This window comes from Nocardia jinanensis, from assembly GCF_014645735.1.
Taxonomy (GTDB): Bacteria; Actinomycetota; Actinomycetes; order Mycobacteriales; family Mycobacteriaceae; genus Nocardia; species Nocardia jinanensis.
On the sequence record NZ_BMMH01000011.1, the window covers coordinates 1 to 46,785 of the forward strand.

The window sequence follows — 46,785 nt, forward strand, 5'->3', positions numbered from 1 at the left end:
AATGGTCGCCGATCTATGGACGGCCGGCTGCGCGCGTTCGGTCGCTGCGCTTCCTCGTTCTGTCGCTCCGGAACCGGGGCGGGCCCCGACCACGGATGCTGCCCCTCCGGGGGGAGTGGAACAGGTGGGCCGGTCGGTTATGATGGCATGCGCCTTCAGTTTGACTGGACGGCGGTGACCTGGCTACATTCCCACTAGCACCGGTAGTCGCCGGACCTGCTGCGACGACGCATGAAGCCTTCGGGAGCGTGTATGGATTACGACTGGTCGGAGGCCGAGCGGGCCTTCCGAGACGAGGTACGAGCGTTCCTGGCCGAGAAGCTGACGCCCGAGGTGAGCACCGCGGGCCGGCTGATGACCAGTGTCTACTCCGATCACGAGGCCAGCCTGGAATGGCAGCGCATCCTGCACGAGCGGGGCTGGGCGGCGCCGCACTGGCCGGTCGAGTACGGCGGCTGCGACTGGTCGCTCACCCAGCACTACATCTTCAGCCGGGAACTCACCCTGGCCGGCGCCCCCGCGCTGTCACCTATGGGCATCCGGATGGTCGCCCCGGCGCTGGTCGCGTTCGGCACCGACGAGCAGAAGAACTACTTCCTGCCCCGGATTCTCACCGGTGAGGTCTTCTTCTGCCAGGGCTACTCCGAGCCCGAGGCAGGTTCCGATCTGGCCGCGCTGAATATGTCCGCAGTCTCCGACGGAGATGATCTCGTCTGCTCCGGCAGCAAGATCTGGACCACCCACGCCACCGAGGCGAACTGGATCTTCATGTTGGTCCGCACCTCTCGCGAAGGGAGGAAACAGCAGGGCATCACCTTCCTGCTGATGGATATGACCGTGCCCGGTATCGAAATCCGGCCGCTGGTGATGAGTTCGGGCGAACAGGTCCAGAACCAGATCTTCTTCGACAATGTCCGAGTGCCCAAGAGTAATGTGCTCGGGCAGATCGACGACGGCTGGACGGTCGCGAAATACCTACTGGTCCACGAGCGCGGCGGCGGTGCGATGGCCCCGGCGCTGCAGGCCATGGCAGCGAATATCGCCACCGCCGCGGCCGGTCAGCCCGGCCGTGACGGCAACCCGCTCAGCGCGGACCCGCATTTCGCGGCGCAGCTGGCCGACGCGCGGATCCGTACCGAGGTGCTGGAGGTGCTGGAATTCCGGACCCTGGCCGCGATGGCACAGGGCAAGGACCTGGGTACCTCCTCGTCCATGCTGAAAATCCTGTCCACCGAGCTCAGCCAGCAGCTGACCGAGCTGGCACTCACCGCGGCCGGCCCGCGCGGCCGCGTCTACCAGCCGCACGCCACCGCGCCCGGCGGCCCGATCGCCGAATACACCCCGCCCGCCGACGGTTACCTCAGCGGTGCCGACTGGCAGGCCGTCGCGCCGCTGCGCTATTTCAACGACCGCGCCGGTTCGATCTACGCGGGCAGTAACGAAATCCAGCGAAATATCCTCGCCAAGGCAGCATTGGGGCTCTGATGGACTTCTCCTTCACCGACGAACAGCAGATGCTGCGTGATGCGGTCTCCGGTTTTCTCGCCGCCCGATACGACCTGGCGAAGAGCCGAACCGCGGTCAAAACCGGTCCGGGCTGGCAGCCCGAGATCTGGCGCGGGCTGGCCGAATTGGATGTGCTGGGCGTAACCCTGCCGGAGGAGTCCGGGGGTTCGGGCGGCGGCCCGATCGAGGGCATGATCATCGCCGAGGAACTGGGCCGCGCCCTGGTTGTGGAACCCTATGTCGACACCGTGGTGATCGGCGGCGGTCTGCTGCGCCGGGCGGGCGGCGAGCGGCCCGGGGAACTGCTGAAGGGGATCGCGGACGGGAGCGTCCGGCTGGCCTTCGCCGCGCTCGAACCACAGTCCGGCGAAGTGCGTCACGATGTCTCGACCACCGCCCGCCGCGACGGCGACGACTGGGTGATCGACGGCACCAAGATCGTGGTGACCGGCGTACCGGTCGCGACACATCTGATCGTCTCCGCGCGCACCTCCGGTGAGCGGCGCGACCAGGACGGGATCTCGCTGTTCCTGGTGGAATTCGATCCCGCGGCACCACCGGCCGGGGTCGAGGTGCACCAGTACCGCACCATCGACGACCGTGTCGCCGCCGACCTGACCTTCGCCGATCTCCGGCTTCCCGCGAACTCGCTGCTGGGCGACGAGGGACGGGCGTGGGCCGCCATCGATGCCACCATCGACGAGGCGATCGCCGCGGTCGCCTCGGAAGCCGTCGGCCTCATGCGCAAGGTTCTCGACGACACCGTCGAGTACACCGAACAGCGGCAGCAGTTCGGGGTTCCGATCAGCAGCTTCCAGGTGCTACAGCACCGGATGGTCGATATGCTGATCGAACTCGAACAGAGTATCGCCGCCGCCTATCTGGCCGCCTACGCCGTGGAGGCCGAGCCCGCCGAACGGGCCCGAGCCGTATCCGCCGCCAAGGTGACGATAGGCCGGGCCACCCGGTTCATCGGCCAGAACTCGGTCCAGCTGCACGGCGCGATGGGTATGACCGAGGAATTGGCCATCGGCCACTACTTCAAACGTCTCACCGCCATCGAATACGAATTCGGTTCCAGCTCGGATCATCTCGCGCGCTATATCGCGTCGACGAAGCCTTGATCGGTTCCGCGTTCCACTCATCGTGCCGGAGTGGGGCGCGGAGGCGGGCCACCGAGTCGCGCGGTGATCTTCAAGAGGGGGATCTCCGCGCGGCCCGGTGGACTCAGTACTCCAGCTCCGTCCATGGAATATGGATCGGAAATGGAAAATCGATTCCGATACCCTTCTCGTCGGTCGGGGTCCACTCTCCGGCGAGAATGTAATTCGCGGTTCGCAAGGGATGCACGCCCTCGGGCAGCCGCCCGTGCCCTGTCTCCAGTGCATACGCTCGTACAGTTGCGATCGCGCTCTTTGCTTGTGCCAGGGTCACCTCCCAGTACCAGGGAATCCCAGCGCCGGCGTAGCGGCCCTTCTTCGCTTCCATGTCCGTTTGTGTGTTCGATGGGGAGAGAACTTCACCGACGAGAAGGACATCGGTGGCGCGAATATCCTGGAAGGGGGTGCCGAGGCAGCGGAAGACCAGGAAGTCCGGTGTCAGGAAATTCGATTTGCCGCCGGCTTCGAGGAAGACATTGGTCTCCCCCTCGACCCGCCAGGAATGTTCCGGTCGCTCCGACATGGTTTTGCGGGCGCACCTTTCGAAGGCATTGGTCAGACGACGGGTGAACGCTCGGTGCTCGCTGGGCCCCCGGCGTAGCCATACCACGCGCCCGTCCCACAGCTCGATCTGCTCGGCGACCTCTTCGGGTAGCTGTTCGAGCTCCTCCCATGTCATGTACTCGGGGAGGTCGGGCCGTTCGGTGTTCGGCAGGGACATGCGACCATCGTATGCCTGGTCAAGCCCGTAAATGCGCTGTCGGAAGAACCCGGTCACTCGACCGCGGAGCGGATCGCGGTCTCGACCGCCGAGAACGGGCCGGCTCCGGTGATACGCAGTGGTTGCGCCGGGCTCAGATTCGGCTGGGCGAGGAATCTGGGGTGGACGCCGCGATTGGGCTGGCCCGCGTGGACCAGGAAGGGGTGGCAGAGATAGACATCGCCTGCCCTGCCGGTGGCGTAGGCGGTCGGGAGGCCGGCCGTGGCCGCTTCGGCCCGGGCGGCCAGTGCGCGAGCGTCGAGACCGGCGTCGCCTTCCGGTTCGAGTAACCGCGCTACCTCTTTGTGTGAGCCCACGCGGAGCCGTGTGGGGGCGTCGGGCTCGCCGGTGTCGGAGAACAGGAACAGCATGAGCAGCGCTCGATCTTTCGAGTGGACGTTGACCCGCCAGCTGAGATAGTCGGCCGGGGCCGACTCCGGGCCCGGGAAACTCGCGTCGACGTGCCAGCCGTCGAGCGCGGCGGTCTCCTGGCCCGGGAAGCGGATCACGAAACTGCCGAGGCTGCGGCGAGGTGCCCAGCGTCCCGGCCCCACTAGGGCGTCGTAGGCCGCGCGCAGGCGCGGTGTGGCCGTGGCGGATACGAACGGTGCGTCGAGGTAATCGGGCCGGAAAGCGGCCGGGATCGGCCAGCTGTGCGGGTCATCGGGTGAGGCGTTCAGGTCACGCCAGATGATCGCGCGGCACTCCTCGGCGAGGGCGCGGGGGAACGCGTCCGGGATGTGGACATATCCGTTGTCGATGAACGAGGCCACCGGTACGTCGTCGAGCACGGGCCCATTGCATCCGGTACCGGTGCCGCGGCGCCAGTGATTTTCCCGGACCGGGCGCGCCCACCCCGGAATACCCTTCCGCCCGGTCGACTTGGATCCGGATATGACGAGTACGCAGTTCGATCCGCGCACCCTGCTCAGCGACAGCCGGCTCGGCGTCCTGGCCACCATCAAATCCGACGGTATGCCGCAACTGTCCCCGGTGACCCCCTACTACGACCGGGCGGCCGAGATCATCTATGTCTCGATGACCGAGGGTCGCGCCAAAACCGTGAACCTGCGCCGTGATCCACGGGCAGCGCTGGAGGTGACCCGGGCCGACGGCTGGGCCTGGGCGACCGCGGAGGGCACGGTCACCCTGACCGGTCCGGGTACCGACCCCCACGGACCGGAGGTGGAGGCGCTGGTGGACTACTACCGCAAGGCGGCGGGCGAACACCCGGACTGGGACGAATACCGGTCCGTCATGGTCGCCGACCGCCGAGTCCTCATGAAACTCTCGGTGCACAACGTCTACGGCGCAGCCCTGCGCTGAGCGCCCCTCTCGGCTTCGCGCCTGGGCGTTTCCGCCACCACGGCCGGCCCGGGTGAGCGTCCGTGGCGGACTCGCGTGCGGCGGCGAGCGCACAGGCCGGCACCCGTCGTGGTGCAGGAACCGGTCCGCGATGTCGGTGCGGGACGCCCGGCGGCCACTGTCACCGATCTCGACGGCAATGTTCGTGGGCTGATCCAGGACGGCTGATCCGCCATCGCCGCCCGCTATCGAGGCCGAGCTCGCCGAGGTCACCGCCGTGGGCGCTCGGGCGGTGCGCCCGCCGCGGCACAGATGCCGTGTTCTATCCGCGCGAGGTCGGCGTGCGGAGCAGCGGTTGGTCCGGGGGCAGCGGCCCGGTGAATGTGGCAGGGCCCGGCGGACATATCTCCGCCGGGCCCTGCGACCTCTTCCGTTGTTACCGTCAGCCCTTGCGGCCCGGCGCCCTGGCGCCGGACTTGAAACCGAGCGCACCCGGCTTGGCCTGCGGCGGGGTCGCCCCGGACCCGTTGCCCGAGGTGCCGTTACCGGAGGTTTCGGCGACCTGCTCCGCGGTGGCCTCCGGCGCCGCTTCGGCCGCGACTTCCGGTGCCGATTCAGCGGTGTCCGCAGCCGGCTCCGTGCCGGCCGCCGGCTCCGGCGCGGGTGCCGCGGGTGCCGCGGGTGCCGCGGGCGGCGTGCCCGGAGCCTTCGCCCCCGGACGTTTGAACCCGGACTTCATCGCCAGGCCCTTCGCCGGTTTCGACGGCTTGCTCTCGGTGGGAGCCGGGGCGGTCACCTGCTCGGTTTCCGCCGCATCCGGTTCGGCCGGGGCCGCGGTTTCCGCCGGGGCGCTCTCGGCCTTCGGCGCGGCGGCCGGGGCCTTTGCTCCCGGCGCTTTCGCACCTGGTCGTTTGAACCCGGACTTCATCGCCAAACCCTTGGCCGCGACCGTGGGCTTCGTTTCGGTGGGAGCCGAACTCTCCGCCGGTTCCTCGGTGGTGGGTTCGGCGGCCGGCGCGGGCTTCTCGGCGGCGGGTGCCTTGGCTCCGGGTGCTTCGGCCGCACCCTTCATCGCCAGGCCCTTGCCACCGGGTGCCTTCGCAGCACCCTTCATGCCCAGACCCTTCACGGGCGGAGCCGCCGGGGCTTCGGCTGCCGGAGCAGGAGGCTCGGTCTCGGCCTTGGCGCCGGGTGCTTTGGCCGCACCTTTCATCGCCAGGCCCTTGCCGCCGGGTGCCTTCGCGGCACCCTTCATGCCGAGTCCCTTGGCGGGCGGGGCCGCGGGCTTGTCCTCGGTATCGCCTTCGGGGGCCGCGGCCTTGGCGCCAGGGGCCTTTGCGGCGCCCTTCATGCCGAGGCCCTTGCCTGGTGCCTTGGCCGGACCCTTCATTGCGAGGCCGCCACCCTTCGGAGCCACCTTCTCGGCTGCCGGTGCGGTGTCGGCTTCGGCGGTAACGGGTTCGGGTTCCGGTTCGAGTTCCGGCTCGGCCTTGGGTTCCTGGACGACCGTGAGGTACTCGGTCAGCTTCGCCGGGTCCACCCGTTCGATCGACTCCAGCATCAGCTGGGCGACGTCCACGACCTCCACGCCTTCGCCCTGGCCGGACTCCTGGCGAGCGGTCACGCCGTCGGTGAGCATCACCCGGCAGAAGGGGCAGCCGGTGGCGATCTTGGCCGGTGAGGTGGCCAGCGCCTCGTCCACACGGTCGATATTGATTCGCTTGCCCAGCTGCTCTTCCATCCACATCCGGGCGCCACCGGCACCGCAGCACATGGACCGTTCGCCGTGGCGGGGCATTTCCACCAGATTCGATCCGGAGGCGGCCATCAGCTCACGCGGTGCGTTGTAGACCTTGTTGTGGCGGCCGAGGTAGCACGGATCGTGGTAGGTGACGTTCTGCGCGACCGGGGCCACCGGGACGAGCTGCTTACCGCGTACCAGCCGGTTCAGCAGCTGGGTGTGGTGCACGACCTCGTAGGTGCCGCCGACCTGCGGGTATTCGTTTTGGAGCGCGTTGAAGCAGTGCGCGCAGGTGACGACGATCTTCTTCTTTTTCTGCTCGACGCCCTCGAACACCGAGTTCAGCAGTTCGATGTTCTGCGTCGCCAGCTGCTGGAACAGGAATTCGTTACCCGCGCGCCGGGCCGAATCACCGGTGCAGGTCTCCTCCTGGCCGAGCACCATGTACTTCACCCCGGCGGTCGCGAGAAGTTCGGCGACGGCCTTGGTGGTCTTCTTCGCGCGGTCCTCGTAGGCACCGGCGCAGCCGACCCAGAACAGGTACTCGTATCCGTCGAAACTGTCGGCGTCCCGGCCGAAAACAGGGATATCGAAGTCCAGCTCGTTGATCCAGTTGAGCCGGTCCTTGGCGTTCTGGCCCCAGGGGTTGCCCTTGTTCTCCAAGTTCTTGAACAGGCCCGCGAGCTCGGACGGGAAATCCGATTCGATCAGCACCTGGTAGCGGCGCATATCGATGATGTGGTCGACGTGTTCGATATCGACCGGGCACTGCTCCACGCAGGCACCGCATGTGGTGCACGACCACAGCACCTCGGGGTCGATGATGCCGCGGGCCTCGGCCTCGCCGACCAGCGGCCGGGTGGCTTCGTCACGGGCGGATTCGGGGATCCGGGCGAGCTTCTCCTCGTCCGCGTTGCCCTCGGCGTCCACCAGGCCGACTTCGTCGCCGCCCATATCGGTGCGACCGCCGGCCAGCAGGTACGGCGCCTTGGCGTAGCCGTGGTCGCGCAGCGACATGATCAGCAGTTTCGGCGACAGCGGCTTACCGGTGTTCCACGCGGGGCACTGCGACTGGCAGCGGCCGCACTCGGTGCAGGTGGTGAAGTCCAGCCAGCCCTTCCAGGAGAAGTCCTCGACCCGGCCGGCGCCGAGGGTGTCGGTATCGGGATCGACGTTCTCCATATCCAGGGCGCGGCCCTTGGACATCATCGGCTTGGCGGCGCCGAGCGCGACCCCGCCGTCGTCCTCGCGCTTGAAGTAGATGTTGAAGAAGGCCGAGAACCGGTGCCAGGCGACACCCCAGTTGAGATTGCGGCCGACCAGGAACAGGAACAGGCTGCCGGACAGCAGTTTGACGAGCGCGAAGACCGAAACCATGGTCGGGCTCGCGGGCAGCAGCTTCGCGATCTGCATGGTGAAGAAATCGGTCGCGACATTCGCGTGTCCGTAGGTCGCGATCTTGCCCGCTTTCACGAAGACCATGCCGAGGCCCTCGACGAGCACGATGCTCTCGATCACGTAGGCCGGGGCGAAGGCGGATCCGCTGAAACGGGACAGGCGATCCGGTACCCGGGGGTGGTTGAGCTGGCGGATCACGATCAGCGTGACGATGCCGATCACCGTGCCGATACCGAGGATCTCGTCCCACAGGTGGTACACGGCGAGGTTGCCGATGATCGGCCAGTGGAACTCCGGATCGAAGGTCTGGCCATATGCCTCGAAGAACAGGATGAAGCCGCCGAGGAAGCCGATCATCACCAGCCAGTGGGCCCAGCCGACGGTGCGGAACTTGTTCATCCGCGTATGCGCGAGGAACTCCACCAGCATCTGCTTGAAGCGGGGGAAGAACGGCAGCCAGCGGTCGGGTGCGGGCTGGCCGACCATGATGGCGCGCACGATATTGCGGACGCCGCCGAAGAACGACGCCCAACACAGCAGGCTGAGCGCCGCTCCCAAAGTGCCCAGCGTCACTGTCAGGGCATTCATGTCGCGACCTTTCTTTCGAGGCAACACGAGGTACGAGGAACTGAGCAGTACCCCGTCCGGCTCGTATCGTAACCGCCAGTAAGTTACCCACCAGTAACTAATGGTGTCCACTGTACGACCTGCGGCAGCCCGCAGCGTGTCTGCCTGGGCTTATCCGTACGGATCGCGGCGTGATCAATATCACTTTGTTCAGTTGGCTGTGTATAACCGATAACGGCTGATTAACACCGTAAAGGGCCCCTCATCGCGGGTGGTGGTAAGGCCAGGCTTACCCGGGTCGATTCTTACGCTTGGGAAACGAATCTCGCCTTTTGACAGTGCATTCGACTACGCTCAGCCCGATCTATCAGAAAGCGTGACATCTCCCAACGCTCGGGGAGGAATCAGGGTTCGATCACATCGGCCCCCTCGCGTCGAGATGTAACGCCGGAAACCCCGATTGGAAATGGATGACACTCCCGAGATCTGCGGTGGTCGCAACACTCATCACCGGTTCGCTCGCTATGGGATTCGGCACAGCTCACGCTGATCCGGCAGCCGAAGCTCCGAAGACCGTCAACTACGCGGTGCAGTTGAAGGACAAGACTGTCGTCGCAACCATCAACGGTGGGTCCTTCTCGATCGTCGAGAAGGACGCTTCCCCGGAAGAGACGAGCTCAACCGCGCAGGAGCCCGGTACACCGGCGGGGGAGCCGATTGCGGAAGGCGCCGAGAAGGCCAAGGTCGTCGAAATCAAGGACGGTGAAGGCAAGCTGGTCGCCTCGCTGCCGCTCGAATTCACTGCCGCCGGAGCCGAGATCCCGGTGGTCTCCGAGGTCAAGCAGGACGGCGCCGTACTGGAGATCACGCCCGAGAAACCGGCCGGCGCCGAAGCCGGTCAGCCGAAAGAGGTTCTGCATCCCGTCGCGAAACCCATCGCCTCGCCTGCCGAGAACCAGATGGCGGTCAGTGAGTTCTCCAGCAACTTCGGCCTCGCCACTGCCATCGGTGGCTTCATCGGCACCGCCGTGGGCTTCGTCGTGGGCTGCGTCGTGATTCCAGCGATCGGATGCCTCCCGGGCGCCGGTCTCGGTGGCATCATCGGCACCATCGCGGTGGGCGGCCCGACACTGGTCGCGGCAGGTGTCGAGCTGATCAACACCATGCAGGCCCCCGCCGGCACCAGCAAGTGGGCCAACGGTGGAGAGGGCCCGGCTCCGGCTCCGGCCTCGGCCGAAGCTCCGGTCGAAGCGCCGAAGTAAGCTCCCAGCGGCTCTCGCACAGCAACAGCAAAGCCCCGCCCTTCTTCTCACACAAGGGCGGGGCTTTGCTGTTACGGAACAGGGGTGGCTGCTTCCGCCACAGGGCAGCACATCGGGGCGCGGCGTCCTCGTTGATGCACGGATATCTGGATGTGGTGCCGGCACAGACAGGGTGGACTCGTCCGTAGCGGCGATACCGGTGCGTATGTGCCGGCGGTTCGTGTCAGCGGCGCGGCAGAGGAGAGTTCGGAGCAGGCGAAAGGGCCGGCAGCGTAATGGCTGCCGGCCCTTTCGTTGCTCGATGCTCGGTGCGGATCGCACCCCCCGGGTGCGGCGCCGATATCCCGATTCTCCGCGCCCGGTCGGAGCGCGGAGAGCAGGACGAACCGCTAGCTCGTGCGGATACGCAGACCCGGGTTGTCCGAGAGCACCACGCTCACCGGCTGCGCGAACAGCTGCGGCGCGTTACCCGTGAGCAGGCCCAGAATGTTCGGGATCTCGCAGATCGGGTAGTCGGCGACCGAGGAGGCGCTGGAGATACCCAGGGCCTGACGTCCGGTCACGATCGGGCCGCCACTGTCGCCGGGGAGGGCGCAGATATTGGCGGAGAAGCTCTGGGTGAGCTGCCGGTCACCGACCTGGACGGTCTGGTCCACGGCGTTCACCACACCGCAGCTGAAGCCTGTCCGGGAACCCGATTTGCAGACCGGGGCACCGACGACCGGGGTGGCCACACCGTCGACCGCGATCGGCGCGGCTCCGGGCACCTTGACCTGGTTGTTCTGGAAGCGGCCCGCGGCGCCGTCCGCGATGCTCATGATCGAGTAGTCCTGGGCGCCGAGCACCGACTTCTGGTAGGCGGCGATCTGCGGGCCCACCTTGTTACCGCCGAGGGATTCGTGCACGGTGGCGGCACCGGTGTCGTCCAGGTTCGGGTTGCAGTGTCCGGCGGTGATGTTGACCGTGTTACCCGCCGGGCCGATCCCGTTGAAGCCGAAGGAGCAGCGCAGGGAGCTGTCACCGGCGATAGCGGCGAAACCGTCGCCGCCACCGACCGGAGTGGCACCGCCCTCGGCGACCGCGGTCGCCTGGGGCAGCGTCTCCGCCGCAACCGGCGGGGCCATGACGATGACGCGGGCCGGATCGATGAAGTTCGGCATCGGCAGACCGACCTTGTCGACCCGCACCGCGATGCTGTTGTTCACGGTGTCGATGACGACACCGCGTACGAGCGCGGACACCGCTTCGGGCTGACCGTCGAGCCAGCGTTCGAAGGCGCTCTTCTCGCCGCGCAGCGTCGATTCGCTCTTGGCGACGTTGCGGACCACGAAACCTGTCGATTCGGCCGCGCCGCGGGCTTCGTCCGCGCCGGGGCCGTTGGACAGCGCGACCACGCCGCGGCCCTGCTCGTCGAGCCAGGCTCCGCCGAACACCTGCGGGAACTGGCGCTGTGCGGTGGTGGCGAACGCGGCCACCTGCTGAGCGGTATCGGCGCGCTGCAAATACTCCTCGGGGGAGATGTGCAGATCCCGGTTCAGTGCGGCCACCAGGTCGGCGGGCAGGCCGATACCCGGATCGGGGGCGGCCGAGGAGATCGCGGTCGGGCCGAACAGCAGCACGGCCGCCGAGGCGGCGACCGCGGCGCGTTGTATCCGTTTTCTGGCCGGCGCCGACCTTCGTTTACCTATGCGTGGCATGAGCATGCGAAGACTATATCGGGCTCAGCCGGCATTCGGCCTGGTTCGTACGCTGATGCCGCTTCCGATGCCCCCACCGGAGGACGAATCGGCGTGCGCCAGGATTCCGCGAATGGGAATTCCCAGGGTGGCGGTGCCCCCGTACTGGGCGAGGGCGATATTGGCCTTTTCGCAATCGGGCGCGTCCGCCGCATTGGAACCGCTGGTGATACCCAGTGCCAGGGTGCCGCTGACGATAGCGCCGCCGCTGTCACCGCCCAGCGTGCAGGCCGAGCTGGCGAAACCACGCACGACCTTCGCGTCGCCCTCGGTGGTGAACAGCTGGGTCTCGACCCGGTCTGCGACTACGAACCCGCAGGTGAAGGTGGAGGACTGGCCGGATTTGCACACCGGGGCGCCGACGACCGGGTCGGCCGTGCCGGTGATGGTCAGGGTGGTGCCGTTGGCGCCGCGCACCGAAGGCTGATCCATTCCCGCGCCCACCGCGCGCTCGTTCAACTGGATCACCGAATAGTCCAGGGTGCTGGGTCCGCCCAGTTCCGACTGCACGAACGTGCCGAGCTGCGGGCTCGCCGGGATATTGCGGATATTCGGACCGTAAACGCTGGCCTTTTCATCACCTTTGTCGATATTGGGGTTGCAGTGCCCGGCACTGATATTCAGCGCGTTACCCGCGGAATCGACGCTGTTGAAGCCGAACGAGCAGACATCCACGGCCTTCAGTTCCGCGTCGTCGAGCGAACCTGGGGCACTGATATAGGTATCGCCGCCCATCGGCCGGTGCTCGACCGGGCCGCCGCCTTCCGGGGAAAGAACCACCTTGATATTGGCGATGAGGGTCGGCAGGTTGAGCACATGCGCCAGTGGCGTATTCGCGACGTTGACGATCAGTTGACTGTTGAGGAAGTCGATGGCGATCGAATTGATCAGCTGCGAGATATCCCGGGGCTGCGCGGCGACCCATTGATTCATCTGCGTCAGCGAGGTTTCCAGCGCGGCCGCCGAAACCGGGGCCAGGCGGGTCGTGTACCCGTCGTCGCTGGCCACTCGGGCCGCGTCCGGCGAGGTCACGGCGACGGTGGGTTTACCTTCCGGGGTCATCCAGGCGCCGGCGAAGACATCGGGCCGTTCGGCCCGGAATTCGGCCGCGTAGGTCTGCAACTGCTGGGCCCGCGCGGCGCGGTCCAGATATTCGGTCGGGGTCATATTCAGATCGCGGGACAGCGCTTGGACCAGTTCGGCCGGAAGGTCCTCGGCTCTGAGTTGTTCCGGGGCGGGTGCGGCGGTCGCCGCGGTCGCGCCGAACAGGGGAGTCAGGAGAACGGTCGAGCCGATAACGGCAGCTTTGACCGCGGCGCGACGCGCCACCGACTTGCGCATGAAGTCCCTTCGTCGGCACTGTGTGCCAGATAATCCGTGGCCGTGAGTCTCGAATCCTCCAGAATCGAATCCGTTGGCGCACAGGTTTGCTCGAGCTTCGACCGGGTTGCCGGGGTGGCCGGGATAACACCGGTCAGCGGATCACTCTAGGGCACGAATCGCTATCTGGCTTCTTCTTGCCCGCCTTCTTGGGATCCAGTGTCGGGAAGGTCCACATCGGGGTCTTCGGTGCGGAACGGAACCGGGAAAGGAAAGAACCGGGGACGGGTCCGGGTGGTCGTCGTTTCGCTTTCCGTGGTGGGCTCGGTGAGAGTCGGTCCGGTGGGTTCGCCGGTGCCCGTCGGGGGGACCGTGGTGGGTTCCGGAATCGTCTCGGTAGCGGTGACCGGCGGCGGTGGCGCGACCGTCGATTCCTCGGTGTAGGTCGGTTCCGGATCGTAGGTCGGCTCGGGGGTGTAGGCCGGGGTCTCGGGTAGCGGGGCGACCGGTTGTGGCTGGACCGGTGGTGGAGCCTGTGGCGTTTCGGTCACCGAGGTGGCGGCCGGTTCGCCCGGTTCGGCGGCGCCGGGCCGCAGGACCGCGGTGACGCCGAGGGCGCCGATCAGCAGGCCGCCGACCGCGGCGGCCGCCACCAGCGCGGCGGTGCGCCGCGCGCCACCGCTACTGCGATCCCGGCGAGGTGGGCCTGCGGCGGCCGGGATCGCTGTGGGTTTCGCCGCGGCGGAGGCGGAAAGCGCCGCCGCCGTACCGGTCGCGGGTCGTGCGCCGGTCGCCGGGGCGGGCTCGGCCGCTGGTCCCAGCCCGGCGGCGATGGCTCCGAGGCTGGGACCGCCATAGGTGGCCTCGGGATCCATGGCGGGGACCATCGCGGAGTACGCCTTGTTGGCCGACGTATCGCGGAGTTTGGGCATGACGACCGTGTCGAGCGCGGAGTTCTGGGCGGTGGTGGGGTCCGGTGGGGTCGCCCCGGCCGGGGTCTGCAGGACGACCGCCAGCGCGGCCCGGCCGGCGATCTCGGCGAAGTATCGCGCGGTTTCGGCCGGGGTGAGACCGCCGGGCTGCGCCGGGAGTTCGTCCTCGCCGATCAGGGTCACCGATTTCAGGCCCAGATAGTCGAGTGCCCCGCGCAGGGCGAGTACCTGCGCGGCGGGCCATCCGGCGGGATGGGTGGCATAGAACTCGGCCGGACCGTTGAGATGGTCGGCGGTGAGGTTGATCAGGCAGAAAAGGGCGGTGGCGAGCAGGTCTTCCCCCCGGTAGGCCTCTCCGTCGTCCACGACGACGCCCGCCGGATCGCCTACGGCGGCGACGAAACCGGTGATCGTATGGGTGTGCCCGGGCGGCGCGACGGCCCCGCCGAGTACCGCGTCGCCTTCCTCTGACATGTGCAGTACCGGCTCACGGAGGATGAAGTGCGGTTCCCCGTCGTCGTCGTCGACGACCGCCGCGGTGCACGCGTACTCGGCGATGTGCAGGCCCACCCCAGTGGCCATTCTCGGATCCTCGCTTCGACTTCCTCATCCAAAAACCACGGTACGGGTCCGCCCGCGCGTCACCGGCCCGCGACGCGGGGTGCCGGGTCATCATGGGCGGAGCATTGACAATAGCGCCGATGAGCGGCGTGTGGGGATCGGGGCGTACCTCCGCCTTCGGCTGCGGCCGTGCGCGTTCGCATGTCGACTTCCGGGGCAGGTAGCTGTCCGTGATGGACCTCGCCGTGGTCGTGTGCGGGTGCCGGGCGCGGCACGACCGGGTCACGATGTCGCACCGGCCGGGTTCGCTGTGGTGGATGCGGGGCAGGACGATGCGGGTGCCCGGCGTGCGGGGGCGGGAATACATCGCCGGAGCCCGAGGTTGGGCTGTTCGACAATGTTGAGTGACATCGGCTCAAGTTTGACTTGACGGCTCCTCCGGAGGCGGGCAGGATTGAGCCGACCACGCTCAGTATTGCTGGGACCGTGCTCTATGTTCTGCCTGGGGCTGGTCCACGCGGTGGGTCCACGGACCCGCGGCGCCATGGGCACAAGCCCGGACAGACACAAGCAGTCGAAAATGAGGAGGAAACAAATGGCTCGTGCGGTCGGAATCGACCTCGGGACCACGAACTCGGTCGTCGCCGTTCTCGAAGGTGGTGAGCCGGTCGTCGTCGCCAACTCCGAGGGCTCGCGCACTACACCCTCGGTCGTCGCGTTCGCGAAGAACGGAGAGGTACTGGTCGGCCAGCCGGCCAAGAACCAGGCCGTGACCAACGTCGACCGCACGATCCGCTCGGTGAAGCGTCATATCGGCACCGACTGGACCGTGGAGATCGACGACAAGAAGTACACCTCGCAGGAGATCAGCGCGCGCACGCTGATGAAGCTGAAGCGCGATGCCGAGTCCTACCTGGGCGAGGAGATCACCGACGCGGTGATCACCGTCCCCGCCTACTTCGAGGACGCCCAGCGACAGGCCACCAAGGAAGCCGGCCAGATCGCCGGCCTCAATGTGCTGCGCATCGTCAACGAACCCACCGCGGCCGCCCTGGCCTACGGCCTGGACAAGGGCGACAAGGAACAGACCATCCTGGTCTTCGACCTCGGTGGCGGTACCTTCGACGTCTCGCTGCTGGAAATCGGCGAGGGTGTCGTCGAGGTCCGCGCGACCTCCGGTGACAACCACCTCGGTGGTGACGACTGGGACGAGCGGGTCGTGAAATGGCTGGTCGACAAGTTCAAGTCCAGCTCGGGCATCGACCTGACCAAGGACAAGATGGCCATGCAGCGGCTGCGTGAGGCCGCCGAGAAGGCCAAGATCGAGCTCAGCTCCTCGCAGAGCACCTCGATCAACCTGCCCTACATCACCGTCGACGCGGACAAGAACCCGCTGTTCCTCGACGAGCAGCTGACCCGCGCCGAGTTCCAGAAGATCACCTCGGACCTGCTCGACCGCACCCGCGCGCCGTTCCAGTCCGTGGTCAAGGACGCCGGGATCAAGGTCGCCGATATCGACCATGTCGTACTCGTCGGTGGCTCCACCCGGATGCCCGCGGTCTCCGAACTGGTCAAGGAACTGACCGGTGGCAAGGAGCCCAACAAGGGCGTGAACCCGGACGAGGTCGTCGCCGTCGGTGCCGCCCTGCAGGCGGGCGTGCTCAAGGGCGAGGTCAAGGATGTCCTGCTGCTCGATGTGACCCCGCTGTCGCTGGGTATCGAGACCAAGGGTGGCGTGATGACCAACCTCATCGAGCGCAACACCACCATCCCGACCAAGCGCTCGGAAACCTTCACCACGGCCAACGACAACCAGCCGTCGGTGCAGATCCAGGTCTTCCAGGGTGAGCGTGAGATCGCGGCGCACAACAAACTGCTCGGCTCCTTCGAGCTGACCGGTATCCCGCCGGCGCCGCGTGGTGTACCGCAGATCGAGGTCACCTTCGATATCGACGCCAACGGCATCGTGCACGTGACGGCGAAGGACAAGGGCACCGGCAAAGAGAACACGATCAAGATCCAGGACGGCTCCGGTCTGTCCAAGGAAGAGATCGACCGGATGGTCAAGGACGCCGAAGCCCACGCCGCCGAGGACAAGGCGCGCCGGGAGGAAGCGGAGACCCGCAACCAGGCCGAATCGCTGGTACACCAGACCGAGAAGTTCATCGCCGACAACGAGGACAAGGTTCCGGCGGATGTGAAGTCCAAGGTCGAGGCCTCGATCGCCGAGGCGAAGACCGCGCTCGAGGGCACCGATACCGCCGCGGTGAAGGCCGCGGTGGAGAAGCTCGCCACCGATTCGCAGGCACTGGGTCAGGCGATCTACGAAGCCCAGGCCTCCGAAGGCGCGGGCTCCGGTAACGGTGCCGCGGGCGCGGACGCCGGTGACGACCAAGTCGTCGATGCCGAGGTCGTGGACGAGCCGGTCGACACGGAGAAGAAGTGACGAACTCGGAAAACAAAGGAAATACAGGAGACCCCTCGGAACCGGTCAGCTTCGTCGACAAGCGCAAGGTCGATCCGGAGACCGGTGAGGTACGGGAACAGGCCGGGGCGGCCAACGGTGCCGCCCCCGCCGGGGCGGAGGAGGGCGTCGCCCCCCAGGCGCCGCAGGCCGGCCTGGAAGAGGACGGCATCGAGGCAGCGCCCGCCGGCGTTCCGGCCGGCGCGCCGGACGAACTCGCCGAGCGCACCGCCGATCTGCAGCGGCTGACGGCCGAGTACACCAACTACCGGCGCCGGGTCGAACGCGACCGCAAGACCGCGATCGATTCCGCCAAGGCCGCCGTGGTCACCGACCTGCTCGGGGTCCTCGACGATCTGGATCGCGCCAAGGCGCACGGCGACCTGGAATCCGGGCCGCTGCGCTCGGTCGCCGACAAACTGATCGAGGCGCTGCGCAAACAGGGCCTCGACGAATTCGGGTCCGAGGGCGAGCCGTTCGATCCGAATCTGCACGAAGCGGTTCAGCACGAGGGTTCCGGACACGATCCGGTGATCGGCGTGGTGATGCGCAAGGGGTATCGCTTCGGCGAGCGGGTGCTGCGGCACGCGCTGGTCGGGGTCACCGACGGGGTGGCCGATCTCGGGGCGAACCCGGATTCCGCCACCGCGGCGGAACCCGCGCGGGCGGAGGCATCGGATGCTGATGCCGGCTCGGACAAGTAGCGACTCCGCGGCGAGAGCCACGGATCGGGTGGCGCGGCGTACCCACGGAGCGATCCGGGAACGCCGCGCGCCCGTCGCGCCGCGCGCGACGGGCCCGCAGGCGGTAGGACAGTACGACAGCACAGAGGCCCACAAGGGCCGCGGAACAGGACCGAGAGGAGGAGATGCCCGGTGAGCCAGCGGGAGTGGATCGAGAAGGACTTCTACAAGGAGCTGGGTATCGCCTCCAGCGCCTCCACCGAAGAGATCAAGAAGGCGTATCGCAAACTCGCCCGTGATCTGCATCCGGACGCCAACCCCGGTGACCCCAAGGCCGAAGAACGGTTCAAGGCGGTCAGCGAGGCGCACACCGTGCTGTCGGATCCGGCCAAACGCGCCGAATACGACGAGACCCGGCGCCTGTTCTCCGGCGGTGGGTACGGCCGGGGCGGTGGTTTCACCCCGGGTGCCGGCGGCGGATTCTCGCAGAGTTTCGATCTGGGCGATATCTTCGGCCAGGCCGGCGGCGGTGGCGCCGACGGTGGGCTCGGTGATCTGTTCGGCGGCCTGTTCAACCGGGGCGGTGGTGCCACGCGTACCGGCAGCCGGCCCCGGCGGGGTGCCGATGTGGAGGCCGAGACGACCCTCGGATTCCGCGAGGCGGCCAAGGGTGTCACAGTGCCGCTGTATCTGACCAGCCCGTCACCGTGCACCACCTGTCACGGCAGCGGCGCCAAACCGGGTACCAGCCCGCGGGTGTGCCCGATCTGCAACGGCAGTGGCGTGGTGAGCCGTAACCAGGGCGCGTTCGGATTCAGTGAGCCGTGCGACGAATGCCGCGGCACCGGGTCGATCATCGACGACCCTTGCGTGGACTGTCACGGCAGCGGTACCCAGAATCGCACCCGCACCATCAACGTCCGCATCCCACCGGGTATCGCGGACGGGCAACGAATCCGGCTCGCCGGACAGGGTGAGGCGGGCCTGCGGGGCGCGCCCTCGGGTGATCTGTTCGTCACGGTGCACGTCAGCCAGGACAAGGTGTTCGGCCGGACCGGTGACGACCTGACCTTGGCACTACCGGTCAGTTACAGTGAATTGGTGCTCGGTACGACCGTATCGGTGCCCACTCTGGAGGGCCGGGTCGGCGTGAAGGTGCCACCGGGTACCGCGGACGGCCGCATCCTGCGGGTACGCGGCCGCGGAGTGCCCAAACGTGGTGGCGGAGCCGGTGATCTGCTGGTCACCGTGAAGGTCGCCGTGCCGCCGAAGCTGGACGACGATGCCGTCGCGGCGCTGCGCGCGCTGCAGGAGGCGGAGAAGTCCAGCGGGTTCGATCCGAGAGCGGGATGGGCAGGTGCGTGATGGATCCGAAACGGGCGCCCGAGGGGGGGTCCGCCGGCCCAGCGGCCCGAGCGATGGGCCCGGAGGCGGCCGCGCAGCATGACCACGTAGGGCCTCGGGAAGGGCGTCAATCCAGCACCGAATACTTCGTGATCTCGGTTGCCGCTCAGCTGGCCGGTATGCACGCGCAGACCCTGCGCACCTATGACCGGCTGGGGCTGGTGACGCCGCAGCGTACCTCGGGCGGCGGGCGGCGTTATTCGGAACGGGACGTCGAGTTGCTGCGCGAGGTGCAGCGGCTGTCCCAGGACGAGGGTGTCAATCTCGCCGGGATCAAACGGATCATCGAACTCACCAATCAGGTGACCGAACTCCAGCAGCGGCTGGTGGAACTGACCGCGGCGCTGGAGCGGGAGCGGGCCCGGCCGGATTACCGGCCGGAACTGATCCCGCCGCAGCGCAATACCGCGCTGGTGGTGTGGCAGCCGCGTCACCGGCGGCAGCGTTGACGGCTTCGCTGTGTTGATGGCGCCGCCTCCGGCGTCGCGGGTCGGGCCCTATTAACCCCGGTTCTTCACTCCGCCGCTCAGTCGCTGCGCTCCTTCGCTCTGTCGCTCCAGAACCGGGGCGGGCCCGACCGTGTTGATGGCGCCGCGGTCGGGGCCTTGTGATCCCGGTTGCGTTGATGGCGGCGCCTCCGGGGCCGCGGTCGAGGGCCTCTTGACTCCGGCTCTATCGACCGCCGCCGGTTCAGGCTCCTTCGAACTGGATCCGCTCGGCCGGGGTGCCCGCGTCTAGCAGCCGTTCCACGGTGGACCTGGTCATCGCGGGCGAACCGCAGACCAGGACCTGGTGCCGGTTGAACGAACCGTAGGAGCCGACCACTTCGGCGAGGGTGCCCTGCAGTAGGTCGTCCTCGTCGAAACCTATGTCCACCCGGTGGCTTTCGTACCATTTATCGGGCCAGGACGGGTCGTCGAGCCGCTCCACCACCGGTACCACGGTGAGCCACGGCAGGTCGGCGGCCAGCAGGGCGAGCATATCGGCGGCGTACAGGTCACGCGGTGCGGAGCCGCCGAAGAACAGGTAGGTGGTGGGCGGGTCCGGCTGCCGGGCCAGATCCAGGATCTGGGCGCGCAGTGGGGCCAGGCCGGTACCGCCGGCGATCATCACCACTTCGTCGCCGTCGGGGTCCACGGTGAACATGCCTTCGGGCAGCGAGAGTTTCCAACGATCTCCGACCGCGGTATCGGCGACGATCCCACCGCTGCACCAGCCGCCCGCCACTGTCCGCACATGGAATTCGAGCTTGCCGTCCAGCGAGGGTGGCAGCGCGGGGGAGAACCGGCGCCGCATCCCCGGGAACTGCGGGACCTCGACCTGCACCGACTGTCCGGCGAGGAACGGCACGTATTCGCCGATCAACCGGACCACGGCCATATCGTGGCGCAGCCGGTGGTGTTCGACGACATCGGCCAGCCAGTACGACCGCTGGGACGAATGGCCGGGGGACACGCTCGGGTCGTTGGTCATACCTCACTCGCTCGCTGGCCGGGCCGGACGGTCGACGTCCGGTGCTCGATGTACCGACACCGATCAGACCGGATCGGTACTGATGATCTCCTCTGGGGTGCCGACCGCGAGCAGCGCGCGCCGGGTATCGGCGATCATCTTCGCCGAACCGGCGATCTGGATCTGCCGATCCTCCCATGCGCCGAAACTGGCCACCACGGCGCCGAGGTTGCCGACCAGGCGCCGGTGCATTCCGTAGGGTGCGTCCTCGGTCGGATGTGGGTACCACCACGGATTCGTCTTGTGCTCGCAGACCGGGACGACGGTGAGCCACGGGTTGCTCTGCGAGAGCTGCCACATGTTCTCCACGTCGTACAGGTCGCACGGGTAGACCCCACCGATGAAGAAGTGCACGCGCGGATTGATACCGCGCCGGCCCATCTCGATCAGCTGGGCGCGCAGCGGCGCGACGCCGGTGCCCGAACCGATCATCAGCACATCGCGGCCGCTGTCCTGGTCCACCTGCAGGCCGCCGAGTGGTCCGCCGATGAGCCAGCGGTCGCCGACCTTGGTCTCGTTGACGACGGACGGGCTCACCCATCCCCCGCGTACTTTGCGGACGTGGAACTCGATCTCGCCGTAGGGGTTCGACGGGATGGCGGGCGAGAGATAGCGCCACATCCGCGGGCGCTGCGGGACGGAGATGGGCACGTACTGGCCGGCCAGATAGGGGATCGGATCGTCGGACTGGAGCCGGACGATGGCCAGATCGTCGAGGACGTGCCGGTGTCCGACGACGGTGGCCTCCCAATAGGGCGGCGAATCATCGGAATTGGCGCCTATGGCCATGGCGGCGGAGATGAGCAGGCAGACATCACGCCATCCCTCGGCGAGTTCCCTGGTCCAGTACGGGCCGTTGTAGGTCTGGAAGGCGGCGTAGAGCGCCGGGCCGGCCTGGTCGTAGTGCGAGGCCTCGACACCGTATTTGCGGTGGTCGCGTGCCAGTTGTTCGAGGAACTTCTGGGCGCGATCCCAGTCCTCGAGGTGGTCGAGCATGTACTGGACAGCGGTGACCACTCTCTTCGCCTGCATATCCATCGCGGGCGGGAAGAGTTCCCGAAGCCGCGGGTTCTCCGCGAACAGGTGACCGTAAAACGCGCTGACCAACCGCTCGGGTCCACTCGGCGCATCGACCACCGACTGGAAATTGGCGCGGACCAGCGCTGCCGAACGCGCATCCACGGCGTGGAGCTTCCTTTCCCTGAATTCCGACCCGGAGGGACCGACCGTTACCGGCGGTCCTTCACTCGACCAGTATCCCCGAAAAAAGAGATGATGGTGGGTGTGAAATACGGTTACCGGGTTTGGCTGATCTTGTTCGCGGGTACCGACGCGTCGTTGTGAGCCGTGACCCAGCACTTTTCTGGCAACCGGGTGGTGGGAAGTCGCCGCCGAAATTTTCAAAGTTGAGCGGAACAGACTCAACCTTTCGAACGTTGAATCGGGCAGAACGGCACGAGACACCGGGATCGGTGCGGATGCCGGATGAGATATCGACTAGCAGGAAGGTGCTTCGTGGACTCGTTCAATCCCACCACCAAGACCCAGGCCGCGCTGACTGCCGCGCTGCAGGCAGCCTCGGCCGCCGGTAACCCGGAGATCCGGCCGGCCCATCTGCTGGTGGCATTGCTGGACCAGACCGACGGTATCGCCGCGCCCCTGCTGAAGGCAGTGGGCACCGACTACGCGACGGTGCGGCGCGAAGCGCAGGACATCGTCGACCGGCTCCCACGCGCCACCGGCGCCACCACGACCCCGCAACTGGGCCGCGAAGCGCTGGCCGCCATCACCGCGGCCCAGCACCTGGCCACCGAACTCGGCGACGAGTACGTCTCCACCGAGCATGTGATGGTCGGCCTGGCCTCCGGGGATTCCGATGTGACGATGCTGCTGGAGAAGTACGGTGCCACGGCCGCCGCGCTGCGCGAGGCCTTCACCGCCGTGCGCGGCACCGCCCGGGTCAGCAGCCCGGACCCCGAGGGCAGCTACCAGGCACTGGAGAAGTACTCCACCGACCTCACCGACGCCGCACGCGCCGGAAAACTGGACCCGGTGATCGGACGCGATACCGAGATCCGCCGGGTGGTGCAGGTGCTGTCCCGGCGTACCAAGAACAACCCGGTGCTCATCGGTGAGCCGGGTGTCGGCAAGACCGCGATCGTCGAGGGCCTGGCCCAGCGCATCATCGCGGGCGATGTACCGGAATCACTGCGCGGTAAGTCCGTCATCTCGCTCGACCTGGGCGCGATGGTCGCCGGCGCGAAATACCGCGGCGAGTTCGAGGAACGGCTCAAGGCCGTACTCGAAGAGATCAAATCCAGCGCCGGGCAGATCATCACCTTCATCGACGAACTACATACGATCGTCGGTGCGGGCGCGACCGGCGAATCGGCGATGGACGCCGGGAACATGATCAAACCGATGCTCGCCCGTGGTGAACTGCGGCTCGTCGGCGCGACCACGCTCGACGAGTATCGGAAGCACATCGAGAAGGATGCCGCGCTGGAGCGCCGCTTCCAGCAGGTGATCGTCGGTGAACCCTCGGTGCAGGACACCGTGGGCATCCTGCGCGGTATCAAAGAGCGCTACGAGGTGCACCACGGTGTACGGATCACCGACTCCGCGCTGGTATCGGCGGCCGCGCTCTCGGACCGCTACATCACCTCCCGGTTCCTGCCCGACAAGGCGATCGACCTGGTCGACGAGGCGGCGTCACGGCTGCGGATGGAGATCGACTCCCGGCCGGTGGAAATCGATGAGGTCGAACGCGCGGTACGGCGGCTCGAGATCGAAGAGGTGGCGCTCACCAAGGAGACCGACGAGGCATCCAAACAGCGGCTGGAGAAACTGCGCGCCGAACTCGCCGACGACCGGGAGAAGCTCAATCAGCTCACCACCCGCTGGCAGAACGAAAAAACGGCGATCGATCAGGTCCGCGTGCTCAAAGAGCAGCTCGAGACACTGCGCGGCGAATCCGAACGCGCAGAACGCGACGGTGACCTGGGCAAGGCCGCCGAACTGCGGTACGGGCGGATCCCGACGCTGGAGAAGGAGCTCGCCGAGGCCGAGGAAGCCTCCGGTGCGGCCGCGGACGGTGAGGTCATGCTCAAGGAGGAGGTCGGTCCGGACGATATCGCGGAGGTGATCTCGGCCTGGACCGGGATTCCGGTGGGCCGGCTGCTCGAAGGCGAGACCGAGAAACTGCTGCGGATGGAATCCGAACTCGCCCGCCGGGTGGTCGGGCAGAACGACGCGGTGCGGGCCGTGTCCGACGCGGTACGGCGGGCGCGTGCCGGAGTCGCGGATCCGAACCGGCCGACCGGCTCGTTCCTTTTCGTCGGTCCCACCGGTGTCGGTAAGACGGAACTGGCCAAAGCGCTGGCGGACTTCCTGTTCGACGACGAGCGCGCGATGGTCCGCATCGATATGAGCGAGTACAGCGAGAAGCACGCGGTCGCCCGCCTGGTCGGCGCCCCGCCCGGATACGTCGGCTACGACCAGGGCGGTCAGCTGACCGAAGCGGTGCGGCGGCGGCCCTACACCGTGGTGCTGTTCGACGAGATCGAGAAGGCGCACCCCGATGTCTTCGACATCCTGCTCGCCGTGCTCGACGAGGGCCGGCTGACCGACGGTCAGGGCCGGACGGTGGATTTCCGCAACACCATTCTGATCCTGACTTCGAATCTGGGTGCGGGCGCCGACGCGGAATTCGTGATGAACGCGGTCCGTGCCGCGTTCAAACCGGAATTCCTGAACCGCCTGGACGATGTGGTGATGTTCCAGGCCCTCGACGAGGACCAGCTCGCGCATGTCGTGGATATCCAGCTCGACCAGTTGCAGCGGCGGCTCGCGCAGCGGCGGCTGACCCTCGAGGTGAGCGATTCGGCCCGCTTCTGGCTGGCGGTACGCGGCTACGACCCGGTGTACGGTGCCCGCCCGCTGCGGCGCCTGATCCAGCAGTCGATCGGCGACACCCTCGCCAAGGAACTGCTGTCCGGCAAGGTCACCGACGGCGATACGGTCGAAGTCTCCGTGACGCCGGACGGGGACGGACTCGTCGTCGGCCGGCGCGACCGCGCCGTAGCTCCGGTCACGCCGGGTTCGTAACCGCGCCGCGTCACCGCGAACCCGGCGCTGACCTCGTCTTCACCACCCTCGCAAGCCCCGGTCCCGGGCGACCGAGCTCGCCCGGGACCGGTTCGGCCGCAGTTCACCGCGGTTTGTGTTGTGGGTGTGGGGTCGCATGTGGGCGCGGGTGGCCGTGGCGGTGGCGGAGGTGCGCTTAGTCTGGGTGATATGACCAACCCGAACGATCCCTGGGCGAGGCGGCCGGACGACGATCCGACGCAGCACCTGGGTCAGCCGGGGGAATCGGCGACCGAGAAGCTGTCCTCCGGCTACGGCCCGGCGGGATACGCGGAGCCGACCACGGCCTATCCCGGCAACGACCCATACGGCGGGTGGGGCCCGGGCCCGAATCCCACCCGGGAGATGCCGACCTATCCGAGCCAGGGCTACGAGAACCCGGGCCAGGGCTATGGGAACCAGTGGGGTGGATACGGGCCCGGCCAGGTCCCGCCGGGGCAGCTGCCCCCGGAACCGCCGCGGCCGCCGAAGAAGAACGGGATGTGGATCGGCGTCGCGGTCGCCGTCATCGTGCTGATCGGGCTCGCCGGTATCGCCGCCGGGATGCTCTTCGGGGGCGAGGACTCCGACACCACCGCCAGTGACACCACGACCAGTAGCCGGCCGACCGGTCGCGGACTGCCGGCCGATCCCGGTGATTCGGGCCCCGCCTTCCCGAGCCTGCCCAACATGCCGGATATGCCGGATACCGGGGACGCGGAAGCCGGCGGCACCACCATGGGCACCATCAGCGCCAACGCCGGCGGTACCCTGACTCTCAGCACGCTCACCGGTAACGAGGTCACGGTGCACACCACCGCGTCCACTCAGGTGATCTCGCTGGCCGGGACCACCGTCGATGCTCTCCCGACCGGCGACCTGGTGATCGTGCAGGGCCAGAAGAGTCCGGACGGATCAATCCAGGCCGATGTCATCATCAGTACCTCCCTCGAAGGGGGCGGACGATGAAAAACCGCGGCGCGCAGTGTGGGTGCCCGGCATTACGCCGGGCGGGTCGATAGGCTAGGCGACGATGACGGCAATGTGGTTCGGGCTGGCGGCAATCACCCTGGTGGGTGCGATAGTGCTGCTCTACTTCGACCGGCGACAGCGGCAGCGGACCGGTCACGCGCGCCAGGTGTGGGCGAAAGCCCAGGGATACACCTATGTGTCGGTGGAACCGGCGCTCGCTTCGACGTGGCGGCGCGGTGCGCTGGCCAAACTCGGATACCTCACCGCGGTCGATGTGGTGACCGGTATCCGCAAGGGCGAGAAGTTCGTACTGCTGGATCTCGAGGATTCCGCGACGCTGGTCGCTGTCCGCCGGCAGATCGGTTCGGATATCGATGTCGATATGCGGCTCAAGACGATGAATCCGCCCAAGGACGCCGATCTCGAACTGCTCGGCGCCATCGGCGATCGCGTCGTGTTCGCGACCAATCCCGAAATCGCACGGCACGCGGTCGATCAGCGGATGGTCGCGTTCATCGAATCCCTGGGCGATACCGTGCAGATGCTGTGGAGCGAGGGCAACTGGACTCTCGGCATGCTTCCGGTCGGTACCGCGGCCAAGGACTGGGAGACCGGTATCGACGCCGTCCTGCGGCTGTCGGGCCTGCTGCATGTGCTGCCGCCGGTCACCGAGCCTCGCTCCGAGGATCCCGAGCCCGGCGCCTCGCGCCCGCGTGCCCGTATCCGCTCGGCGGAGTACGACGACCGCGACGCCGACGCCCGGGACGAGGACTACGACGATTACGAGGACGACGGTCGCTACGGCCGTCCGGCACCCAATGTCCGTTATCGCCAGGACGATCCGGAAGATCCCGACGATCCCGGCCGGCATGGATCCGAACCCGGGGACGCCGCGCCGCGGCGGCCGAGCCTGGCGGTGGTACCCGACGCCCGGACGGTGAACCGGTCCACGCGCTCGGAACCCGACCGCGACTCCGGCCCGCGCGAACGCCGCGAATCCGCTCCCGGCGACGATCAGGAGCCGCGTCAGCCCGGTGGTCCGTTCCATCCGGGATTCCGTCCCTACCAGGGCCCGGTACCGCAGTAGGTTTCCCGATACGCACTCCGCGCGACCTGCGACAACTCCGCGCGGGCCGCCCCCGTATCCTGCTTCGCAGGGCGCCGCAGCATGCGCCGGACATTACTGCCGTGACTCGCCTACGTGGGCGGAAGGACACCGATGATCGACCAGGCAACGACCGACCGGGACGCTTTGGCCGGGCTGGTGCGCGATTTAGCCGTCGTGCACGGCAAGGTGACGCTGTCCTCGGGCAAGGAGGCCGACTACTACGTCGACCTGCGCCGGGCGACCCTGCACCACCGGGCCGGTCCGCTGATCGGAAAATTGCTGCGCGAACTCGTCGCCGATTGGGAATTCGATGCCGTAGGCGGACTCACCATGGGCGCCGACCCGGTCGCACTGGCCGTGATGCACGCCCCGGGCCGGCCCATCGACGCGTTCGTGGTGCGTAAAGCGGCGAAAACCCACGGTATGCAACGGCAGATCGAGGGCCCCGATATCGTGGGCCGCCGAGTACTGGTGGTCGAGGATACGACGACCACCGGCAATTCCCCGCTGACCGCTGTTCGCGCGCTGCGCGACGCGGGCGCGACAGTGGTCGGGGTGGCCACGGTGGTCGATCGGGAAACCGGCGCCGATCGGGTCATCGCCGACGAAGGCCTCGAGTACCGCTCGATCCTGAGCCTCGGAGACCTCGAACTGAGCTGAACACCGCTGCTGAATCGCGGTGGGCTGTTCACCGGCTCGCCCCACTCGGATAGCCTGAGAATCTGTCAGTACTGCAAGTGAAGGGTCGTGGAGTCGTGGTGAGCATTGCCGGCAAGAAGGGGCACGACAACGTAGCAATGCTCGGCATCGGTGCCTACCGGCCGACGCGCGTGGTCAGCAATGACGAGGTGTGCGAGGTCCTGGACTCCACCGATGAATGGATCTTCGAACGCAGCGGTATCCGCAACCGGCGCTGGATCAGTGGCGATGAGTCGCTGCGGTCCATCTCGGTGGCCGCGGGCCGGCGTGCGCTGCGCAACAGCGGTGTGGATCCCTCGCGGATCGGCGCCCTCATCCTGGCGACCTCCAGCTGGCCGATGCTCACCCCGCACGGTGCCCCGATCGTCGCCAGTGATCTGGGGATGAACGGTATCGCCGCCTTCGACCTCACCTCCGGATGCGGCGGTTTCGGTTACGGTCTCGGTGTCGCCACCGATATGATCCGCGCCGGTTCCGTCGAGTACGTGCTGCTCATCGGTGCCGAGACCATGACCATCGGGATCGATCCGACCGATCGCGGTACGGCGTTCATCTTCGGCGACGGCGCTGGTGCGGTGGTGATCGGGCCGAGCGAGGAGAACGGGATCTCCCCGACGGTCTGGGGCAGCGACGGCGAGAACGCCGAAGCGATCAAACAGGACATCAATTTCGTCGACTACATGCAGCGGGCACAGGACCTGCAGGGCACCGATCCGAAGGTGGAACCGGTGGGCCGGATGGCGTTGCGTATGGAGGGACCGCGGGTTTTCCGGTGGGCCGCCGTCACACTGCCGCGCGCACTGTCGACCGCGCTCGATGTGGCCGGGGTGTCCAAGGAAGATATCGAGGTCTTCATCCCGCACCAGGCCAATTCCCGGATCAACGAGCTGATGAAGAAGAACCTGGGTCTGGCCGACGACATCCCCATGGCGGGCGATATCGAGAACACCGGAAACACCTCCGCGGCCTCGATTCCGCTGGCCATGGAGGAGATGCTGGCCACCGGCAAGGCCAAGGGCGGTCAGCTGGCGCTGCTGCTCGGCTTCGGGGCCGGGCTCAGTTACGCGGGGCAGGTGGTTATCCTGCCGCCGGCGCCCGCCGAGTCGAGCTTGTAGAGATGCGTCCGCTGCGGGCCGGGTTCCTCGCCGCCACCGCGGTGACCGTGGCGGGTGCGCTCACTGGTCGCGAGCGGTGGCAGTGGGTGGCCAAACCGCTGATGATGCCGCTGCTCGCGGCCGATATCGCCACCAGTCGCGCCGATATCGCGCCCGCCGACCGGACGCTGCTGCTGAGTTCGCTCGGCGCCGCCACGGTCGGGGATGTGCTGCTCATCGACCCCGATGACGACCGCCGGCTCATCGCCGGGGCCTCGTCGTTCGCCGTGATGCAGACCGGGTACGCGGTGCTGTGGTGGCGTTACGGTGCGCGCCCGGCGCTCCCGGTCGCCTTGCCGAGGGTGCTGGCCTGGGCCGGAGCCGCCGTGTTGCTGCGGGTCGAGGCGCCGGTGCTCGCGGTGCCGCTGAGCGCCTACGGTGCGACGCTGGGCAGCGCGGCCGTACTGGCATCCGATCCGGCACTGGCCCCGGACGCGGACAGTGTTGCGGGGCTGAACATTCCGGACGCCGATCCGCGCAGCCGGCTGGGAGTGGGCGCGCTGTTGTTCACGGTATCGGACGGTTTGATCGTGTTGCGGCGGCTCTTCGCGCGCGGTGCGCGGTCGCGGCGGGTGATCGAAGGGGTGATCCTCGCGACCTACGGCGCCGCGCAGTTCCTGCTGACCGACCCGGCCGCGCACGTCCGGGGGCGGACCGGTGCCGGTGGGCCCGATCGGATTTCCGCTGGTCGCCCCTAGGTGCGGCCCGATACGATCCCCGCATGAGCTACCCGCCGCCCACATACGGCTACCCGGGCTACGGTCCGCCGCCCGAACACCCGCAAGCGACCACGGTGCTGATCCTGGGCATCGTCGGGATGATGTTCTGCCAGCTCTGCGCCCCGTTCGCGTGGGTGATGGGACGCCGGGCGCTCAACGAGATCGACGCGTCCGGCGGCACCGTCGGCGGCCGCAGCAATGTGATGGTGGGTTATGTCCTGGGCATCATCGGCTCGGCACTGCTGATCCTGGGGGTGCTCGCGGTCATCGCCTACATCGTCTTCATCGTCGTACTGATCGGGTCCGGTTCCAGCAGCTGAGTGGCCGGCCATCCGGAGAATCGTACGCAGAGGTTCACCCGCGCTGGGCGCGGTTCACCAGGCGGTGGTGAGGTCCGCGTGCTGGCGGATCCAGGTGTGCATGGCGATGCCTGCCGCCACCCCCGCGTTGATACTGCGGGTGGAGCCGAACTGCGCGATGGAGACAGTGAGTACCGCGGCGTCACGGGCGCTTTCGGTGACGCCCGGCCCCTCCTGCCCGAACAGCAGCAGACAACGCCGCGGCAGCCGAACGGTTTCCAGCGGCACCGACCCCGGGACATTGTCCACCGCGACCACACTCAGATCCTCGGATCGCGCGAATTCCAGCAGCGCCTCGATATCCGGATGGTGAGTGATGTGCTGGTAGCGGTCGGTGACCATGGCGCCGCGCCGGTTCCAGCGGCGGCGGCCGACGATATGCACCGCGCCCGCGGCGAACGCGTTCGCGGTCCGCACCACGGTGCCGATGTTCGCGTCGTGCCCGAAGTTCTCGATGGCGACGTGGAACGGGTGGCGGCGGCGGTCGATATCGGCCACGATCGCTTCCCGGGTCCAGTAGCGGTAGGCATCGACGACGTTGCGGCGGTCGCCTTCGGCCAGCAATACCGGGTCGAGCCGGTCGTCCTCCGGCGGCGGTCCGTCGTGCTCGGTCGTCCACGGACCGGCGCCGTTCGGGTTCTCGCCCCATTCGGTGGGGCCGGGCCCGGGTTCGGGCTCCGGATCGGGGTCGGCCGATTCCTGCCCCGCTACCGGCTCCGCGTCCGGGGTGCGCGCCGCGGCGACCCCCGGGGTCTGGCTCGGGAGCCGGGCGGGGAACGTATCGGCCGGTAGCGCTGGGTTGGTCACCCGATGATCGTAGTGCGGGCGGACCGGGGTCATCCGGCTCGGTCTAGTCCGCTCGAAAATCGTTGTGCGGCGGTGTGTTTACCGCCGGGTCCGATCCCTGGCCCTGTTCCGGCGATCGGGCCGCCGGACGACACGCCCGAGCGTATACCCCGCTTTACGATTCTCGTACGAACCTTCGCTGCCCTGGCCGGGTGCAATTCCGCGAGGTCCGGACCGAATCCGGGTGAAGTCGAACGGTTCCGCGTCGAGTCGGTAACAATTGAGCGGCGGAAAAGCCGATTCGCCTGGCAATATGGGTTTCATGACCCCGCCCAGCGACGATCTCGACGTTCCCCGGCGCTCGGCCGGGCAACAGCGCAGGCCGCTGGGCGACCCCGCGACGCGCTGGTCCCAGCGGGCCGATCGGGCCGAGGCCGCGATCGTATCCCGTCATCTGCGGCCGGTCTGGCTGCTGCCGAGGACCGCGCTGGGGGTGGTGGGCTGGCCGTCGATCCGGCGTGAGCGGTTCTTCCTCACCTGGCACTACTGGTGGCAGGCCCATCTCATCGACTGCGCCGTCGACGCCGCCAACCGGGCGCCGACCATCGAACGCCGCAAACGGGTCGCGACTCTGGTCCGTTCACACCGGCTCCGCAATATCTCCGGGTGGACCAACCGCTACTACGACGATATGGCCTGGCTGGCCATCGCCCTGGAACGCGCGGCCCGGATCCACGACAACAAGAAGGCCGTGGGAGCCCTCGGCCCGCTCGAACAGAAGCTGTACACGGCGTGGAATCCGGCGATCGGCGGTGGGGTCCCCTGGCGGGTCGGGGCGGATTTCTACAACGCGCCGGCCAACGGTCCCGCCGGTATCGCGCTGGCCCGGCTCGGCCGCTACGAGCGGGCGGCCGAGATGGCGGCCTGGATCGACGAGACGCTGCGCGACCCGGAGACCGGTCTGATCCTCGACGGTATCCACCTCCCCTCCGGCGAACTGGAACGGCCGATCTACAGCTACTGCCAGGGTGTGGTGCTGGGTCTGGAGACCGAGCTCGCGGTGCACACCAGCGATTCCGCGCATCTCGACCGCGTACACCGGCTCCTGGACGCCGTAGAAGACCATCTGACCATCGAGGGTGTGGTGCGCGGCGGCAGCGGCGGTGACGGTGGCCTGTTCAACGGAATCCTCATCCGCTATCTCGCGCTGGTCGCGGTCATGCTGCCCGGAAACGAACACGAACAACTCGCCGACCGCCGTACAGCGGCGCGGATCGTGAAGGAGTCGGCGGCAGCGGCCTGGGAGAACCGGCTCGATGTCGAGGGCGAACCGCTGTTCGGCCACGACTGGACCGTATCCGCTCAACTGCCCAGCGGTAGTGGCGGCGCCGGTGGACTCACTTCCAACGACGCGGTCAGCTCGTCCCGGGTACCCGAGCGCGACCTATCGGTACAGCTCTCGGGTTGGATGCTCATGGAAGCCGCTCATATGGTCACCGCGGCCGGGCTGTAGCTCGCACCGGTCGCGCCCGTCGGCGGGGTGGTATCCGGCCTGAGCCGCTCGGCCGAGGCCGGGCAGCGGCATGGTGTCGGCGTCGGCTCCGGCGGAATCGAGATCGAAATCCTCGACCGGCTGGGACATCTCCTGCCGATACTGCCGGATACCGATGATCGTGCCCACGATCAGGGCCACCACCAGCGACCCGATCACGATCGGCATGAGCCAGGAGATCTGCTGGATGAAACCACCGGCGTAGTACCCCATCAACAGCAGCACCGGAGCCCAGATGATGGCGCCGACGGTGCTGGCGACGGTGTAGCGACGGTGGTCCATTCCGGCGGCTCCGGCCACCATCGGGCAGAGAGTGCGCACCCAGGGGATCCAGCGCGCGATCAGTACCGCCACGAATCCGTGCCGTTCCAGCAGATCGGCTACCCGGGTCAGATTGCGCGTATTGATATAGCGCCCGTTCTTGCGGGCGACGAGCCGGTGCCCGGTACGCCGCCCGACCGTATAGCCGACCTGGTTGCCGGCGATGGCGGCGCCCATCGCGCCCACCGCGAGCAGCCATACCTGGGTCTCCCCGGTGGCATGGGAGGCCATCACGATTCCCGCCGTGAGCAGCATCGAATCGCCGGGCAGGAACAGTCCGAGGATGAACGCGCATTCCAGGAAGACGAAGGTGAGGACCACGGTCCAGACCAGCGCCGGTCCGGCGGAGATCAGGGGTTCGAAGCTGCCCATCGCATGGGGCACGGCCAGGGCGCTCACCAGTTACCGAACGGGAGAATCGTTCGCGCCGACCGGCCTGGTGTTCGGCACCACCGGCAGGGGCATGGTGCTGTCGACCTGGGTGGGCAGATCCATGGCCGGAAGTTCCGCGGTCGAGGTCAGCCGGCCGTCGTTCTCCCCCGCGGTGGCCTTGCGTCCGCGCAATTTCTTGGCGATCGCGCTGATGCCCGGCAGGATCGAGATGAACACGATGAGCAGGAAGATGGCCTCGACGTGGTCGCGGATGAAGGCGACATTGCCGAGGAAATATCCGAGGACGGTCACGCCGCCGCCCCAGGCGACGGCGCCGACGATATCGAACGCGACATAGCGCCGGTAGCTCATCTGGGAGACCCCGGCCAGCACCGGCATGAAAGTCCGGACGATCGGGACGAAACGGGCCAAGATGATCGTTTTGGGGCCGTGCTTCTCGAAGAATTCGTGCGTTTCGGTGACATAGCTCTTCTTGAAGAAGCGCGTGTCCTCCTTGTTGAACAACGCGGGGCCGATGGCCCGGCCGATCCAGTATCCGCACTGGTCACCGGCGAACGCGATGAAGACGACGGCCGGAACCAGCACCCAGATCGACACCGGAGGATTGGGCTGGGCGGCCAGCAGACCGCCCGTGAACAGCAGCGAATCACCGGGAAGCAGAGGGAACAGCAGACCGGTCTCGATGAAGACGATCACCAGAATGGCCGGTAGCACCGCGTTCTTCAGCCAGGTCTCGGTCAACAGGTGCATCGGGTCGAGCAGTTCGGTCAGAGCCAGATTGCTCGTCACCGCGTCGGTAGCTGCCAGCGCAATCACCCGGCCCACAGTACCGGTTACATCGACCACCGTAGGGTGCGGCGGCGCAAACAATCCCCTTATACCGGATGAAACCTGCCTGCCTTAGGGTATGTGCAGAAACAGACAATCCCCGTCTGCCGCACAACACGGAGGTCTTCACAGTGCCGATCGCGACTCCGGAGGTCTACGCCGAGATGCTCGGTCAGGCCAAGGCGAACTCTTTCGCCTTCCCGGCCATCAACTGCACATCATCGGAGACGATCAACGCGGCGATCAAGGGGTTCGCCGAGGCGGGCAGTGACGGGATCATCCAGTTCTCCACCGGCGGGGCGGAATTCGGTTCCGGCCAAGGCGTGAAGGATATGGTCACCGGTTCGGTCGCGCTGGCCGAGTTCGCCCATGTGGTGGCCGCGAAGTACGACGTCACCATCGCGTTGCACACCGACCACTGCCCCAAGGACAAACTCGACGGGTTCGTCCGCCCCTTGCTCGCCATCTCGCAGCAGCGAGTGGACGCGGGACAGAACCCGCTGTTCCAGTCGCATATGTGGGACGGTTCGGCCGTTCCGATCGACGAGAATCTCTCGATCGCCCAGGAACTGCTCTCCGCCGCCGCGGCCGCCAGGATCATCCTCGAGGTCGAGATCGGTGTCGTCGGCGGTGAAGAGGACGGTGTCGAGGCCGAGATCAACGAGAAGCTCTACACCTCGCCCGCGGACTTCGAGAAGACCATCGACGCCCTCGGCTCCGGCGAGAAGGGCAAATACCTGCTCGCCGCCACCTTCGGCAATGTGCACGGGGTGTACAAGCCGGGCAATGTGGTCCTCAGGCCCGAGGTGCTGGCCGAAGGCCAGCGGGTCGCCGCGGCCAAGCTGGGTCTGGCAGGCGACGCCCAGCCGTTCGATTTCGTGTTCCACGGCGGTTCCGGCTCGCTGAAGTCGGAGATCGACGATTCGCTGCGCTACGGCGTGGTGAAGATGAACGTCGACACCGATACCCAGTACGCCTTCACCCGGCCCATCGCCGCCCATATGTTCAGCAACTACGACGGTGTGCTGAAGATCGACGGCGAGGTCGGCAACAAGAAGACCTACGATCCGCGCAGCTACCTGAAGAAGGCCGAGCTGTCGATGGCCCAGCGGGTGGTGCAGGCGTGCGACGACCTGCGTTCCGCGGGCCGTTCCATCAGTGCCTGATCCCTTCTCACCGCGTGCAGCCGGATGACCCTCGATCTCCGCGTGCTGGGGCCCGTGCGATTACTGGTCGGCGGTGAGCCGGTACCGGTCGGCGGGCCCAAACCGCGGGCGCTGCTGGCCGCGCTCGCGGTGAACCGCCGCCGGGCCGTATCCTCGTCCACCCTGGCCGATATGGTCTGGAACGAGGAGCCGCCGGACGCGTACGCGGCCAGCCTGCAGGTATTCGTCTCGAATATTCGCAAGGCGCTCCGGATCTCCGGCGTCGACCCGGCCGGTGTGCTGCGCACGGAGTCCTCGGGCTACCGGCTCGAGATCGCCGACGAGGCTTGCGACCTGGGCCGGTTCGAAGCCGCCCGCGACGCCGGCACCCGGGCCTCGAGCGCCGGCGATCACGCATCGGCGTCCCGGTTGCTCTCCCACGCCCTGCGCGAATGGAACGGCCGGGCCCTGTCCGATCTCACCGGACTCGGCTTCGCCGACAGTTTCGCCACCGCGATGGAGGAGGAGCGGTTGCTGGCGGTTTCGGCGCGCTTCGACGCGGAGATCGCCTGTGGCCGGGCCACCGCCGTGATCGGCGAACTGGTCGCGCTCACCAGCGAGCATCCACTGCGGGAACCGCTGTGGGGTCAGCTCATCACCGCGCTGTATCTGTCCGAACGGCACGCCGACGCGCTGGAGGCGTGCCGGCGGGTGCGTACGGTACTGGCCGAGGAACTCGGTATCGACCCCGGCCCCGCCCTGGTCGAACTGGAGCGGCGGGTGCTGCGCCAGGAGCCGCTGAGCACCGTCGAGATGAAGAACGTCGAGCGGATGGCCGCGGCGATGACCGATACGGTCACCGAGGTGCCGCGTACCGTGCGCAGCGGCCAGCTGCGATTGCCGGACGGCCGGACGGTGGTGGTCGCCCACGGTGGTTTCCGGATCGGCCGGATGACCGATAACGATCTGATCCTCGACGATCCGAAGGCCAGCCGCTATCACGCCCAGATCAAACTGGGCCGGGCCGGGCTGCTGATCGAGGACCTGGATTCGGCCAACGGCGTCTTCGTCAACGAGCAGCCGATCGATTCCGCGCTGCTGGCCGACGGTGATTCCATCCGGATCGGCGGTACCGTGCTGGGATTCCAGGCCGTCCGCTGATACCTCAGCCGAGGATGTCGTGGCGGACGATGGTCTCGTCGCGACCCGGGCCGACTCCGATACAGGAGATCCGGGCGCCCGACAGCTCCTCGAGCCGGAGCACGTAGGCCCGGGCGTTGGCGGGCAGCTCCTCGAAGGTGCGCGCACCGGAGATGTCCTCCCACCAGCCGGGCATCTCCTCGAAGATCGGTTTGGCGTGATGGAACCCGGTCTGCGTGGTCGGCATCTGCTCGACCCGTTCGCCGTCCACTTCGTAGGCCACACAGATCGGCACCCGGTCCAGGCTCGAGAGCACGTCGAGTTTGGTGAGGAAGTAGTCGGTGATGCCGTTGACCCGGGTGGCGTAGCGGGCGATGACCGCGTCGAACCAGCCGCAGCGGCGGGCCCGCCCGGTGGTGACGCCGACCTCCCCGCCTGCCTTGGCCAGGTAGGCGCCCGATTCGTCGAACAGTTCGGTCGGGAACGGGCCGGAACCGACCCGGGTGGTGTAGCACTTCAGGATGCCCAGCACCGTGCCGATCTGGTTGGGCCCGATCCCCGCGCCGACCGCGGCGCCACCGGCGGTCGGATTCGACGAGGTGACGTACGGGTAGGTGCCGTGGTCCACATCCAGCAGGGTGCCCTGCGATCCTTCGAGCAGCACGGTCTCGCCGCGTTCGAGGGCCAGGTTCAGTTCCAGCCGGGTATCGCTGATGCGGTGGGCGAACTGTTCGGCCTGGCCCAGCACTTCCTCGACCACCTGCTGAGGGTCCAGGGCGCGCCGGTTGTAGATCTTGACCAGCACCTGGTTCTTGAATTCGAGCGCGGCCTCCACCTTCTGGGTGAGGATCTTCTCGTCGAGTACATCGGCGACGCGTACCCCGACCCGCGCGACCTTGTCCTGGTAGCAGGGGCCGATACCGCGGCCGGTGGTGCCGATCTTGTTGTTGCCGAGGAATCGCTCGGTGACCTTATCGATGGCCACGTGGTACGGCATGATCAGGTGCGCGTCGGCGGACAGCAGCAAGCCCGAGGTATCGACGTCGCGGTCCTCCAGTCCGGCGAGTTCGTCGAGCAGCACGCCGGGGTCGACGACCACACCGTTGCCGATGACGTTCTTCACGCCGGGAGTCAGGATCCCGGACGGAATGAGGTGTAGCGCGAAATTGTCGCCGTTGGGTAGCACCACGGTATGGCCGGCGTTGTTACCGCCTTGGTACCGCACCACCCACTGCACGCGGCCCCCGAGCAGATCGGTGGCTTTGCCCTTGCCCTCGTCACCCCACTGGGCGCCGATGAGGACGATTGCCGGCATGGTCGTGTCTCCTACGGTTCGACGCGCAACACGCACCTCGTGCTGCAGCTACCTGCCGTAATGCGGAGGAAGCCGGGAGCACAGTCTAGCCGAGCCCCCGCAGCGGCCGGGGAACGGTCGCCGCGGCCGGGCCGTTGCGCGGGTCGCTACGGGGCACCCTTTACACTCATGAGAGACCGGTCCGAGGGAGGGTGTTGGGCGTTTGAGTACCCAGGTTCTCCGCTGTGCCGACGCACCGGTACCCATTGCTCTGGCCGCGCAGCCGACCGTGCAGACCGAGGCAGTACCGAGTTCTGAGCTGATCGACGAGCTGCTGCCGGTGCTGGCGGCAGACAGCCTGCCGCGTCTGATCGTGCTCGGCGCCGACGCGGCGCTGGCCGCTGTGCTGACCCATCTGATGCGGACCGAACGGCTGCACGTGGAGGTCGGTTACGTGCCGCTGGATCAGTCCTACGGTGCGCAGGCCCACGACCTGCCCACCGGGAACGCCGCGGCCAAGCTGGCGCTGGAGGGTTCCCCCACACAGACCCCGCTCGTGCGCGACGACACCGGTACCGTCCTGGTGGGACGCGCCAAGATCACCGGTCCGGACGGCACCCAACTGACCGGTGAAGCCTATGTCGACGACACCCGCCTGTTCTCCGGCTCGGTCCGGGCCATGTTCGTAACCCCCACGCTGGAGTTGCCGGGAGTCCGGGCGAGCTACCCACGCCGCTTCCGCCGCCGCCGCTGGACCGCCGGGCGTGCCGCACAGCTCGGGACGCCGGGCGCGGTGATCAACCGGGACGGTGTGCAGAGCGATCGGGTGGTACCGCGATCGACGTTCTACCGGCACCACGAACCCTGGCTGCTGGTCCGCTGATGCGGCGATACCTCCGCCTTCGCTCCGGCCTCCGCCGTCCGGATGTCGGTGGGTCCGTGCTTGGTGAGCGGTTGGCGGTGGGCCGGGGGCGATACCTCCGTCTTCGCTTCGGCCTCCGCCGTTCGGATGTCGGTGGGTCCGTGCTTGGTGAGCGGTTGGCGGTGGGCCGGGGGCGATACCTCCGTCTTCGCTTCGGCCTCCGCCGTTCGGATGTCGGTGGGTCCGTGCTTGGTGAGCGGTCGGTGGGGGGATATCTCGCTTCTCGCCCCGGACTTCGGCAGGCCGATATCGTTCGGTCGAACATCGGCGCTCGGTCGTGACCGGCGGGGTGTCGGCGCTGCGGCGCGGTGCGGTGCGGCCCAGCCCGGTGTTTCTGCTCGTGGTGGCGATCGCGGTGGCCGGTGGGGTGCTGGCCTGGAATGCCGAGCTGGATTCGGTGCAGGCCAAAGCCGGTGTTTTTGTACTGGTGGTGTTCGGCTGGGTGGTGAGCCTGTGTCTGCACGAGTTCTCACATGCCTATCTCGCCTGGAGAGCCGGTGACCGCGAGGTGGAGTTGCGCGGGTACCTGACCTTGAATCCGCTCAAGTACAGCCATCCGCTGCTGTCGATCGTGCTGCCGATGGTTTTCATCGCGCTCGGCGGGATCGGTTTGCCGGGCGGGGCGGTCTATGTGCACACACATCAGGTGCCGGCGCGGACGCAGCGGTTGATCAGTGTGGCGGGTCCGGCCGTGAACGCCGTCTGTGCGGTGGTTCTACTTCTGGTGGTGCGCCTGTTCGGCAGCGCGACCGAGCATTCGGCGTTCTGGTTCGGGCTCAGCTTCCTGGCGTTCCTGCAGGTGACCGCGACCCTGCTGAATCTGCTGCCGATACCCGGACTGGATGGTTACGGGGTGCTGGAACCGTCGCTGAGTTACAAGACCCGGCGTGGTCTGGAACAGTTCAAACCGTTCGGCATGCTCATCCTGTTCGCACTGTTGTTCACACCGTCGATCAACCAGGTCTTCTTCGATGCCGTGTACGCGCTCTACGACCTGTCCGGGGTTTCCGAGCAGTGGTCGCGCTACGGCGGGTACCTGACCCGATTCTGGGCGTAGGCCCGGCTCACGCGGTACGCGGGTGATCCGAGAGGGCCCGCCCGGCGCGGCGCCGGCCGGACGGGCCCGGATTCCCCGCCCGGGCCGGCGTCCGGGTATCCGAAACATTCGGCGCTGGCGCGCCGTCCGTCGGCGACGCGGCGCACGGGAGGGGTCCCACCGAACCGGCCTGGGCCGGTTCGGTCATGTTTCACATTAGTGGAGACCGGACGCGCGGGCACAGGTAGTCCGCTACTCGAATCCGGGCTGTGGCCGGGCGATGTGTCCTGTGGGGCGCGCATCCGGCCGGGTATGGCGGGCCCGGCAACCGGGTGGCGAACAATCGTGCTCCGAATACGGTGCCGTGAGCGAGCCCGCGGCTCAATTCGTCGGTGTCACATAGGGATTGGGCACCGTCGGCGGTAGCAGGGCCAAGGCCGACACGCGTTGCACCCCGCATACCTGTAGGAGATCTACCAGGGTGGATCGGATCTGGGCGAAGACCACGTGCGCCGACAGACCGGCCCCCGCAACCAGCTCCGGGCGAGCCTGTTTGGCGGCCGAGCGCAGTACGCGTGCGGCCTCCGCACGGTCGGGTTGCTGGCCCGGATCGGCGAGCACCATGCGGCGGACCACATCCACCGCGGTGGCCAGCTGCTCCATTTCCTCGATCAGACCCGGATTGAGGATCTCGTCGTCGCGCACCAGGGTCAGCGAACGGCGCAGTAGCACCCGGATATTGCGCACGGCGTTGTCCAGTGGATCGGCCGCCGCGCGCAAGCGATCCAACCGTCCGCGCGAATTCCAGTACAGCGGCGATATGCGGCTCACCTCGCGCCCGCCCTCGAGTGATTTGCGCAGCGAATCGAGCTGCGTCTGGGTGGCCCGGACCGCCGTGAGCGCGGTGTGCACCTTCGCCGGGTCCTGTTCGAGCAAGCCGTGGGCGCCCTCGGTGAGCGATTTCGCCATCACACCGAGGATCGCCGCCGCCTGTTCGCGGGCGCGGCGCACCGGATGCAACGGCAACGCGGCCACGACCACCACCCCGACCAGGCCACCGATCAGCGCGTCGACCATCCGCGACAGGCCGGCGCCGGTATCCGGCGGCATCAGGGTGGCCACCAGGACGGCCGAACCCGAGGCCTGGATACCGATGATGGCCCCGCCGTCGAGGAACACCGCCAGCGACATGGCTATCGCCACCACCAGCGCGATCTGCCAGACGCCGGTCCCCACCTGCGAGATGAACAGGTCACCGACGCCGATGCCGACCGCGACCCCGACCACCAGTTCCAGCGAGCGCCGCAGGCGTGCCCCGAAGGCGGTGCCGATGGACACCACCGCCGCGGTCGGCGCGAAGAACGGTAGCGCGTGACCGACCACGTCCTTGGCCAGGAACCAGGCCAGCGCCGCCGCCAGCGAGCACTGCAGAATCGGGATTGCCGAGAGGCGGAGCCGTTTCCAGGATCGCCGCATCCGGTCGGCGCCTCTGGTCCCGGCTCGGGCCACCCGGGAATTCGGGTCGATCAATGCCGCTTTCTCGTTCAGCCCAGGCCGAGTTCGCCGGCCGCCCGCGGATCACAGTCCTCGAGCAGATCCAGGCAGCGGGCGTATTCGTCGGACTCCCCGACGGCCTTGGCCGCCCGGGCGAGAGCCGCGACGCTGCGCAGGAAACCGCGGTTGGGTTCGTGCTCCCACGGAACCGGGCCGAAACCCTTCCAGCCGTTGCGGCGCAGCAGGTCGAGCCCGCGGTGGTAACCGGTGCGGGCGAAGGCGTAGGCGGCGACCACATCATGGTTGACAGGTTCCGCGGCGCCGGCGGCCCGGTCCAGGGCGGCTTCGGCCAGGGCTGCCCAGGCGATCGAGGCGGCGGGGTTGTCGGCCGCGACCCGCACCGGGTCGGTACCGGCGTCGAGCGCGTCCTCCGCCTCGTGTAGTTCAGGTAGGAGTACCGGTTGCGGTCCGAGCAGATCACCGAACGAGGTCATGGTCTTCATTGTGCACGGGTATCGGGAATGCTCGATAGGCTGGCCGTCTACGTCACATTCTGTTCGCCAGCAACGAGGGGTATAGGTGTCGCACCCGACCGACGACAAGGAACCGATCCGCTCCGAAGCCGACTCCGGCGCACCCGCGGGAAGCGACTCCGGCGCGGATTCTCCCGCCGCGGAGAAGCCGGAGACGACCGATACCGGATCGCATCCGTCGCGGGCAGCGGATGCGGCGACCGGCGATTCGGCCGGGGCGGACGCTCCCGACAAGGGAGCGACGGCCGCCGCCGGCTCGGACGAGGCCGGCGATTCCCCGACCGAGACCCTCGAGCGCGCGCCGAAGGAGCCGGGCGGCGACCCGGCGGACGATGATGCGAAAACAGAGGTCATCCGGTCGGGAACGGCCGCGGAGCTCGGAGGGTCGCCGGATACCACCCCCGACAGCGCCGAGGGCGAGCAGGTGGGCGCGGTGGAATCGGATCGCGACGCGGATGCGGATACCGAATCCGCGGTACCGGTCGCGGTGAACAGCTCCGGGCGGGACGAAAAGCCTGGCGAGACCTCGGCGAGCGACGGTACCGAAGTGGACGACACGGCGGCGGCCGCCGCCGGTGACGATTCACCCGGGGACGCGGAGTCCGCCGGGGAAGCCGGGATCGAGGCATCTCCCGACGCGGCCGAAGCGGTCCGGCCGGAAACCGGCGGTCCGGCCGGTAGCGGTTCGGAGAAGACCGGCGATGATTCGTCCGAGGACGTGACCACCGAAGTTTCCGCGGTGTCCGATGAGCAGGACGAGGTCGCCGAAGCTTCCGATTCAGCGGCCACGGCGTCCGCGGACGGTACCGCTGGGTCCGGCACGAAAGACGGTTCCGGGGCGACCGAGGCCGAATCCGGCGGTGGGAAGACCACCGGCGATACGGCGGTAGCGGCCGGAGCCCCCGTCGCGGAATCCGCTGACACGCGTGCGGAATCGGGCGGCGATACGACCGCAGCCGGTGCGTATTCCGGGAACTCCGAGCCCGCCGATGCCGCGGAGGAGGTCGTCGCCGGATCCGCCGCGTCGCGGGTAGCCGGAGGCGATGCCGCCGCCGAATTCGCGGTGAGCGAAGGCGAATCGAGCCCCGCCGACCCCCCGGAAAAGGAGTCCGGGGTTGATTCGGCCACCGGTGCCGTCGGCGGGGGAATCGCCGCGGAGGCGACGCCATCCGAGTCCGTCAGCGCTGTCGATGCCGACGCCGACGTTGGTGGTGGTGGTGGTGGTGCTGCTGCCGCCGACGTTGGTGGTGGTGCCGATGCCGATGCCGACGCTGATGGTGCTGCTGCTGCCGCCGCCGATGCTGGTGGTGCCGACGCCGCCGATGCTGGTGGTGCCGACGCCGCCGATGCTGGTGGTGCCGACGCCGCCGACGCTGATGGCACCGACGCCGCCGACGCTGATGGCACCGACGCCGCCGCTGGTGCTGCCGACTCCGACGACACTTCTGCAGACGCTGTCGGCACTGTTACCGCCGACGACGCGACAGGGACCGGTGACGCGGCCGCGGACGCCACGGTCGAACTGGAGGCCCCGGAAGCGGCGGGTGCCGAGGCGAGAACTGTGGTGATCCCCAAACCGCCGCGTCCGGAGGAGGCGCCGACCGAATCCATCTCGGTGCGCAAACCCGATCCGAATGCCACCGAACGCATCGATATGAACCAGGTGCGCAAAGCCGCTCGTCCGGGCCCGAAGCCGCCCGGCGGTCCGCAGAGCCCGCCCCGCACCGATCGAGTGGGCTCGGGTGGGCAGGGCCCGCTGTCGAAACCGCCCAGCACTCCCCGCCCGCAGTCGGGGCCGAAACGACCCGGCCCGCAGGCACCCAGCCGTCCGGATCAGCCCGCACCTCAGCGCCCGGGCGGGCCCGCGCCGCAACCGCAGGGCACCGCAGGCCCACAGGGCGCACCGCGACCGGGCGGTGGCCCCGGCCGACCGCAGGCCGGTGCCCAGCGACCCGGTAGCGCGCCGTCACCGGCGGATATCAAACCGACCGTTGCCGAACAGCGGGTCGCGCAGTCGCCGCAGTTCGGCGCACCCGGGCAGATCGCGCGACCACAGCGGGTGGCGCCGGCTGCCGCGCCGGTGTCCTCGGCGAACAATCGCAAATGGCTGATCGCGGCCGGTGCCGCGGTGGCGGTGGTGATCGCGCTGATCGCGATCGTGGCCGGTATCGGGTCCGGCGACGATTCCCCGCAGGCCCGGATCCGCACAGCGATCGGTGATTACACCGGCGCGCTGGAGAGCGGCGACCTGGCCGGTCTGCGTGAGGTGACCTGCGGCGGACTGCACGACTACTACCAGGGGTTGTCCGAGGAACAGTTCGCCGGTGTGCATCAGCAGGCCGTCGCCGAGGGCAGTATTCCGGACGTCACCGGCGTCGATGCCGTACAGATCACGGATCGGACCGCGTTGGCCCAGGTGAGTGTGCAGACCGAGGCCGACCCTCAGCAGACCACCCGGACCTTCGATCTGCAGGAGACCGACGGCGGCTGGAAGGTCTGCGATCCGCCGTCCGGTACTCCGTAACCGTTCGAGCGGCAGGAACACTCGGCGCACCGGCTCCGGCCCATGGTCGTACTCCCGCCGCCGCGCGTCCCGTTCGTACTGCGGTCCCGCTACCGCGGTACGAACGGGATTACGGCCGAAACAAAGGTCTTTCGCAATCGGGCAGTCCGCGTGAGGATGGTGGTATCACCTCGCTGCAAGGACTTTCGCTATGAGAACTCGAACACTGTCGACCCGCCTCGTGATCGCGGGATGCGCGCTGACCTTCCTCGCCGCGGCTCCGGCCGCCGCCGATACCCAGCAAGCGTCGAACCGGATCGAGGATTCCCATCCGCTGCCCGCCGACCGCGCGGAAAGTGAGCCCGAAGAAGACAGTAATCCCTACTACATCAGCTGTGCTCACGCCCGCCGTGAGACCGGCACTCCGCTACTGGGTGGACAGCCCGGCTACTCGCGGCAACTCGACGAGGACGGCGACGGCGTGGCCTGCGAGGTGGGGGAGTACTGAGCGCCCGCGCCGCGGTAGTGGTGGCAGTATCGGTGCCGGCGTGGGGAGTTCGCGGTACCGGCGGGTAATGCGGGCTTTACAGTAGAACTATCGCTCGGCCGATGATAGAACGGGCAACCGAGTTCGAAAAGATTCGCGCGACGCTCACCGGCCACGGCGGCGTGGTGCTCATCGGGGAGCCCGGCGTCGGCAAGACCACTTCGGCCCGCAAGGCCGCGACCACCGTCGGCGGCACTATTCGCTGGGTCGCGGGTACCAAATCGGCGCGCAGTGTTCCGCTCGGGTGTTCGCGCATATGGTCGGTGTGTTCACCGCGCACGACCCGTATCGGTTACGCTGGCCGCTCGTCGAACACCCCGGGGGATGTGGAGGTGCGCATGGTCACGAGATCCGCTGTTCGATTCGCCGCGCTGGCGGCGATGTGCGCCGGAACGCTCCTGCTCGGGGCGTGCTCGGACAACGAGGGCACCGCCGTACCGGTGGCCCCGGCCGCCGCCGCACAGCAGCAGCCGGAGACCCCGCAGGAACGTAACCTCCGGGTCCGCGACGAATTGGCCCGGCTGGGCTGCGATACCAACTCCTGTATTCAGACCTATTTCGCGTGCGAGGACGGTCTGCTCTCCGGGGAAGCGTGCGAGTTCTATCGCACCCACCCGCTGAAATAAACAACCGACCAGTCCAGTGAGAAAACTGGACTGGTCGGCTACCGGGGGTGCGCGCGTCCGGAGCCGGGTGCGCGAGATTTCAGGCCGCGTCCCGTTCCCGGTAGGAGCGGATGGCCTCCAGGTCGCGGTGCATCCGCTCGAGGTCGTACCGGTTCGCCGAGTCGTCGGCGACCGAACCCAGCGGTCGGTATCGTTCCAGCATTTCGGCGATTCGTGATTCGTGTACGACGTAGTCGTAGGCGAAGAAGCCGAACGTTCCCACTCCCACGAGTGCCACAAAGAGTGTCATGTCTTCAGCATCCGCCGACTGGACTTGCCGATAAAGAGCCAATCACCTAATACTGGACCTTATGGCGATAAGAGTGATCGGCGCGACAGGGCTGGCTCGCGATCTCGGGCACTGGCGCAACGGGGACGGAACCGACGGAACTCCCCGCAAATCGGCCCGGCCCGCCTATCTCGCGCTGGCCGAGGGTATCCGCCTGTTGATCCACGACGGTCGCGCCCCGCTCGGTATCGCACTGCCCAGCGAACGCGATCTGGCCTCCACCCTCGGCGTCAGCCGGACCACCGTCACCTCGACCTACGCGCTCCTGCGCGAGCACGGCTACCTCATCACCCGGCAGGGCTCACGCAGCACCGTCGCGCTGCCGCCGGCTGTCGCGCACGACGGCACCAGAGCCGCCCGCGGCATCCTGGCCACCATGTCCACCGGCGCCGCGCCGGCCGTGGACCTGACCTACGCGGCGATGACCGCGCCCCCGGAGATGGAGGAGGCGTACTCGGTCGCGCTCCAGGGCATCCCGTCGTATCTGGGCACCCACGGAATGGATCCGGTAGGCATCCTGCCCCTGCGCGAAGCCCTGGCCCGCCGCTACACCGAACGCGGTCTGCCGACCAGTGCCGACCAGATCCTGGTGACACTGGGCGCCCAGCACGGACTCCGGCTGCTACTGAACGTGCTGGCCTCCACCGCCGGCCGGGTCCTCATCGACCATCCCACCTACCCCAATGCGATCGAGGCCATACGTGATGTGGGTGCGCGCCCGGTTCCGGTACCGCTGCGCCTGGAAGACCCGGCCGCCGCCTGGGATCTCGACGGCCTGCGCAGCGCCGCCCGGCAGACCGCCGCATCGCTGGCCTACCTGGTGCCCGACCACAACAACCCCACCGGCTTCCTGATGGACGACGCGGCCCGCGCCGAACTGGCCGCCATCGCCCGCGATACCCGGATGCTGCTGATCATCGACGAATCCATGGCCGATCTGACCCTCGGCACCACGCCGCCGGTCACGCCGGTCGCGGCATTCGCGAAGGGATCCGAGGTCGTCACCATCGGTTCGGCGTCCAAATCCTTCTGGGGTGGTCTGCGCGTCGGCTGGATCCGGACCTCGGAATCGCTGATCACCCGGCTGCTGGGGATCCGCGCCACCGTCGACCTGGGCACGCCGGTGATGGACCAGCTCGCCGCGGTCCATCTGCTCGAGAACGCCGACCCGATCCTCGATCGCCGGCGCGCGCAACTGCGCGGCCAGCGGGAGGCGCTACTGGAGGCGATGGCCGAAGAGCTGCCCGGCTGGTACGTATTGCCCGGAGTCGGTGGGATGTCGGTGTGGGCCCAACTGCCGACCCCGGTGTCGACGGCGCTGGCGGCCACCGCGCCGAATCACGGAGTGCTGCTGGCGGCGGGGCCGCGGTTCGGTGTCCAGGGTGCGTTCGAACGCTTTCTGCGGCTGCCCTACACCAGCCCCGAACCCGAACTGCGGCGCGCGGTGACCGCCATCGCGACGGCCTACGCGACACTGGGACCGCAGGCCGGCGATTCGCTCCAGCCGCTCACCTGCTACTGAGTTATCTGCCCCGCCTTCGGCGGGGCGGGGCGGGGCCCTATTAACCCCGGTTCTTCACTCCTTCGCTCAGTCGCTGCGCTCCTTCGCTACGTCGCTCCAGAACCGGGGCGGGCCCCGCCTACTGAGGTGGACCATCCGGAACAGACAGAAGGTGGGTGCGGGAGTGCGCCTGGGGCACCTGAGGAGGTTGACGACTCTGTAAGGGCTGGGTGGTCGCCGATCTGTGGACGGTCGACTGCGCGCTCGGTCGCCGCGCTCCTTCGCTTTCGCTCCGGAACCGGGGCGGGCCCCGCCTACTGAGGTGGGACCATCCGGAGTGGACGGAAGGTGGGTGCGGGAGTGCGCCTGGGGCACCTGAGGAGGTTGAC

At 67.8% G+C, this 46,785-nt stretch carries 38 protein-coding genes and 1 pseudogene; 24 read left to right on the forward strand and 15 right to left on the reverse strand.

The features are described from left to right. The first annotated feature begins 252 nt into the window (after positions 1–252). Both IEY68_RS23245 and IEY68_RS23250 read left to right on the forward strand, forming a co-directional pair. Positions 253–1,485: an acyl-CoA dehydrogenase family protein gene (locus IEY68_RS23245; RefSeq protein WP_062999887.1), complete on the forward strand. Its 1,233-nt coding sequence runs from the start codon at positions 253–255 to the stop codon at positions 1,483–1,485. Beyond that, on the forward strand, positions 1,485–2,630 hold the full coding sequence (locus tag IEY68_RS23250; protein ID WP_062999886.1) for an acyl-CoA dehydrogenase family protein: 1,146 nt from the start codon (positions 1,485–1,487) through the stop codon (positions 2,628–2,630). Before IEY68_RS23245 ends, IEY68_RS23250 begins: the two co-directional genes overlap by 1 nt. A 103-nt stretch (positions 2,631–2,733) precedes the next feature. On the opposite strand, the gene IEY68_RS23255 is transcribed toward IEY68_RS23250, so the two are convergent. Together IEY68_RS23255 and IEY68_RS23260 are read right to left on the reverse strand one after the other, a co-directional pair. Continuing rightward, the gene (locus IEY68_RS23255; protein WP_062999884.1) at positions 2,734–3,387 is read right to left on the reverse strand and encodes a Uma2 family endonuclease; all 654 of its coding nucleotides are present in this window, start codon (positions 3,385–3,387) and stop codon (positions 2,734–2,736) included. Between the two features lie 53 nt (positions 3,388–3,440). Next, positions 3,441–4,217 carry a phytanoyl-CoA dioxygenase family protein gene (locus tag IEY68_RS23260; protein ID WP_062999882.1) on the reverse strand — a complete coding sequence of 259 codons (777 nt, stop codon included), beginning with the start codon at positions 4,215–4,217 and terminating at the stop codon, positions 3,441–3,443. Positions 4,218–4,320: 103 nt separating this feature from the next. Here IEY68_RS23260 and IEY68_RS23265 point away from each other — a divergent pair, with 103 nt between their 5' ends. Further along, positions 4,321–4,752 (forward strand): PPOX class F420-dependent oxidoreductase, encoded by a 432-nt coding sequence (locus IEY68_RS23265; RefSeq protein ID WP_062999895.1) that lies wholly within the window; start codon positions 4,321–4,323, stop codon positions 4,750–4,752. Positions 4,753–5,173: 421 nt separating this feature from the next. Here the strand turns inward: IEY68_RS23265 and IEY68_RS23275 are convergent, their stop codons facing one another. Continuing rightward, positions 5,174–8,458 carry a (Fe-S)-binding protein gene (locus IEY68_RS23275; protein ID WP_062999881.1) on the reverse strand — a complete coding sequence of 1,095 codons (3,285 nt, stop codon included), beginning with the start codon at positions 8,456–8,458 and terminating at the stop codon, positions 5,174–5,176. A 470-nt stretch (positions 8,459–8,928) separates the two neighbouring features. Between IEY68_RS23275 and IEY68_RS23280 the strand changes: the two genes are divergently transcribed. Beyond that, the gene (locus IEY68_RS23280) at positions 8,929–9,699 is read left to right on the forward strand and encodes a DUF8020 domain-containing protein (protein ID WP_229718937.1); all 771 of its coding nucleotides are present in this window, start codon (positions 8,929–8,931) and stop codon (positions 9,697–9,699) included. A 389-nt stretch (positions 9,700–10,088) separates the two neighbouring features. Here IEY68_RS23280 and IEY68_RS23285 read toward each other — a convergent pair whose 3' ends face one another. The 3 genes from IEY68_RS23285 to IEY68_RS23295 all read right to left on the reverse strand — a co-directional run bounded on the left by IEY68_RS23285 (position 10,089) and on the right by IEY68_RS23295 (position 14,269). After that, on the reverse strand, positions 10,089–11,402 hold the full coding sequence (locus IEY68_RS23285) for a S1 family peptidase (protein ID WP_189094464.1): 1,314 nt from the start codon (positions 11,400–11,402) through the stop codon (positions 10,089–10,091). 18 nt (positions 11,403–11,420) lie between these two features. Beyond that, complete coding sequence (locus IEY68_RS23290) at positions 11,421–12,776, reverse strand: S1 family peptidase (protein ID WP_062999877.1); 1,356 nt, start codon at positions 12,774–12,776, stop codon at positions 11,421–11,423. 161 nt (positions 12,777–12,937) lie between these two features. After that, positions 12,938–14,269 (reverse strand): hypothetical protein, encoded by a 1,332-nt coding sequence (locus IEY68_RS23295; protein ID WP_062999874.1) that lies wholly within the window; start codon positions 14,267–14,269, stop codon positions 12,938–12,940. 574 nt (positions 14,270–14,843) lie between these two features. On the opposite strand from IEY68_RS23295, the gene dnaK reads away from it, so the two are divergent. The 4 genes from dnaK (at position 14,844) to IEY68_RS23315 (ending at position 19,248) form a co-directional block, all read left to right on the forward strand. Continuing rightward, entirely contained in the window at positions 14,844–16,694 is a 1,851-nt protein-coding gene (dnaK, locus tag IEY68_RS23300; RefSeq protein ID WP_062999872.1) for a molecular chaperone DnaK, read from the forward strand. After that, complete coding sequence (gene grpE / locus IEY68_RS23305) at positions 16,691–17,416, forward strand: nucleotide exchange factor GrpE (protein ID WP_062999869.1); 726 nt, start codon at positions 16,691–16,693, stop codon at positions 17,414–17,416. The genes dnaK and grpE overlap by 4 nt, the downstream gene beginning before the upstream one ends. 171 nt (positions 17,417–17,587) lie before the next feature. Beyond that, positions 17,588–18,760 (forward strand): molecular chaperone DnaJ, encoded by a 1,173-nt coding sequence (gene dnaJ, locus IEY68_RS23310; RefSeq protein ID WP_062999867.1) that lies wholly within the window; start codon positions 17,588–17,590, stop codon positions 18,758–18,760. Between the two features lie 53 nt (positions 18,761–18,813). Then, positions 18,814–19,248, forward strand: coding sequence for a heat shock protein transcriptional repressor HspR (locus tag IEY68_RS23315; protein WP_062999892.1), 435 nt, complete (start codon positions 18,814–18,816; stop codon positions 19,246–19,248). Between the two features lie 241 nt (positions 19,249–19,489). Here IEY68_RS23315 and IEY68_RS23320 read toward each other — a convergent pair whose 3' ends face one another. Together IEY68_RS23320 and IEY68_RS23325 are read right to left on the reverse strand one after the other, a co-directional pair. Next, positions 19,490–20,272, reverse strand: a complete 783-nt coding sequence (locus IEY68_RS23320; protein ID WP_062999861.1) for an FAD-binding oxidoreductase — start codon at positions 20,270–20,272, stop codon at positions 19,490–19,492. Between the two features lie 63 nt (positions 20,273–20,335). Then, positions 20,336–21,493, reverse strand: coding sequence for a globin domain-containing protein (locus IEY68_RS23325; protein ID WP_062999854.1), 1,158 nt, complete (start codon positions 21,491–21,493; stop codon positions 20,336–20,338). Positions 21,494–21,826: 333 nt separating this feature from the next. Here IEY68_RS23325 and clpB point away from each other — a divergent pair, with 333 nt between their 5' ends. From clpB to IEY68_RS23360, 7 genes are all read left to right on the forward strand, one after another. Continuing rightward, on the forward strand, positions 21,827–24,418 hold the full coding sequence (gene clpB / locus IEY68_RS23330) for an ATP-dependent chaperone ClpB (protein ID WP_062999852.1): 2,592 nt from the start codon (positions 21,827–21,829) through the stop codon (positions 24,416–24,418). A gap of 189 nt (positions 24,419–24,607) precedes the next feature. After that, positions 24,608–25,405 (forward strand): DUF5666 domain-containing protein, encoded by a 798-nt coding sequence (locus tag IEY68_RS23335; RefSeq protein ID WP_062999850.1) that lies wholly within the window; start codon positions 24,608–24,610, stop codon positions 25,403–25,405. Positions 25,406–25,478: 73 nt separating this feature from the next. Beyond that, a complete protein-coding gene (locus IEY68_RS23340; RefSeq protein ID WP_062999848.1) occupies positions 25,479–26,495 on the forward strand; it encodes a TtfA family protein in 1,017 nt (338 codons plus the stop codon). Positions 26,496–26,627: 132 nt separating this feature from the next. After that, a complete protein-coding gene (gene pyrE / locus IEY68_RS23345) occupies positions 26,628–27,176 on the forward strand; it encodes an orotate phosphoribosyltransferase (RefSeq protein ID WP_062999846.1) in 549 nt (182 codons plus the stop codon). 95 nt (positions 27,177–27,271) lie between these two features. Continuing rightward, on the forward strand, positions 27,272–28,330 hold the full coding sequence (locus IEY68_RS23350; protein WP_062999865.1) for a beta-ketoacyl-ACP synthase 3: 1,059 nt from the start codon (positions 27,272–27,274) through the stop codon (positions 28,328–28,330). A 2-nt stretch (positions 28,331–28,332) separates the two neighbouring features. Then, a complete protein-coding gene (locus IEY68_RS23355) occupies positions 28,333–29,067 on the forward strand; it encodes a lysoplasmalogenase family protein (RefSeq protein ID WP_062999844.1) in 735 nt (244 codons plus the stop codon). A gap of 23 nt (positions 29,068–29,090) precedes the next feature. Beyond that, positions 29,091–29,408: a hypothetical protein gene (locus IEY68_RS23360; RefSeq protein WP_062999842.1), complete on the forward strand. Its 318-nt coding sequence runs from the start codon at positions 29,091–29,093 to the stop codon at positions 29,406–29,408. A 54-nt stretch (positions 29,409–29,462) separates the two neighbouring features. Here the strand turns inward: IEY68_RS23360 and IEY68_RS23365 are convergent, their stop codons facing one another. Further along, positions 29,463–30,254 (reverse strand): TrmH family RNA methyltransferase, encoded by a 792-nt coding sequence (locus IEY68_RS23365; protein ID WP_229718939.1) that lies wholly within the window; start codon positions 30,252–30,254, stop codon positions 29,463–29,465. Between the two features lie 301 nt (positions 30,255–30,555). Here IEY68_RS23365 and IEY68_RS23370 point away from each other — a divergent pair, with 301 nt between their 5' ends. Further along, a complete protein-coding gene (locus IEY68_RS23370; protein WP_189094466.1) occupies positions 30,556–31,746 on the forward strand; it encodes a glycoside hydrolase family 76 protein in 1,191 nt (396 codons plus the stop codon). A gap of 93 nt (positions 31,747–31,839) precedes the next feature. Here the strand turns inward: IEY68_RS23370 and IEY68_RS23375 are convergent. After that, a pseudogene (locus IEY68_RS23375) lies at positions 31,840–32,478 on the reverse strand (DedA family protein); the annotation flags it as partial. Positions 32,479–32,508: 30 nt separating this feature from the next. Next, a complete protein-coding gene (locus IEY68_RS23380) occupies positions 32,509–33,249 on the reverse strand; it encodes a DedA family protein (protein ID WP_229718957.1) in 741 nt (246 codons plus the stop codon). A gap of 209 nt (positions 33,250–33,458) precedes the next feature. Between IEY68_RS23380 and fbaA the strand changes: the two genes are divergently transcribed. Beyond that, entirely contained in the window at positions 33,459–34,493 is a 1,035-nt protein-coding gene (gene fbaA, locus IEY68_RS23385; protein WP_062999840.1) for a class II fructose-bisphosphate aldolase, read from the forward strand. A 24-nt stretch (positions 34,494–34,517) separates the two neighbouring features. After that, positions 34,518–35,633 carry a BTAD domain-containing putative transcriptional regulator gene (locus IEY68_RS23390; RefSeq protein ID WP_062999838.1) on the forward strand — a complete coding sequence of 372 codons (1,116 nt, stop codon included), beginning with the start codon at positions 34,518–34,520 and terminating at the stop codon, positions 35,631–35,633. A 4-nt stretch (positions 35,634–35,637) separates the two neighbouring features. On the opposite strand, the gene IEY68_RS23395 is transcribed toward IEY68_RS23390, so the two are convergent. Beyond that, on the reverse strand, positions 35,638–36,927 hold the full coding sequence (locus IEY68_RS23395; protein ID WP_062999835.1) for an adenylosuccinate synthase: 1,290 nt from the start codon (positions 36,925–36,927) through the stop codon (positions 35,638–35,640). A gap of 202 nt (positions 36,928–37,129) precedes the next feature. Here IEY68_RS23395 and IEY68_RS23400 point away from each other — a divergent pair, with 202 nt between their 5' ends. Together IEY68_RS23400 and IEY68_RS23405 are read left to right on the forward strand one after the other, a co-directional pair. Further along, complete coding sequence (locus IEY68_RS23400) at positions 37,130–37,789, forward strand: hypothetical protein (RefSeq protein ID WP_062999833.1); 660 nt, start codon at positions 37,130–37,132, stop codon at positions 37,787–37,789. A gap of 316 nt (positions 37,790–38,105) precedes the next feature. After that, positions 38,106–38,885: a site-2 protease family protein gene (locus IEY68_RS23405; protein ID WP_229718940.1), complete on the forward strand. Its 780-nt coding sequence runs from the start codon at positions 38,106–38,108 to the stop codon at positions 38,883–38,885. A 360-nt stretch (positions 38,886–39,245) separates the two neighbouring features. Here IEY68_RS23405 and IEY68_RS23410 read toward each other — a convergent pair whose 3' ends face one another. After that, entirely contained in the window at positions 39,246–40,340 is a 1,095-nt protein-coding gene (locus IEY68_RS23410; RefSeq protein WP_058854134.1) for an FUSC family protein, read from the reverse strand. Between the two features lie 68 nt (positions 40,341–40,408). After that, entirely contained in the window at positions 40,409–40,852 is a 444-nt protein-coding gene (locus tag IEY68_RS23415; RefSeq protein ID WP_058854133.1) for a DUF3151 domain-containing protein, read from the reverse strand. 85 nt (positions 40,853–40,937) lie between these two features. On the opposite strand from IEY68_RS23415, the gene IEY68_RS36370 reads away from it, so the two are divergent. The 3 genes from IEY68_RS36370 to IEY68_RS36375 all read left to right on the forward strand — a co-directional run bounded on the left by IEY68_RS36370 (position 40,938) and on the right by IEY68_RS36375 (position 44,567). Beyond that, entirely contained in the window at positions 40,938–43,415 is a 2,478-nt protein-coding gene (locus tag IEY68_RS36370; protein WP_058854129.1) for an Rv0361 family membrane protein, read from the forward strand. A gap of 190 nt (positions 43,416–43,605) precedes the next feature. Then, positions 43,606–43,902, forward strand: coding sequence for an excalibur calcium-binding domain-containing protein (locus IEY68_RS23425; RefSeq protein WP_082681226.1), 297 nt, complete (start codon positions 43,606–43,608; stop codon positions 43,900–43,902). A 101-nt stretch (positions 43,903–44,003) separates the two neighbouring features. Beyond that, the gene (locus IEY68_RS36375) at positions 44,004–44,567 is read left to right on the forward strand and encodes a P-loop NTPase family protein (RefSeq protein WP_058854127.1); all 564 of its coding nucleotides are present in this window, start codon (positions 44,004–44,006) and stop codon (positions 44,565–44,567) included. 79 nt (positions 44,568–44,646) lie between these two features. On the opposite strand, the gene IEY68_RS23440 is transcribed toward IEY68_RS36375, so the two are convergent. After that, complete coding sequence (locus IEY68_RS23440) at positions 44,647–44,856, reverse strand: hypothetical protein (RefSeq protein ID WP_058854126.1); 210 nt, start codon at positions 44,854–44,856, stop codon at positions 44,647–44,649. Positions 44,857–44,917: 61 nt separating this feature from the next. On the opposite strand from IEY68_RS23440, the gene yczR reads away from it, so the two are divergent. Further along, entirely contained in the window at positions 44,918–46,417 is a 1,500-nt protein-coding gene (gene yczR / locus IEY68_RS23445) for a MocR-like transcription factor YczR (protein ID WP_058854125.1), read from the forward strand. Positions 46,418–46,785: the final 368 nt, after the last annotated feature.

What these genes read in the sequence shown, in the direction of transcription:
- IEY68_RS23275 (WP_062999881.1), bottom strand. Translation starts at nt 8,458, where the DNA reads ATGAATGCCCTGACAGTGACGCTGGGCACTTTGGGAGCGGCGCTCAGC.
- IEY68_RS23255 (WP_062999884.1), bottom strand. Translation starts at nt 3,387, where the DNA reads ATGTCCCTGCCGAACACCGAACGGCCCGACCTCCCCGAGTACATGACA.
- IEY68_RS23315 (WP_062999892.1), top strand. Translation starts at nt 18,814, where the DNA reads ATGGGCCCGGAGGCGGCCGCGCAGCATGACCACGTAGGGCCTCGGGAA.
- IEY68_RS23340 (WP_062999848.1), top strand. Translation starts at nt 25,479, where the DNA reads ATGTGGTTCGGGCTGGCGGCAATCACCCTGGTGGGTGCGATAGTGCTG.
- IEY68_RS23370 (WP_189094466.1), top strand. Translation starts at nt 30,556, where the DNA reads ATGACCCCGCCCAGCGACGATCTCGACGTTCCCCGGCGCTCGGCCGGG.
- pyrE (WP_062999846.1), top strand. Translation starts at nt 26,628, where the DNA reads ATGATCGACCAGGCAACGACCGACCGGGACGCTTTGGCCGGGCTGGTG.
- IEY68_RS23380 (WP_229718957.1), bottom strand. Translation starts at nt 33,249, where the DNA reads ATGCACCTGTTGACCGAGACCTGGCTGAAGAACGCGGTGCTACCGGCC.
- IEY68_RS23410 (WP_058854134.1), bottom strand. Translation starts at nt 40,340, where the DNA reads ATGCGGCGATCCTGGAAACGGCTCCGCCTCTCGGCAATCCCGATTCTG.
- IEY68_RS23425 (WP_082681226.1), top strand. Translation starts at nt 43,606, where the DNA reads ATGAGAACTCGAACACTGTCGACCCGCCTCGTGATCGCGGGATGCGCG.
- IEY68_RS23250 (WP_062999886.1), top strand. Translation starts at nt 1,485, where the DNA reads ATGGACTTCTCCTTCACCGACGAACAGCAGATGCTGCGTGATGCGGTC.
- IEY68_RS23295 (WP_062999874.1), bottom strand. Translation starts at nt 14,269, where the DNA reads ATGGCCACTGGGGTGGGCCTGCACATCGCCGAGTACGCGTGCACCGCG.
- IEY68_RS23335 (WP_062999850.1), top strand. Translation starts at nt 24,608, where the DNA reads ATGACCAACCCGAACGATCCCTGGGCGAGGCGGCCGGACGACGATCCG.
- IEY68_RS23245 (WP_062999887.1), top strand. Translation starts at nt 253, where the DNA reads ATGGATTACGACTGGTCGGAGGCCGAGCGGGCCTTCCGAGACGAGGTA.
- IEY68_RS23390 (WP_062999838.1), top strand. Translation starts at nt 34,518, where the DNA reads ATGACCCTCGATCTCCGCGTGCTGGGGCCCGTGCGATTACTGGTCGGC.
- IEY68_RS23415 (WP_058854133.1), bottom strand. Translation starts at nt 40,852, where the DNA reads ATGACCTCGTTCGGTGATCTGCTCGGACCGCAACCGGTACTCCTACCT.
- IEY68_RS23360 (WP_062999842.1), top strand. Translation starts at nt 29,091, where the DNA reads ATGAGCTACCCGCCGCCCACATACGGCTACCCGGGCTACGGTCCGCCG.
- IEY68_RS36375 (WP_058854127.1), top strand. Translation starts at nt 44,004, where the DNA reads ATGATAGAACGGGCAACCGAGTTCGAAAAGATTCGCGCGACGCTCACC.
- IEY68_RS23395 (WP_062999835.1), bottom strand. Translation starts at nt 36,927, where the DNA reads ATGCCGGCAATCGTCCTCATCGGCGCCCAGTGGGGTGACGAGGGCAAG.
- IEY68_RS23285 (WP_189094464.1), bottom strand. Translation starts at nt 11,402, where the DNA reads ATGCTCATGCCACGCATAGGTAAACGAAGGTCGGCGCCGGCCAGAAAA.
- IEY68_RS23290 (WP_062999877.1), bottom strand. Translation starts at nt 12,776, where the DNA reads ATGCGCAAGTCGGTGGCGCGTCGCGCCGCGGTCAAAGCTGCCGTTATC.
- dnaK (WP_062999872.1), top strand. Translation starts at nt 14,844, where the DNA reads ATGGCTCGTGCGGTCGGAATCGACCTCGGGACCACGAACTCGGTCGTC.
- IEY68_RS23265 (WP_062999895.1), top strand. Translation starts at nt 4,321, where the DNA reads ATGACGAGTACGCAGTTCGATCCGCGCACCCTGCTCAGCGACAGCCGG.
- IEY68_RS23440 (WP_058854126.1), bottom strand. Translation starts at nt 44,856, where the DNA reads ATGACACTCTTTGTGGCACTCGTGGGAGTGGGAACGTTCGGCTTCTTC.
- yczR (WP_058854125.1), top strand. Translation starts at nt 44,918, where the DNA reads ATGGCGATAAGAGTGATCGGCGCGACAGGGCTGGCTCGCGATCTCGGG.
- IEY68_RS23355 (WP_062999844.1), top strand. Translation starts at nt 28,333, where the DNA reads ATGCGTCCGCTGCGGGCCGGGTTCCTCGCCGCCACCGCGGTGACCGTG.
- IEY68_RS23320 (WP_062999861.1), bottom strand. Translation starts at nt 20,272, where the DNA reads ATGACCAACGACCCGAGCGTGTCCCCCGGCCATTCGTCCCAGCGGTCG.